A 57671-nucleotide genomic window follows, 5' to 3' on the forward strand; every position below is an offset into this window, starting at 1 on the left:
AGATAAATTTGGGAAAGATAGCGGAATCAGGCTTTCCATATCCATTTTTCCATGCCCTCTTCTTCTTCCATAAAGCTAAATCCTGCCTGTTTAAAACAGTGAATGGAAGCTGTATTCTTTGGGTCAATATATGCGTGATACTGGGGGGCTAGTTTTTGAGATTGAAGGTGTAGCAGCATCTTATTCCCTAAACCTTTCTTTCTGTAATTTCCTTTGACCATGATCAGGAGATTGGCCCAGTCTTCTTCTAACTCAATCTCTGCAAAAGCGAGAATTTCCTCTTCTTTTACCCATACATAGGCCCATCGATTGGCATGTTCCAGGATCAATTCAAATTGTTTGCGAGGAGGATCAAAGCCACTTAAGTGGTGCCGAATTTCCGGATCACCAAACCATAAAAGCAATTGAGAAATGTCTTCTTTGGTAAACAGCCTAAAACTCATAGCGAATGCCTAGTCGGATATTTATTCCCAAATCGTCAGCATAATACCTGAGTCTATTGAGGTAGTCCCGGTAAACGGTATTCAGGATGTTTTCGGCTTGCAGAGAAAATGCAACTTTTGATTCTCCCAATTGGATATGACCTTCCCATTCAGCCCCTAATAAAAAGTAGGCATCGGGGGGAGCAAGAAAATCCTGTTCTGGAAGCAGACGATTTTGTCGAAATACATATTTTGCATTGATCGATAGGCGGTCGAAATGGAAATTGCCTTGCTCTTCCGGAAGAAAACTTATGGAACTAAAGAAGTTGTTGGCAGGCATATAAACCAGAGGGAGATCATTGCTGAGATCATGACCCCGGATGACTGAATATTTTGTGATCCACTCCCATTTTTCTACAGGCGTAAATTTAGCCAAGAGATCCCAACCCATAATTTGAGCTCCTGTCTGTTTATATCGAAAAACGGGAAAGGCACCCCGAATAGTGAGTCTGTATTCATCTTCGGGTTCGAGGAAAATATAGTTGTCAATATTTTGTAGATAGGCGGTTGATTCGAGGAAAAATTGCTTGCCCACAATAAGCGTGTTTGAAAGCACTGCTTTCATCGAAGTCTCTGGAATAAGGCTACGGTCTCCTTCTTCGATGCCTGAAACGCCCTGATGAAGTCCCTGGCTATACAATTCATTGATATCCGGGGAACGTTGTGCCATCCCAAGATTGAGGCGAGAAGTAAATTGGGAATTATGGGTAAATTTCAAACTTCCCAAAAGGGCATAATTATGATAGCTATGCTCAAAGCGCTCCACAAAAGCCGGTGGTCCTACATTGATGGTCGCAACCTGATATAATTGATAATCATAGCGCGCTCCCAACTCATACATGAGTCTGTTTTCTCCAGAATATAGCAAAGCGTATAAGGCCGAATTATACTTTCTGTAGTTGGGGATCAGGGGGAAGATACCGGTTTCCGGATTATTGTTGTTATCTACAAATTTCCCTTGTGTTCCCACTTTAAAACTGAGTCCTGATTCCAGGGTCTTTTGGTATTTGACGTCGGCAAAATGAGATTGAAGAAAGAGGCTAAGAGAAGGAATTTCAGACCGTCCGCTTCTTCGGACATCAAATTCTTTCCGATCATTCAATTGACCTCCATAGATAAAAGTCAGAGAACTTTGATCTGGAAAGAGAAAGTGATTTTCCCATTTTAGCAAATGATGCTGTACGACTTGTCTGGGAGGATTGATCTTGTAGGAGAAAGTGTCTGCTGTGAAAGCAGGAACCCTATTGCCTATTGCATTTTGCAGGTCAGTTAAATTGCCGATATGTGAACCTCTCAGGATGCCCAATTCTGTATTGAACAGGCTATAATAAAGTCTCGATTTCCACCAATAGTTGACATTTTTGTCCCATTGGGCTGCTATATTAGCTTCTCTGGTACCTGTATTAGTTAGAAAATAATTGGGGCTTCTTTGATCGCCGTTAAATTTCAAGCTTCCTGTAATCCTCCAGGCTCCCCAATCATCTGACTTCTCAAGCCGGCCTGCAAGGCTATGTCCCAATCCATTGCTTTGGAAATTGTAATTGATCAGGCCGTGGATGTGAGGATCGGGAGAAATATTGCCCGGACTAACTTTGATAATTCCTCCCAGGATATTTGAGCCGTATTCTACCGCTCCCACTCCTTTTACCACACTGATTTGCTGTGCCGTATTGGGGTCTATTTCCGGCGCATGATCATTTCCCCATTGTTGACCAGCTTGTGCTATCCCATTATTTAAAACAGCAACTCTATTTCCATACAGGCCGTGGATGACAGGCTTGGATATTCCTCCCCCTCCTTTGATTGTGCTGACCCCGGAAATCGATTCCAGCATTTGGGCGAGAGCCTTTCCACTTTCCTTCTGAATCTGTTCTTTACCTAATACCTTCTGGTTTTGTAGTTGTAAATCCGACCTGGCCTCTCCTTTTATCTGTACTTCCTCCAGAAATTCAATATGGTGCTTGAGGTAAAGGGTTAATAGTGTATCTCTACTAAGTTTTATGAAAAATCTATCAGTCTCTCCGCCCAAATGAGAAAGTTTTAAATGGTATTCTCCTTCACAAAGATTTTTTAAATGAAAGAAACCGGCAGAATCAGCTGTGATGCCTCCACCGGTTTCTTCTATGCTTATGTTTGTATATGAAAGAGGAGTTTTTGAAAACTCATCCTTTACATATCCTTTGATTTCGAGATCACAAGACTGTGCCCAGCTACTACTCAAACTTAGTATCTGGGACAGTACAAATATGTAAATACGAAGTCTCAAATTTTTATTGGATCAGGATGTCGAAGGTAACTTCAATATCAGTTTCTCCATCAGCATTGGTAATGTCTCCAATTGCTACACCTGTAGCGTCTTTCACTGGCTCATGGCGAAGGGTGATTTTTAGCGTTCCACTTCCCGCATCCCCGGTTGTAAAGGTTGTCATGATGCCAACAGGATTTCCATTTGCATCTGTATCTTTATAGGCAATCGTCGCATTTGCACCTCCTCCTAGTTCGAAAAAGAATTGGTGATCCTCATCCTCCTCAGCAATTTCTACCGTGATGTCCTCTGCAGGAGTCTCTTGTTTATTCAATAAAATAAGGGTTCCACTATAGGTGGTATTTGCCTTTAGGGGCTCTGTAAGATAGGAAGGAGGATTCCCTCCATCACCATCAAGGTCTTCAAAACTTAGTACTGCGTCGGCTCCTCCGCCATCAGGGATCAGGGTATATGCCAGCGTAGTAATTACTTCCTCTGGATTAGGAATAGGCGGCTCCTCGTCCTCACAAGCTACGAAAGAGAAAGAGATGGCCAGGATGGCAATCATGCCATAAAAGAATTTCTTTGAAGTAAACATGGGTTTAAGCTTAAAATGATAAAATGGTGTAAAGTCGGGATATAGTTATCCCGGCTTAGTCGAACCCAAGAGTTCAACTGATAGAGAAAGATGCGATCAGGAAAGAGGGGGGGCTCGAGGTGAGCGGTGGAAAATATTTGCCTGGGTAATGGCGAGAGGAAGATTTTCCTCCACTAATTCCAGCAAAAATTCTGCGGTAGCAATAAATGATTGCTCATCGTCCAGTTGATAATTCCGGATAAAGGCATCGCAAAGTTCACAACTTGGGTTGCTGGGGAGAAAATGTTCGCGATGATCACAACCGTTATTCTGAGCTGCATGATAAAGCGTCCTGTGGCATTCGTCCTGTTCAGCTTCTATTGTATGAACCACATGTTCTTCCTCATGCTCATGGCTGAGTTCATGAGAAATGTTGGATAGCATAAAGACAAAAAGATAGCAGGCAAGCAGGAGAATAGTCCCTGTTTGGCCTAATATGCTCATCTGCCTTTTTGCAAACATGTTGCAAATATATTTCATTTTGAGTCCGAAAGCAATTGCTACATATTCCTCCAATATTCCTAAATTCAGAAATCCCGACGAATCAGAAAGAAAAATCTATAAAAACTACTATGAACACTACACACAGAACTACTGTTTTTCTATTGCTACTATTCCAAATTCTTTTCTGCCCGGCTCAGTTGGATATTGTCCTGAAAGGGGGTAGGGTAATGGATCCGGAAACCGGCCTGGATGCCATTCGAAATGTAGGCATACGAGGAGACCGCATTGTGGAAATTAGCCGCGATGAACTGGAGGGGAAAGAGGTGATCGATGTTTCGGGCCTGGTTGTATCTCCAGGTTTTATTGACCTCCATGTACATGGCCAAACCAATGCTGCCCATAAATACCAGGCCAGAGATGGAGTAACCACTGCTTTGGAACTGGAAGGAGGGATGCCCTTTTTGAAAGAATGGATCAAAAGCAAAGAAGGTAAGACCATTGTTAACTATGGAGCTACTGTTCCCCATGCGCTTTTGAGGGCACTGGCGATGAAAGAATATCGCAACTACCTGGATCAGGCAAAAGATATCTTAAAAGAGAAGGGATTTGAAGCACCAGAGCTCTTTCGTTTACAAGCCAATCTTCAAACTGCGGGTTATCGTTCGCTTACAGAAGATGATCTGGTATATATGCGGGAACTTTTGTTGGAGGAATTGGAAAAGGGAGCTTTAGGGGTAGGGGTTCCTGTGGGTTACTATCCCGGAGCAACTGCAGGTGAAATTTATAAGGTCTACCAATTTGCTGCCGAAAAAGGAGTACCAGTTTTCTCACATACCCGTGGATTCGGGATGCCGGGGATTCAGGAAGCTATTTCTAATGCAACTGCCAGTGGAGCCCCACTTCATATTGTCCATGCAAATAGTCTCTCTCTAGGCGAAATACAGGTAACCCTGGACATGGTCGAAGATGCTCAAAAGAATGGACTGGATGTAACGACTGAGGTATATCCATATACAGCTGCTTCTACCTCTCTGGAGTCCGCCATTTTTGATGAAGGCTGGCAGGAGAAATTGGGCATTAGCTATGGGGATATTCAGTGGGAAGCGACTGGTGAAAGGTTGACGGAAGCCACTTTTAAAGAATATCGGGAAAAAGGAGGGATTGTAATCATTCACATGATGAAACCTGAATGGATAGAAAAAGGCATTGCTGATCCGCGGACTATGATCGGTTCCGATGGAATGCCTTATCATCCCAAAGCCCATCCTCGTACTGCCGGCACTTTCTCAAGAGTCCTGGGAAGATATGTGAGAGAGAAAAAAGTGATTGGCCTTATGGATGCCTTGCGTAAAATGACCCTGATGCCTGCCCAAAGATTGGAGGAGGTAGCTCCTTCTATGCATTTGAAAGGGCGCTTACAGGTGGGGGCAGATGCGGATATCACCATTTTCGATCCAGAGACCATTATTGATAAAGCAGATTTTAAAGGACTTCAGTATTCTGAAGGAGTTACTTATGTATTGGTGAATGGAGTCTTCGTGGTGAAAGAAGGCAAGAATGTTGAAGGCGCATTCCCCGGAAGAGCTGTAGTAGGAAAATATCGCAATTAATCCTCCATGAAAAATATCTATAAAACTTATATCGTTCCGGGCCTGTTATTTCAATCTATTGTTGTTGGAGGAGGCTATGGAACCGGTCGTGAGATCATCGAATTTTTCATGAGTAAAGGACCTCTGGGGGGCTATTTGGGAATCCTGGTTTCTATGGTCATCTGGAGCATCATCATCGCCATCGGTTTTGAATTGGCTCGTCGGTATAAACTCTATGATTATCGAAGTTTCCTCAAAAATCTATTAGGGAAAGGATGGATGCTCTTCGAATTGGTGTACATTGCCAATTTGGTCATCGCTGTTGCTGTGGTAGGATCGGCTTCGGGAGAGTTATTGTTTGAGATGACGGGCTGGTCGAAAATGGTCGGTACGCTCCTGATGGTAACAGTTGTGGGCTATCTCGTTTTCAAAGGGAGTAAACTCATTGAAAAAGCCCTGTCTACCTGGTCTTTGGTACTCTATGCTGCCTATTTGATCCTGATTATAGCAGCAGTTTATAAATATGGAGGAACTATAGCAGAGCAAATGGGCGTATCCAAGCCGGATGCTCCCTGGTTGACTGGTGGCTTTCAATATGCCGCTTACAATCTGGCTGCTTTACCCGCTATCCTCTTCATCGCCGGTAATTTTAAGAACCGTAAAGAAGCCATGACTGCTGGCTTATTGGCCGGACCCCTGGCTATGCTACCCGCGATTTTTATTTATACATCCATGTTGGCCTTTTATCCGGGCATCCTGACGGAAGCTATCCCTGCGAACTTTCTGATCGGTCAATTGGATTGGCCCATCTTTCAATTAATCTTTCAACTCATCCTCTTTGGTACTTTTATCGAAACGGGTACAGGCATGATACATGGATACAATGAAAGAGTGGCTGGGGTTTATAAAGAAAGGGGAGAGGAAATGCCCGCTTATATGCGATTAGCGATTGGAGTTGTTATTCTGATATTGGCAATATTCTTTGCGGATTTAGTCGGACTTATTGACCTCATTTCAAAAGGCTATGGCTATCTGACCTGGGCATTCTGGATCGTTTTCTTATTGCCATTATTAATCCTCGGTTCTCTCAGAATATTTGGCAAGAATGAATGAACCGCAAATCCCTAAAGCAGAAGAAAGAGATATCAGCTTCTGGCAAGCATTATTTCCCGTAGCGAGTTTACTCTTGCTGATTATTTATGGCTTGATTCTTCGTCCCAAAGTATTTGGGCAATCCCAAATCCCGTTGGAAATCGTATTCCTGCTGGCTGCTTCTATTTCTGTCGCACAATTGTTTTATTTGGGCTTTTCCTGGAAAACCATTCAGTCGCATATGGTAGCTAAGTTGGCTAAAGCTATGCCCACCTTCCTTATCCTATTTGCGATTGGAACCATTATAGGAAGCTGGATCATCTCCGGAACCATTCCGATGTTTGTCTATTATGGGATTAAGTCCATCAATGCCTCCTATATCTACATCATTTGTTTTGTGGTCCCTATTATTTTTTCCTCCCTTACAGGTACTTCCTGGGGATCGGTGGGAACGATAGGAGTGGTATTGATAGGGGTAGCTGGAGCGATTGAAGCGGATTTAGGCATAGCTGCCGGAGCAATCATTGGAGGGGCCTTTTTCGGAGATAAACTTTCCCCCCTCTCAGACACTACCAATATCGCCGCGCTGGCTGTAGAAATAGATGTCTATGATCACATTCGCTCCATGTTGTGGACGACCCTTCCTTCCGCAATTCTGGCAGGAATCATATTTTTTGTCATGGGCTTTTTGGCTCCTCCAGCCAGTTTGACGGGAGGAGATTATAGCCAGGTTGAAAGAACTTTGGAAGGCATAGATGCCTTATTTGAATTTAACATCCTACTGCTTGTACCTCCCATCATCGTTCTGTATGGCTCGATCAAAAAGATTGCAACTTTACCCGTATTGATTAGCTCATCCATTACGGCCTGTATCCTTGCCCTGATCTTTCAGGACTTTCGTTCAGAGGATGTGATCCATGCCTTTTACAAAGGATTTGATACCAGCATGGCGAGCTGGGTGGGCGTGGTTCCTGAGAATGTTGCGACTTTATTCAATAGAGGAGGTCTATACGAACTCAATGATCCCATTGTGATTTCTCTCATTGTTTTTTGCTTTGTGGGAAGTATCGATACCATACAGGCCATGCCACGGATTGTGAGTCGGGTATTTTCTTTTGCTAAAAGTCGTTCGGCAACCATTATATCCGCTCTTTTATCAACAGGACTCAGCAATTCGATGACTTCCAATCAATATGCGGCCAGCTTCATTGTAGGAGATGCCTTTCTGCATAAATTTGACCAACTGAAAATTCCCCGAAAAGTCCTGAGTAGATCGATCGAAGATATGGGGACCATGCTGGAAAGTCTGGTGCCCTGGCATACTACTTCGGTTTTTATGGTCGCGACTCTAGGGGTGCCTTTGGCAGACTTTTGGAATTGGCAATTGCTGTCCTTATTTAATTTTGTAATGGCATTCTCTTTGGCTTTGACGGGGATTGGATGTTTTTATGAAGAGTCTTCTGACTTATTGACGGCAAAAAGTCAGCAAAAAGGCTAAAAATGCTAATGCCAGCTCACTTGGGTGGCAGGATTTGAACGGAAATTTAGTTATGGCAAAAAAAAGAAAAATAGAAACGGATCTTGCTCATTTTGGAGAAGAGAGGAGTGAATATAGAGGGGCAGTTGTACCACCGATTTTCCAGAATTCGCTCTTTACTTTTCAGGATTGGGAGGGAATAGATGAAGCATTTGATGATCGGGTGAATACGCCGATTTATAGTCGAGGTATGAATCCTACCGTTGCTCTGGTGGAAAAGAAGATCGCTAGATTGGCAGGTGGAGGAAAGGCCAAGCTTTTTGCTTCAGGTATGGCAGCCATATCAGCAGGCGTTCTTCATTGTGTGAAAGCAGGGGATCATGTGATTGCCTTGAAGAATGTTTATGGCCCCGCCAATAACTTTATGAATGTCTACCTCCGGGAGAAAATGGGACTTGAGCTCAGTTTTGTAAGTGGTGAGAAAGTCTCGGATTTCGAAGAGGCGATTCAGGAAAATACGGCTCTTATCTATTTGGAGAGTCCTTCTTCAGCTGTATTCAGTTTGCAGGATATTGCAGCTGTAGTGGCTCTGGCGAAAAAACATGGAATCAAGACCTTGATCGATAATACCTGGGCCAGTCCCATCTATCAAAAGCCTTTGGCTATGGGGGTAGATATCGAGATGCATTCCTGCTCCAAATATCTGGGCGGGCATAGTGATATAGTTGCCGGTGTCTTGATAGCCAGTGAGGAGATTATAGATGAAATCCAGGTCAAAGAATATGAATTGCTGGGGGCGAAAATGGCTCCTTTCGAAGCCTGGCTGATTCTCCGAAGTTTACGTACCCTTCCCATGCGTATGGAAAAGCATCAAGCCAATGCCTTGGAAGTCGCTCAATTCCTCCAAAAGCACCCCAAGGTCAAAAAAGTGCGTTATCCGGGTCTTCCCGACTTTCCCCAATACGAACTGGCAAAAAAACAGATGAAAGGCTTTACCGGACTCATGGGCTTTCAACTGGATACAGAGGAGCTAGATGAAATCAAAGCCTTCTTCAATACACTGGAAGTCTTTCAAATTGGGGTAAGCTGGGGAGGACATGAAAGCCTTATCTATGCCCCTGCAATTTCCTATGTAAAAGAGCTAAGCGAAGAGCAATTTAAAGCCATGGGCATTTCCAAAGGTGATATGCGGATATCAGTAGGGCTGGAACATGTGGAGGATCTGATAGAAGATTTAGAGAGAGGCTTAGAAGCCTTTTAAGGTGTTCTGGTGTTCTAGTGCGCTTGTATTCTCGCTAATTCAATTAAAACACCAGAACACCAGAACACGTCTTCCCCCTAACTCTCGTTTATCCCATAAAGTCCCAGCTTTCCCATGACCTTAATAAGCAGTTTCATATACACCGCAGGTATCCTTGCCTGTCTGCTTATCCTCATCATACTCTTTCGGTCGAGGAAAAAGGGACGTTCTCATCTTATCCTTTTTAGCATATTCTTTTTCCTGTTTTTTGTGCCCCTCGCGGCCTATGCAGAATTGCATCAACTGACCTTTTTAAAAGGCCTGGCTTTTCTTTTTGCTGACTCTCTAGGTTTTGCTTTGGGGCCTTTGCTGTATCTCTATATCAGGAGTCTTTATAGTGAGGAGTTTGGGCTTCGTAAATTCTGGATACACTTGCTTCCACTTGTCTTTTATCTGATTTTTATTTCATTCCCTCGCTGGTTGGATATCTGGATGCCGGATATTTCCCCCAATTATGTGCAGCTAATTGATAAACTGGAACCTTTGCTTCAGCTTCAGGCTTTTTACCTGATTGCCTATTGTCTTGCTTCCTTAATCTTACTTAAGTCTTATCGGAAACTCTTGGAACAAAATTTCTCTCAATTGCATGAGAAGGAACTCCTATGGGTAAGGTATTTATTGATCGGTCTTATCCTTACCCTCATCATTAATCTTTTAGTTGCCCTCTATACCTATACCCAGAGGCCTATTAGCTTCAATCCCAATTTTTTTACTGATACCAGCCTGATTCTATTGATTTTCTATCTGGGCTATAAGGGCATCACTCAATCTCGGATCTTATTACCCGCTTATGTATTCGAAGTGAAAGAAGATCAGAAAGAAGTAAGTAGCGGTATCAACCCTCACCATTTATCCAATGCTTCTGAGGAGGAGATAGAAGACTTGAAATCAAGTCTGGAAAAAGCATTAAAAGAGGATAAGCTATTTCTGAAAGAAGACCTCAGTCTGGGAGAATTGGCAGGACACTTAGGAACGACAGATAAGAAACTCTCTGCTTTACTCAATCAGGTGCTGGAGCTCAATTTTTTCGAACTCATCAATGAGCATCGGGTAGAAGAGGTAAAACAGAAGATGCAAAGCCCTGAATATTCTCATTATACCTTGCTGGCCATTGCTTACGAAAGTGGCTTCAAGTCCAAAAGCAGTTTCAACCGCATCTTCAAAAAGAATACCGGTCGATCTCCATCAGCTTATAAAAAAGAAAGTACCAAACTATAGGTGCCAATGCTTCCATTGGAGCGTTTTCCCGCTTTTTGAAGCTCATTTTGCAGAAAAATCAAGCAAATGAGAAAAATTCAAAATTACCTGAGCTGTCTGTTGATCCTTTTGATGGTATCAGCCTGTGACGAACCTTCTATCAGTTCCCTGAGTGTAACAAGCTCCCTGGATGGCAATCTTCAAAGCCTTGCTTCCGGCGATACCTTCGAACTTACTATAGAAGCCAAAGACGACGATGGGATCGATTTTGTAAAAATCGAATCTTCCCTTCTTGATCTGGAGTTATTGTATGAAAACATTGGGCAAAAGGAATGGAAACTGACGAAAGAAATTGAAATCAAAGCCGGCACAGCTTCGGGAGAAGCGGAAATCAGGGTTAGGATGAAAGATGATGCCGGAGAGGAAAAAGTTTCTTCCAGCTTTTTAAGTATTCAGTAAGATCATGAAGGATGGCGGTATTTCCCGACTAGATGTAGGGAAGCCGCCCCTTTTCTCTAGTTCAACAAAAATGAAAAACCTAATAATCTTGCTCCTCTTGCTTAGCCAGTTCGGATATCTACGATCTCAGACTTTGGAAGAATTATCCGTGAAACAGTTGCAGGAGGATTTTCAGGTGTTTCGAGGGCAATTGGAAAAAGTACATCCCGGATTGTACACCTACAGCAGTAAAGAGAAGCTGTATGGGATTTTTGAGGAGATTAAAGCGAGACTCAATGAGCCTATGTCTCAGATAGATTTTTATAGAGCATTGCTTCCTATTCTTCGACCCATTGGAAATAATCACACAGAAATACAGGCACCAGATGCTTATAATGAACAATTGATAAATGACTTGCCTCGTTTCCCTTTTCGGCTGTATCATGATAAGGCTAAACTTTACGTTCTGGAAGATTTAAGTCGGGAACAGGAAATTGGAGTAGGAGCTGTTATAACTCGTATGAATGGGAGAGATATCCTGGAGATTTTCGAGGAGATGAAAGCCTTGTATAGAGTGGATGGCTTCAATGAGAGTAGTCCCAATTGGGCGCTTTCTGTAGTTTTTAGTCGAAAGTATGCGCAGTTTTTCGGTACTCCAACTAGCTATGATCTGGAATATGTGGATCAGAAAGGGAAAAAAAAGCGGACCACTATATCCGGTATCCCACAGATTGAGTTGCAGGAAGCTGCTCAAAATTTAAAGACGCCCAATCTATTTGGGCATGGAGAGAAATATCAATTCAAGTTTATAGAAGATGTGGCCTATTTGAAAATTGCTTCCTTTCAACCGGAAAAAGCCAGAACATATATCAGCTTTCTGAAGGACAGCTTTAAAAAAATCAAAGAAAAAGGCAGCCAAAAACTTATCCTCGACCTTCGCAACAATGGAGGAGGCTATCCGGAAGCGAGTTATAAATTGCTTGCCTATCTGATCAAGGAAAGCATTCGTCCTGCTATACTGGAATATGCAAAGGTCGACAAAATCGAAGATGCCCAGTACTATGAAAAGGATTTTTTCTTCAAGCACTTTCATAAGCAAAACCTGATTTGGCGGAATGGGAGGTATGAGGGGAAGGCGGCACCCAAAATACAGATAAAGCCTGAGGCGCTTGCGTTCGATGGTGAATTGATTGTCTTGATCAACGCTCGTAGTTCCTCTGCCACCGGCGAGCTGTTAGGCCAAATAAAAACCCATACAAATGCTAGCTTTATCGGTACAGAAGCTGGGGGAAATTGTGTAACGCAGGTCGCCAGTGATCTTCTGACCCTTGTACTTCCTCATTCTGGTATCAAAGTTACCCTCCCTGCCATCAAGTCCCTTATGCGCGTCAATTTTGAAAATACCGGACATGGCGTTCAGCCGGACATAGAAATTCTACCAAGCGTTCAGGATTTGTGGGAGGAAAGGGATGTGGTGTTGGAGAAAGCTCTGGAAAAGGGCTAATGGTGTTAAGGTGTTCTTGTATTCTCGTGTTCTGGAATTTTTTTAGAGACCATGTTGTTATATGTAAATCATATGGGGACTAATAAGAAAAACACCTATATGCTATGGCAAGTATTAAAAGATTTGAAGAATTGGAGTGCTGGAGATCCGCAAGAATGTTAACGAAGGAAATCTACTTGATTTCAAATAAAGGAAAGCTTAGCAAAGATTTCGAAATAAAAAATCAACTAAGATCCGCAGCTCTTTCTCTCATGAATAATATAGCGGAAGGCTTTGGTAGGTATAGCGATAAAGAATTCATTAGATTTTTAAATGTTGCTCAAAGCTCTGGTTTAGAAGTTCAGAGTATGCTGTATCTAGTGGAGGATTTGCATTACCTAAACCAGGATGAGCTAGAAAGTTTAAGGAAAGAGGTCGATAAAACCATATCGTTGACATTGGGGCTATTACGGTATATAAACAACAAGTAAATAATCCCCTCCAGAACACCAGAACACCAGAACACCAGAACACCTCCCTCTTTACCCTTCCATAAACCTATGAATCGCCGCAAAGTCTAATCTACCCAATCCCTGCTTTTTTGCCTGTGCATAAATCTCCTTAGCCACATTGGCCATCGGAAGGGGTTGATTCTCTTCATAGGCAGAGAGAGCTGCTAGTTGAAGATCTTTATGCATAAGTTCGAGGGGAAATTGAACCTCATAATCGTTCTTGCGGATCATCTCAGCTTTGAATTTGGTGAAGGGAGCGGATACCACCAGATTTGGGAGTGTATTTAGGAGGAAGTCTTTATCCAGACCCATCTTTTCGCCCAATAAAACGGTCTCTGAAAAAATAAGCATGGATTGAGCGAGCAGGGAATTGACCAGCATTTTGAAGGAAGCGCCTTTGCCTGATTCACCTATATGAATGACTTTCTTCCCCATTTGCAGGAGCATGGGTTCTATTTCCTTTATTTCAGCTTCTTCTCCTCCTGCGAAAAATACCAGTTCGGCATTTTCTGCATGTGGCTTTGTGCCAGCTACAGGAGCATCAATAAAGAGCATCCCGGCTTCCTCGGCAGCCTCTTTTGCTTTGGATGAAAAGGAAGGGTTTACGGTAGAGCAATCGATCCATCTTGCACCCCTCTTCATTTGGGATAATCCTCCGCTTTCACCAAGCATCACGGATTCTACTACCTCTGGATTGGAAAGCATGCTGATTACCGTATCAGCTTCTTGAACAGCTTCTGCGATGTTTTGCGCCCTCTTTGCTCCCAGGGCTTCCAATTCTTTGGCAGGTCCTTCCGAACGATTGTAAACGATGAGATCCTGTCCCTGCTTGAGCAGATTTTTTGCCATGCGGCTGCCCATGATTCCGAGTCCGATAAATGCGATCATGATAAAGAGGTGTTATAGTGTTAGAGTGTTGTAGTGTTAGAGGGATTTAGTGAGTTTGGGAGCTTAGGCCTTTACTCAAATACCCTAAAACACAAACACGCTTCAAAACTAGCTTTTGAATCTCTGTTGAAATGACGGCTTTCAATCAGAATGTCGGGAAATGATCAGAAACTGAAATTAGAGGCTGGAAAGTTTTCTGGGCGTATGGCCAAATTGTTTTTTGAAGCCCTTGATAAAATGAGAAGTACTTTCGTAGCCGACTTCCTGCGCGACTTCTGAAACGGACATATTACTTTTTTGAAGCAAGTCCGCTGCTTTGTCTAATCTCTGGCGAATGATCCACTTGCGGGGAGAAGTCCCAAATTTGAGCTTGAATTCTCGGCGGAAACTTGCAGGACTACGGCCAGTCAAATAAGCAAAGTCTTCTATACTCAGAGATTTGTCAAAATTTTCCTCCATGAAGCTATGCAAACCTCTTGATTTAGCTTGAAGCAATCCACGGAGTTTTTGCTCTGTTTTTCCGCTTTCATCATGGCTGATCAGTGCAGAGAATAGTTCCCAGGCTTTGATGTCAAAAAAGGTCGGAGAGGTATTTAGCAGGCTGCTGTGAACTTGTTCGACAGACTTCCAGAAATGATGAAGGTATTCAGGAGCTTGTAGTTTGAAAAAAGCGCTCTGTTCCGGACGTTGTCTACTATCGTGAAGTTTCAGGACTTCCCTGAGAATTTCGTCCGAAAAGAACAAAAGGCATACCTCAAAATGTCCATCCTCAGCTATCATATCTGTAATGGTGTACAAGCCCTTTTTGATAATTGCTATTTCCCCCTTTTGGACACCTAAGATTTCTCCTTCATAAGCCTCTATTCTTTGATGACCCTCAATCACAAAACTCAGAGCATGCATAGAAAGGAAACTCTGCTTTCCCTCCAGAGATGTATCCAAACTTTTCCGGAGCAAAACCAGTTGTTTACTCTGATGGAAAAGCTTAACAAAATCAAGCTTCAGTAATCTCTGAGGGGTAGTTCTCATAAATTTTTGCTAATTTGTAAAGAAATCTATCTGGGCATAATCCCAAAATCGACTACTACTAAATTTACCCATCTACATGGAAAATACCTTTGACTATGTGATCATCGGAGCAGGTTCCGCCGGCTCTGTACTAGCCAATCGTTTGTCTGCAAACCCTGCCAATCGCGTTTTGTTACTCGAAGCAGGCGGGAAAGATAGTAATCCTAATATCAAAATACCGGCAGGCTTCCCCAAATTATTTAAAAGTAAAGAAGACTGGACCTATCATACTGCCCCTCAGAAACATCTATCTGATCGGGAACTCTTTTTGCCCAGAGGAAAAGTATTGGGGGGATCTTCCAGTATCAATGCGATGATTTACATTCGGGGTAATAAGGCCGACTATGATGAGTGGTCTGCTATGGGAAATAAAGGATGGTCCTATGAGGAGGTTTTGCCCTATTTCAAAAAGTCTCAGCACAATGAGCACATCCAGAATGAATATCATGGTCAGGGTGGCCCCCTGAATGTTCAGAATAGAAATTACACCAATGAATTGTCCAAGGTTTTTGTAAAGGCTGGACAAGAATTGGGTTTTACACATAATTCAGACTTTAATGGAGAAAAGCAGGAAGGTTTTGGTTTTTATCAGGTAACCCATAAAAAGGGCAGTCGCTGGAGTGCTGCACATGCTTTCCTCAATCCTGCAAAAAGTAGAAGCAATCTCACAGTCGAAACCCATGCCCATGTTCATAAAATAATCATTGAAGATGGTGTGGCGACGGGCGTGAAGTTCTCTCAGAAAGGGAATGTACGTGAAGTGAAAGCGAATAAAGAAGTCATCCTGAGTGCAGGAGCTTACAACAGTCCGCAAATCCTGAATCTATCTGGAGTAGGGGATGGGGCTGATCTCCAAAAACACGGGATCGAAGTTCTGCATCATTTACCGGGAGTGGGCAAGAATCTCCAGGATCACCTGGTTTATTTCGCCATCTTCAATTCCAACTATAAAAAATCTCTCGATACGGCAGAGAATTTTCCGGCCATCCTGGGGCACCTCTTCAATTATCTGGTCAACAAACAGGGGCCCTTCAATAGCAATGTAGGAGAGTCCGGAGCCTTTTTGAAAAGTCCGGATGAATCTGTCATCGATACCCAGTATCACTTTGGGCCTGCCTATTTCCGCGAACATGGATTTATCAAAGCCCCTAAAGGAACGCAGGGATATTCGATTGGTGGAAAGGTTTTGAATCCCAAAAGCAAAGGTACAGTAAGTCTGGCCTCTGCCAATCCGGAAGCAGCTCCCATCATTGACCACAATTACCTTAGTGATAGTGATGATGTGAGAAAATCTATTTGGGGCTATAAAATGGCCCAAAAACTGGGTATGACAGATGCTTTCAAATCTTATCGGGTCGGAATGCATGAACCCTCAGAATTAATGGATGACGATAAGGCGATCGAAGACTTCATTCGCAGTTCAGTTGAGACCCTTTATCATCCGACCAGTACCTGTAAAATGGGACATGATGAGATGGCTGTGGTGGATGATGAATTGCGCGTGCATGGGATCAAGAGACTCCGTGTAGTGGATGCTTCCATCATGCCAAATGTTGTAAGAGGAAATACCAATGCTCCAACCTACATGATTGCTGAAAAAGCAGCAGATATGATTTTAGCAAGTGAAAAAGTAACTGCGTCCACTGAAATGAGTAGCGCAGCTAATTAATAGTATAGAATAGAGATAACATTTTAATCGAAACATGGCAACTACTACATTAGAAAAAACCAGAATTGCGGAGGTTTTTGCCGCCCAGCAAGCCAATAAAATGGCGGTAGCCAATACTACTGCCAAGCAAAGAATAGCCAAGCTCAAGCGCCTGATGAATACTACCCTTAAGTACAAGCAGGAAGTAAGAGATGCGCTGTATAAAGATTTTAGAAAGCCGCCTGCAGAAGTGGATTTAACAGAAATTTATGTAGTTACCAGTGAGGTAAAACATGCGGTCAGACATCTGAGAAAATGGATGCGTCCTGAGCGAGTATCTACGCCTATCGCTCTGATGGGCTCAACTTCTCGCATCAAATACGAAGCAAAAGGAGTTTGTCTGATCATTTCTCCCTGGAACTATCCCATGCAATTGGCTTTTGGTCCCCTAATCTCTGCTATTGCTGCGGGGAATACGGTCATCGTCAAGCCTTCTGAACATACGCCTCATACCAGTGCGATTATGCGGAAGATAATTGAGGAGTGTTTTGAGGAAAATGAGGTAGCAATGTTTGAAGGAGCTGTTGAAACTTCGACAGAATTGTTGAGCCTACCCTTTAATCACATCTTCTTTACAGGTGCACCTTCTATCGGTAAAATCGTGATGGCTGCTGCTGCCAAGCATTTGACTTCCGTTACGCTGGAGTTGGGAGGAAAATCCCCAACTATTGTTGATGAAACAGCTAATTTGAAATCAGCCGCAACTCGTATTGCCTGGGGGAAATTCTCCAATAATGGACAGATCTGTATTGCTCCGGACTATCTCTTCGTGCATGAGAGCAAGAAAGATAAGTTTGTAGAGTTATTAACTGCCAAACTCAATGAGTTTTATGGAGGAGATGCGCAGACATCAGATTCTTATTGCAGGATTGTAAACAACAATCACTTCAATCGCATCAAAGCTTATGTGGAAGATTCTGTTTCAAAGGGAGCTAAAGTAGTTCATGGAGGAAATACCAATTCTGAAGAGAACTACATGGAGCCTACGGTTCTGACAGATGTTCCCGCAGACTCTGACCTCATGCAGAAAGAAATCTTTGGCCCGGTACTTCCCATCAATACCTATTCTGATATTTCAGAAGTCCTGGAAGTAATCAATTCCAAGGAAAAACCTTTGGCCCTTTATATCTACAGCCGCAATTCGAAGAACATCAAACATGTCATTGACAATACTCGTGCAGGTGGAACCTGTATCAACAATAATGATGTACATTTCTTCAACAACAATCTTCCCTTTGGTGGATCAAACAATAGCGGTATAGGCAAAAGCCACGGAAAATTTGGATTCGAAGCCTTCTCTGATGCCAGAGGCATTTATCAGCAGCACATTCCCGGTGCCCTCGAAATGTTGATGCCGCCTTACAATGGCTTTAAGCAGAAAATGATTGATTTGACGATAAAGTGGTTCTAAAGAAGTGCTCAAGTGTTATGGTGTTTTAGTGTTATAGTTGGAATCTATTTTTCAAACTTCCGCACTAAAACACTACAACACTTCCCCTATTTCCTCACCCTCGGTGTCACATGCCGATTCATAAATACCTTCCCGCTCACACAGTCGCTGCTGATATTGGCGTCTGTGAAATTATCTGAAGAGGTATAATTGATCTCGCCGGATTCGGCTGAGGTTTCCAGGCTATTGACAAAGCCATTAGCGCCATAGGTGCCGGCGATGGTACTATCAGATTGAGGGCTGACTCCATGACCAGCTTCTTCGGCATCCGAACAGCCATCTCCATCTGAATCTAAATCCAGGTGATTGGGAATTCCATCATTATCGGGATCGAGACTACTACAAACTCCCTGTGCATTGAGGGTACAGAAATCGCTATCCGCATAATTTAAGGTTCCGTCATTATCGTCATCATCACTGGGATCTCCTCCTATGCAGCTAAATCCACTCGAACCTCCTCCTGAGGCTGTGAAATTCTCGCTTTTGGAGCTGCTGAAACTTCCTACGCCAGAACTGGATCCTCCAGCGATACTTGTTCCATCGACGAGTATTTCATAATAGCCTGTACCATAACTGCAACACATCCCATCGCCATAGGAATCGGTGATAGTAAAGGTGAAATCATCCGGATCGCCTGTATAGGTGTAGGTGTTGTAATCATAGCTGGAATATGTATTGGATGAGACGCTAAGAACCGTGCCTCCCGAATTGGATAGCGACCAGCCGGTTTCGTATGCATAATAATCTGTCTGGATTCGAATTTCTATGCTCACGCTGGAAGATCCTCCACTTGAAGAGCTGCAACTTTCGTACACATCCAATATTCCGTCATTATCATCGTCAATATCTACATTGTCCCAAATTCCATCATTGTCCTGGTCAACAACAGGAGGTGTATCTACGAGTTTCAGGACGACTGCACCCGTATCTATACATCCATTTCCATTAGAAATGCTGTATTTAAATGAGAGTAAAGTATCAGCATCCACAAAATTGGTACCTGGAGCTGTATAAGTAAATGCTCCTGTGCTACTATTATCCAGGGTGACGCTTCCTTTTTCTGGCTGGGAAACCAGGGCAAAGGTAGTTGTACCTGTAGAGGCCAAATCTGAACCGGGAAGGGTAGAGGAAACATTGGCTGTATCATCTACACTGATATTTAGTCCCCCCCAAACCATTACTCTATGATTCCCTCTATCGGCTACGACCAGATATCTTCTGTGATCATATTCCAGAAAATTACCTCCCCGAGGATTGTTGAGGCTGGTACTATTTGTTCCCGAACTGGAGGAGGTAAAATTACTCTGAGCCAATACAATATCTGCATTGGCATTATTGGATTTATCGAGAATGTTTTCGTGAATTAAGACCCGATTGTTTTCATTGTCTATGATGTATAATCGTTCTCGTGAATCTCCAAAGAGGAAACGCCCTTCACTTAGTCCACTTTGCGAAGTAGCCGCCGTTTCAGAAGTGTAACTGGATTGGCCGAATAATCCATCTGCATTGGCCCCATTACTTTTTGAGGATGCATTGTCAAAACGTAGGATACGGTTATTGCTAATATCCCCCACGAACAATGAACCATTCATCACATAGAGAGCACTGGTATGGTCTGTGAGATCCTGGCTGAGATCATTTCCATTCGTTGTAAAATCTGCTTTACCCAAAACTCCATCTGCATTGGCTCCATTACTTTTTGAAGCAGCATTGTCAAAACGAAGTACACGCTCATTGTTCATGTCAGCTACCCAGAGGGTACCATCATCTTCTACAAATACTTCAACTGGATTGTACATTGTACTGGCGGAAGTATTTAGGCCAGAACCCGTATAATTACTTTGACCCAAAACTCCATCTGCACTGGCTCCAGTAGAAAGGCTGGATGCATTGTCGAAACGAAGGACGCGACTGCTGCTGAATTCTGAAGCCCAAAGGGTCCCGGTATTATCTACATGAATACCCGTAGGACCATTCATTTTCGTTTGAGAAACCCCGGAAGAATTCGCCGTAAAACTGGTCTGACCGATTACAGCTTCTGCATCCATATTGTAGATGAATTCATCAATATTGGCATATCGAAGTATTCGATTGTTATAAAGATCCGATACGAAAACCTTACCTGTCGTAGGATCTAAAGCTACATCATAGGGATTGTTAAAACTGGCTGCTGTAGTGCTGGATGAGCTAGCTGAAAAGCTGCTTTGGCCTACTACAAATTCTGCTGCCTGATTATTGCTAAAATCTATGGTTGTAACCCCATCATTGGTATTGTTGCAATCTATGACAGGATAGTCATAAATAGAGTCCGGGCCAAAAAAACGGGCTTCGGCCACAATTTCCTCCAAAGACTTGAGTTGAATTTCTTCTTTCGTTTCTGAATCAAGCGTCCAAAGGCCTCCTGCTCCCAAAGCAGGAAGAACAAAGAGCAGATATGTTTGCCAGTTTTGGATCATGTAAAGGGAGGAAATTATTTCACTACAAAAACCACATTGATGAGAGAAAAATCATCCGCCGGACTGGCAATGATGTCATAACTCAAGACGCCGGCATCACTGATACTCAGATTGCTGAAAACGGCAGTATCATAATCCGTCACATAATAATAAAGCTCTGATTCTGTGTAATAGGGGATAACCGCTGGTGCACTTGAACTCTTTACAGAAGGGCTTCCAAATCGAGACACATATTCCTGGTGGAGGTCGAGGCTTAAACCTGTAGCGGTTGAACTGGCATCTATGGCGATGGCTGGTGGATAAAATACCCGTGAAGATCGGGCAGTATTTAATTCTATCACATCACCTACGGTATCTACTGCAAGTATATAAGTGGCGGTATCGGTGAAAGAACCTGTTCCATAATCCGACAGCCTCAATCCACCCCCATCTATATCCAGTTTGGCTGCGGGACTGGTAGTTCCAATTCCTACGCTTCCCGTAGGCATCAAAGCAATATCATCCTGATAATTGTTTGCCCCATCATTTTCTACTCCTATTTTCAAGAGGGCATTTTCATCCGTTGATCCGTTTCCACTACCATCATCACTAAAACTAATATATCCGTAGTCGCTCCCGGAATTGGCCTTGCTTTTAAAAACGATGGAACTTGTGCCTCCGCTATTGTCGTGTTCGAGGATTATACTACCATCAGAGCCAGAGGGACTTGTACCCGTAGATTCAAAAATATGAAGGGGTGAATTGGGATCTGCTGTTCCGATTCCCAGTTCTCCGCTAGCTTCTATAATAATGTCTTCGTCCGCATCAAAAGTCAGCTCATTCCCATTGAGGGTAATACTTCGATTTCCTGTAATGGTATCACTTTGGGTATACACATTGTAGGTTATCATGAGAGACCAGGCACTTCCATCCCAATAATAGTGTTGATCATTTGCCTGACAATAAGCAAACTTACAATCCCAATCACTGCTGGAGGGATTAAATGAATTGAGGGCAGAGGTAGTTGCAAATTCGCATACGCCCCATTGCCCACTCGTTTGGGAAAAGCTATGTTGATGTGAGAAAATGAATAGACAGAAAGAAATCGTCAATACAGAAATCCTCCTCTGAAGATGATTGACGCATATGCCTTTCCAATAAGACCAGCCTGAGTCCAACATATTTAAGCTACCGTTTCTATTTTGATACCCCTCTCCTAAGAGAAGCTCTCATTTTGTTCTGAGAGATTATGTTTTAAATATGTAGATAGTTATTGAATTAAAATATTCTATTTATTGAATAAAATTACGTCTTTCGAAAGAAAAAGCCGGGAAGGAATCAGGGCTACTGATTCACTTCCCAGCTAAAATAAGATGATAAAATAGTCTCTACATTCTACTCTTCTATTCGGATATTTCATCCGAATGCCGTCATGGTTACAATTATTTTTTCTTGATGAAGAAGATCACACCTATCTCGATGGAAGAAGTTTCCTGAGAAGGAAGACCGAGGCTGTTACCATCATTGGATACTGCGATGCCTGTTTCTCCTGAACTTAAGTTTCCTGCTGCTGTCTCTAGTTCTCCCATATCAGTTACTCGTGGAGCGGAATCAAGGTTGAAGGTAACGGTAGTACCATTTGATAAGGTAGCAACCAGTTTTCCGTTTGAATCAGCTGCGATAGAGGTGATGTTTGCGTCAGACCAGCTGATGGTTCCATCTCCATTTGAGATAGGGAAAGTTCCATTTGCTGCGGAAGCAGAGCCTGTGATCTCGGCCGTAATCGTTTGGCCATCCGTTCCCGAAGTGCTGAAGTCTACGGTATTTCCATCCGTCGTACTTACAGCGGGAGAAAATGCCAGTTTCGTCAATGCTCCATCTTCATCTGTGTATCTCAAGGTATCAGAACTGAAAGCCAGACTAGTAGTAGTTTCAGTAAAATCTACTACATAAGGATCTCCAGTCGTACCTGTACCGGTAACTCCTATATCATTGCTTCCCTGAACCTGTGTATCCGATCCATCTGAAGTTGGGAGATTGACTTTATTTACGGTTCCATTTTCATCGGTAAACCTCAAGGTGTCATTGCTGATGGTCAAAACAGAAGTAGCTTCTGTAAAGTCGATGATGTATGGATCTGCAGTTGTACCTGTCCCACTAACTGAGATATCGTTTGTGCCCTGTACGTCCGTATCAGAACCATCAGAAGTTGGAAGGGTAACTTTATTCAAGGTTCCGTTTTCATCAGTAAATCTCAAGGTGTCATTGCTGATCGACAAACTGGTAGTAGCTTCGGTGAAGTCTACGATATAAGGATCTGCAGTTGTACCCGAACCACTTACAGAAATATCATTGGTTCCCTGTACATCGGTATCGGAACCGTCAGAAGTCGGCAGGGTAACTTTATTTACCGTTCCATTTTCGTCTGTGAAGCTCAAGGTATCATTGCTGATGGCCAGGCTAGTAGTGGCTTCAGTGAAATCTACTATGTAGGGATCAGCTGTCGTACCTGTACCGCTTACAGAAATATCATTGGTTCCCTGTACATCTGTATCGGAACCATCAGAAGTGGGAAGCGTAATTTTATTTACTGTTCCGTTTTCATCGGTGAAACTCAAAGTATCGCTACTGATGGTCAATACAGAAGTTGCTTCTGTAAAGTCAATGAGGTAAGGATCAGCAGTCGTACCCGAACCACTTACAGAAATATCGTTCGCTCCCTGAACATCTGTATCAGAACCATCGGAAGTTGGCAGGGTAACCTTATTAACTGTCCCATTCTCATCCGTAAAACTCAAAGTGTCATTATTGATGGCCAATGCACTGGTAGCTTCTGTGAAAGAGACGATGTATGGATCGGCAGTCGTACCGGAACCTGCTACAGAGATATCTCCGGATCCTTGCACGTCGGTGTCAGATCCATCTGAAGTGGGAAGGGTGATCTTATTGATCGTACCATTCTCATCCGTAAAACTCAAGGTATCATTGCTAATGTTCAGACTGGTAGTTGCTTCTGTAAAGCTTACCGTATAGGTTCCACTTCCATCGTCTGAAACACTAATATCTCCTCCACCCACGACATCTTGTACAGGAGCAATGCTCAATACAGGAATAGATACCTGGGCACCAGTATTCGCTCCATTGATAACATCATAGATATCAAATACGAGGTTGCCGCCAGAAACCTGAGGATTGGTGAGACGGGAGTCCGTATTGGTAAAGCTACCTACAGCTACACCATCCCATTGATCAACCCCTGCGGTTCCCGCTGGATTAAAGAAATATACGATTTGATTGGTGGGGTCGTAACAGATATTACTCTCATAAATATCTACCCCCTGGGTTAGAACAATGTTATCCGGGTCCCCATTCACATGCGTTATACCTGCGCCACCTGTCACGGACTGGGCATACATGGAGATACATGAAAGCGTGAGGACAATAAATAAGACTAGCTGTTTTCGCATTAATATTGGGTTGAAAAATGTCATGTTTGTTGAGAAATTGCCAGGGGTGTTTTTTTATGTGTTTGAGTGTTCGTGTGTTATAGTGTTAGCGTGTTTTGCTCGATTATCTAGTTCATGCCGGGATATAATTTTATGGTACAACCCGAACAGCCCAATACGCCTTCCGGATGAGCTATGAAAGAATCCCCATCTACCAGCCCTGCTGCCCTTGCTTCACCAATGGTTTTAAAGATTCCTTTGGGTAGATTGTTATAAACTGCATTGAGTGCCTGTTGAACATTAAATTCCGGATTTCCATTTCCATCCAGATCTGATGGCTCTGTTAAATCCACTTCCTCTGCATTTTGCAGAGAGTTATTTCCTCCTCCGCTACCTCTTAGCTCATTGATATGTATTACCCTCAACACTCCTACAGCAGGATCGACGACGACTACCATCGAATCTGTTTGAGCGATATAGGGTTGAAGATTTTCCAATCGAATAGGATCAGGCACAGGATTATTCGCCGATGGCTTTACATGGAAAGTATGGGTGGGTTTTATGACCCCAACTCCCGAATTCTGTGCGTGCAGATGTGAATGCCCTATAAGCATGGATAATCCTGTAGATACTAATACAATTAGAAGCTTTGTAGAGGTTTTCATCTTATTTTATCTTTACACAACAAAAATCATTTTATTGATAAAATAATCAATGATTAATATAAAGCATAAATTACATATTACAATTCATGTAATAATTAACAAGCTTTGGTGAAAAGATATAAAGGGAAGTAGGCGCTACTTCTAAAGAATGGCCTTAAGTCATGAGAACAAAGCGATTAGAGAAGGGTAGTAAGCTGAAAGTTTTGATGGAAATAGAAAAATCTAAAGGATAGAAGGCAAAAAGTGAGGCATGATGCTAACAAGGCCTGGCCAGAACCTTACAATTTATTCGCCTTTTAAACGCGCACTTGACCAGGATTCTCCATTGAGCAGGATTTTATAGGCCTGTGCTTGCTCTTGGGCAATTTTCTCAAAATCCGAAGGATCAGCCGTATTGAAACTAAACATATCATAATGGCAGGGAAAGACCATGCGCGCATTTAGTACCTTTGCCATGTTTACCGCTTCTTTTGCATCCAGATTACCTGCTACTCGTCTTTCAGGTTTATTGCCATTGATAGGCAGGAGGGCAAGGTCTATTTCGAAAGCCTGGAGTGCTTCAAGGATTTCCTTTCTCCAGAGTGTATCTCCGCTATGATAGATACTCCAGGGACCAAACTGAATGACATAGCCCATATATTTACAATTGCCTTTCTCATCTCTTTCCAGTTCATTGTGTGCAGCCGGGATGCCATGAAAACTGAATGCACCCACTTCTATTTTTTCTCCATCATTCAGTCCGAGTGGATAATTTATATCACATTTGATTCGATTGGCTACAAATTCCCGATTGGCCTCTGGTATTATCAGCTGCATCTGAGGATTTAACTCACGTAGAGGTATGAGAGTTTCTCCATCCAAATGGTCAGTATGGTTGTGAGAAGAAGTAGCAATATCAATAAAATCCAGCTTGCGCGGATCAATGACCAATTCGGTGAGGCGTATATGTGGTTTATCGGTTTCTGCATACTTATGGCTTAAAGAATCCGATAGATAAGGATCGATGAGGAGATGTTTCCCTTCCCATTGGATGAGATATCCACTTTGGCCCAACCACCAAATCCGGAAATCTCCTCTTGACCAACGTGTACTGAGGATATCATGTAGGAGGGCATCGTCTTTCTGAAAGGCTTTTTTCATGGAAAGGGATTAGAGGGTTTTCCGAATTTCTGCTGCACCCGCTACCATGCTATGCATTTTCCGTTTAGCTGCCCATCGGGCTGTTTGACTCAATCCACAATCCGGAGCGACTGAAAGTCGATCTGCAGGCGCATGTTCCAGACAAAGTTTGATCCGATCTTTTATATCCTCGACGGTTTCAATGTAGTAGCTTTTTACATCCACGATTCCAACCGCTACATCCATATGCTTGGCAATTTCGCTGATCACCTCTATCTCGGCAAACTCGCGGTTTGCCATTTCCACATGCATTTCATCTACCTTAAAATCCAAAAAGGCCGGAAACATCGGAGCCATTTTTCGATAACCAACTGCATGTCCTTTAAAATTGCCAAAACATAAGTGAGTCGAAAGGCGGCATTTGCCAACTATGGGTTCGACAGTTCGGTTGAATATGTCTACGAATCGGCGGGTATCTTCTTTATAGGCATAGCAGCTCATGGAGGGTTCATCGACAGTTATCTCAGTGCATCCAGCTTCAACAAGTGCTATCAATTCTTTTTGGACGATGGGCAAAAGTGCTTCTGTGATGGCATAGCGATCCGCATATTCTTGATTGGGAAGCAAGCGACCACTGAGGGTAAAAGGTCCGGGAATACTTGCCTTGAGAGTGGGCCCATCTGGAGCCAGTCTTTGCAGACGTTTAAATTCTTCAACTACTCCCAGTCCCTTATCTGCGGACAGTTCACCTACAATCGGATGTTTCCCTCTTTGATCATGGGCGGGTGGTCCCCATTTTCTGGGCACTTCTTTATTTTGTTGTATGCCGTTTATGTGTCCGTAGAAAGAAAGATTGAAATCATAGCGGGTTTGTTCTCCATCTGTGATCACATCCAGTCCGGCTGCCACCTGATCATTGATGGCGACAACAACGGCATCTTCCTGCATCTCCTCCAGGTCTTTGCTTCCAAAGGCATCTAGGTTCTGACTGGAAAATTCCAGCCATGCAGGGAAAGGGTAGCTGCCGATGACGGTGGTTCTGATAGGGCGGGAGTTCATAATAGACGTGTTAGCGTGTTAGGGTGTTAGGGTGTTGGAGTTTCTATCCGGATACTTCTTTGAAGAGCTCTGCGAGTCGGTGGGCATGCTCGTCGTAGGCGCTTTCAAAAAGAGCGGTAGCTTTTTCTGCGCCAACTATGGCTGAAGCGGTGAGGACTTTTGGAGGCTTGCCGGCTTTCGTCAGGCGATCAGCTACTTCTGCTTTTATACTGTTGACGAGCATGACTCCCCCCAGAGTAGAACCGGGAGAAACGGGGGTTTCCAGTCCTTCTATTTTGATCATGGCATCTCCTAGAGGTGCACCACTATCGAGGATGATGTCAGCAAAATCACTGAGTTTTTTTCCATCGGCTCTTTTGCTAGTACTCCCGGCAGAATGCTCTTTCGTCATCAATGCCACTACCTTGATCCCTTTCTGCTGAAAAATTTCGGCCATCTCAATCGGTACAACATTGCAGCCACTGGAAGATACTACGAGTGCACTATCTGTATCCTTAAGGTCAAAATTGCGAAGGATACGAGCAGCAAAACCTGGTACATTCTCCAGAAACATGGCTTGTCTTTGGCCATTGCTTCCAACCACCGGATTGTGAAAAGTGAGGGAGAGTTCGACAATGGGATTGAAGCCGGGAAAAGAACCATAGCGGGGCCACATTTCCTCTACCATAATTCGGCTATGCCCCGAACCAAATACATGCACCATTCTTCCGGCCAGAATACTTTCGGCAAAAAGATCTGCAGCTGCTTTAATTTCATTTTCCTGTTCAGCTACCCGATTCAGGATCTCTTGTGATTTCTGTAAATATGCGTGTGTAGGATTCATAGTGAGGTATCAAGGGCATAGACAGCTGCGCCTATGGCTCCGGCAAATTCTTTCATTTGTGCAGCTACAATGGGAGTCGAAACGCTTCCGGGCCTCCATTCATAAACGTTCATCAGTTTCTGAAGGGGTTCGAATAGTGCGTTTCCTGCCTGGCTGATGCCGCCCCCCAAGATAATGAGCTCGGGCGAGATTACATTGATCAGGGAGGAGATTCCAATAGCTAATTTTTTTAAGGTATCCATCCAAAGCTGAGTCGCATAATGATCTCCTGCTTTATATGCTTCTACCATCTGATGGGTACTGCTAAATTTCCCCATACTTCTTTTTTCTATGGTTGCATTTCCTACGAAATACTCCAGGGTTCCCGGCAAATCCAGTATGCCCGTTTCAGCATCGGGATTTAAAGAAATATGTCCCAAATGTCCCGCACGACTGAGCTTGCCGAAATAAGGTTTCCCATGAATCAGTAAAGCCCCTCCGACTCCAGTACCCAGCGTCAGCATCATGACATGCTGATATCCCTGAGCTGCGCCGAAATTTCTCTCAGCCAGTAGGGCAGCAACTGCATCATTCAATACAAAGGTTTTAGGATTATTTATATAGCTAGACCAGTCAAAATCTTCCAGTCCTTGCAGTCGGCCCGGCATATAGGCTATCGCTTTCCCATCGGCTCTGGGCAAACCCGGTGCGGAGATACCTATTGGGTATTGCTTTCCCGCAGAGAGTTCCTCAATCATTTCTTTGATACGCCTTTGCCAGATGGCGAATCCCAATTTTGCTTCCTGATCGTCGGTTTTTCGATGGAGTTTATGGAGAATCTTTCCTTCCTGACTCATCAAAATCCCTTTGATGTGCGTGCCTCCCAGATCTATGCCGATAACTTTATCCCCCATATTGCCCTTCGCTTATATCCCAAGCTCCGTCAACTGCAATTACTTGTCCGGTGGTAAAGCGGGATTCTTCTGACATAAAATAAGCAGCTAAACCATTGAGGTCTTCCGGCTTTCCAATGCGACCTCCATCCAGAACTTGTTTAGTCGATACAAAGTCCATGATTTCCTGATTTCCCTGTGCACGTTCTGACATAGGAGTTGCTACCAAAGCTGGAGCGAGCACATTTACCCGAATATTATGAGGAGCATAAAAGGAGGCGATGGCTTTAGAAAAACCAATGATGGCAGACTTGGCCGTTGCATAGGCATGGGTGGTAAAATATTTGGGGGAAGGAGACCAGGCAAGTACGGAACTTAGATTGAGAATACTTCCTGAGCTAGCTGTTTCCATGAAAGCCCTTACCGCTGCCTGATTGGAGTACATAAGGCTCGTGAGATTTAATTCAAAGGTTTTCGCCCAGCCTTCAGGCGTTATTTCATGCAAGGGACCATCCCCAAACTTTCGCCCACTTCCTCCTGCTACATGATATAAACCATCAAAGCCTCCAAATCTATCTTTACAAATTAAAATCGCTTCTGCAGCACATTCTTTCTCACGTGCATCCCGCTGAATAATCAGCCCATCTTCTCCCAATCGTCTGCGAGCTTCTTCTGCTTGTGCTTTCCCAAGGCCAACAGCCACTACTTTCGCACCTTTGGCAATAAAGTGCTGAGCAGCTGAAAGGCCGATCCCTGCCGTTCCTCCAATGATGACGATCTTTTTGTCCTGAAGCATTTAAGAAACAATCTTTTGGATGACTTCTCCGCTTTCTTTGTCTTTGATGATTACCTTTTTTCGTCCATCTGGTAAGGTCTCTTCTTTGATCCACCAATGATTTTCATCATACTCTTTGGGGCCTATTTTTTCCACCTTTTCATCTCCACCTCGCCAAATGGGTAAGTCAATTTCTTCCCAGGTACCGGATTCTGCAGATTTATAGCAGGCATCCATGATGGCGTTTACGACATAGCCATCATAAAAATCCTCCATGGGCTTTTTACCATTATCCATGCACTCAAACATCTCGGTAAACATATGGATATATCCCAGTGCATTGGCCTCATCTCCTACAGGAAAGAGCCAACCGGTTTCACTTTCAGCCTTTTCAGCTACATAATCTCCTTGTCCCACAGCAGTAAAGACTTCCATGCCTGTTCGGAGGAAATGATCCAATCGTAAAGTACCTTCAGTTCCCGAGACTTCATCTCGGAGATCCATGCCCCCTCTAAAGGTCCAACTCACCTCAAACTGACTGATAGCACCTGTCTCATATTTGATAAGTCCTATGGCATTGTCTTCAGCCTGAATCGGTTTGACTAAAGTATCTGCCCAGCACATGACAGAAACAGGTCTTACCTGCTTTCCAATAAAATTCCTTCCGATTTCTATGCAATGACAGCCCATATCAATGATGGCTCCTCCCCCTGACTGTTTGGGATCCCAAAACCAATCACTATGCGGACCGGGATGGGCCTCTCTGGATCTTGTCCAGGTAACTTGTCCCAGAGCTCCATTTTGAACCGAATGCAAAGCTTTGAGGGTCTTTGGGGTATAGCAAAGATCCTCCAGATAACCATGAAATACGCCTGCTTTTTCGACCATATGCAGAATCTCCAGCGCCTCCTCTCCATTCATCGCGAGGGGTTTGGTGCAAAGGATGGCTTTGCCTGCTTGTACTGCGAGACTGATGGCTTCTTTATGTAGGTGATTGGGTAGGCCAATGACTACGGTATCCGTTTCTGGATCATTGATGGCTACGGCCATATCCGTAGTATGTCTGGGTATATCCCAATCTTTGGCAAAGGCAGATGCTCTTTCAGTTGTGCGTGAGTATACACAGGCGACTCGATCTCTTCGCCTTTGACCGTGGAGGGTTTCTGTATAAAAGTAACCGATCAGACCCGTGCCAAGCAGGGTGATTTTGTGAGCAGTAGTGGACATGAATTTTTTCTTTGAAAAAGATGGTAGCCGACGATTGACACCGTCGGCCCTGGAGATTTATTTTGAATATTCGGGAGCCAGGCGATCTCTACAAGCCAGCAATTTGTCTTTTACTTCAACGATACTTTCCCATTCTCTTCCTGCTTCTCCATGCTCAATCCCGCAATAGCCTCTGTAGCCAGCATCCAGAACAATCTTCATCATGCGGTCATAATCGAGATCAGACTCATTACCCTCATCATCCCACACCCGGATTTTTACACTTACTCCTTTTGCCAAAGGCATCAATTCTTCTACCCCTCTATAGGCATCATATGATAGAGTCTCTTTTTTATTTCCCCATATGCGGAAGTTGCCAAAATCAGGTAAAGTGCCTGCACGTGGATGATCGGCCATTTTCATTACTCCCGCCAACCATTTTGCATTGGAGGAATTACCGCCATGGTTTTCTATCATGACATTGATGTCAAAATCATCTGCATATTCGCAGAGCATTCGCAAGCCATCTGAAACCAATTTCATAGACTCATCGAAATCATCGGGTTTTGCTCCCCAACTTCCTGAGCTGAAACCATTGACGCGGATCGAATGGCATCCCAGGTATTTAGCGGCTTGCACCCATTTTTTATGATTATCTACAGTTTCCTTTCTTTTAGCTTCATCAGGATCTCCCAAAGCCCCTTCTCTATCGCACATGATGAGTAGAGAACGAACCCCTTCACCATCTGCCCTGCTTTTCATTTCACGGAGATAAGCTTTGTCCTCAGCTTTATCCATGAAAAATTGATTGACATATTCTACAGCCTCAATACCATGTTTACGGCTGAGTAAAGGGAAATCCAGGTGGTCTATTTTCTTGCTGAATAAAGATCGATTGATCGACCATTCCGCCAATGAAATTTTGAATAAAGGCTCTGCTGCATTTTTGGATTTTGCCTGGCTATTTAGGGCAAATCCCAAACCAGTTGCTGCGATGGCTGACTTCTTGATGAAATCACGACGATTGAAATCGGACATAGTAGTATTTTATGAGATCAAACAGGAATTTTTGTTGAAATCATAAGTTAGGAATTTTCTGCGTAGATCGAGTGATTGATCGAAGAGTTTAAGGAAATTGTCGATAAGGGGAATAGGTATAATATTTGGGGCGACTATCGACTCTCACATGTAGCCAATATACGCCCAAACCAGAAGTGCTCAACCATTTGGGACTTTCTCCTAAATCTGCCTCATAGGTTCTGCCCACCTCTTTCCAAAAGTCCTGAATCTGATCCTCAATAGCAGATCGCAAAAAACTCGCTAAATGCGGAAAATCTGTTTTTGAATCTGCGGGACATGGAACAATTAAGGATGCATCTCTGCCCAGATTTTTAAAGGAAACTACGCTGCTCTCTTGACTAAATTTCCGGGCAAAGGAATTTCTATCTGCAGACACCCTCGCAAGGCTGGGACTATTTACCAGCACAAATTCATAGGGCGTATCCAGGCTTGCAGCGGTCATGGCTTTTTGTTCCCAGAAGTAAGCTTGAAAAGGAGCCTCTTTTAATAGGCTGGTGTAAAAGCTCCGAAATTCTGCAGAGCGCTTAAGCAAATCGATGAAATCCTGATAAGTCAGGCTTATTTCATTCCGTGAGATCAGGTATTTATTCCCTTGCCGTTCTTTAAGTGCTTCTATCTGTGTTTGAAACATAGGATGTGTTGTTCAATAGGTCGAAAGCTGAATAAGCCAGAGGAAATACTTTCCATAAATTGGTTGGAAATAGCAGTCCCGGCCAAATATGTTTATATTGGATATTGTGAGTGGTGAATATCCGAAAAAAATCCTTTTCCTCACTTTCTTTTTGGGGTATTTAGGGCTTTTCCTGAAAGCCCAGCTACTTGATTTAAACTTTCGTAAACTTTCCCTCGAAAAAGGCCTGTCTCAAAGTAATGTAACCTCTATTCTCAAAGACCAGAAGGGCTTTATGTGGGTGGGGACCCAAAATGGACTAAATCGCTATGATGCCTATAGCTTTCAGAGATATAGCACAGTCAATGGACTAGATGAGGCTTATGTGAGTACGCTTTTACAAAGCCGTGACGGGAGTATTTGGGTGGGAAATACGCAGGGGAGCTTAAATGTGGTCGATCCGGTGAGTTTGAAATTGAGTAGTCTGGAGGTAGAATTTCCTGTAAATGGGAGAAAAGGGATTCTCAGAATATTTGAGGACAAGCAAGGGAAGATCTGGATTTCCACTCGCACGGGACTTCACGTTTATGACATAACCGCAAATAGATTTTTCCATTTTCCCGAGCAAGAAAAAAAACTCTCTTCTTTAGCGGTATATGGCGTAATCAGCGGGGAAGAGGATGTGCTTTGGGTCGCATGCCAGCAAGGCATACTTGGACTCAGCAATATTGAGTTCACAGATAAAGGCGAAATACAGGCAGATATTCAAAAAGCTCCTGAGAAATATCCATATCTACATCAGGGCTTGGCTTTTAGAATTATTCCTTCACAAAATGGAGGTATGTGGATCAATGCCTGGCAGAAAGGCTTTGTCTATTTTCATCCAAAATCAGAAGATTACAAATTTTATCCCCTTGTTGCTGAGGAGGAAAATGGGGAGGCCATAGAGGTATTTGATATTGCAGAAGATGCTGAGGGAAATCTTTGGGGAAGCAGCAAAAACCATGGCTTGATCAAATTGAACCCCCAAAGTGCCGCGCTGGAATTTGTACGCTATGATGCTGACAGAGAATCTTCTCTTGGGAGCAATACCCTGATGGGCTTATACATTGATGAAGAAAATGGGATCTGGGCAGGAACCTATGGAGCCGGTTTAAACTATCACCATCCCGATAAATCGAAATTCAGGCATATTCGTGCCGATGATCCTCCCAATGGACTCAGCTATCCCCTCGTATATTCTATTTACCCTTCTCGTTTTGATGAAAGCCTATGGGTAGGAACACATGGAGGGGGACTGAACCGTATTGTGAACAGAAATTCTCCGGAATCCTACTTTAGCCATTACCTCCCTGAACTTGAACGGAAAGGAAGCCTTAAGGATGAGGTGGTCATAAGTCTGGCTGAAGACGGCGAGGAAAATTTATGGGTGGGTAGCTATCATGGACTCTCTATTCTGGCTATAGAAGATAAATTGGCAGATAAGGGTGCTTTTGTATTTGAAGGGGAACTGGGAGATACAGAAGGATGGAATGTATTGGAAAAGGCAGCGATATGGGCCATGGTCTTTGATCAAAAAGGCCGCATGTGGATAGGGACCAATGAGGGTTTATTCCGAAAAGACCCGGATGATCCTGAGTTTAAACATTTCGTTCATGAGCCGGACAATCCCCATAGTCTGAGAGATGATACCTATCTCCGCAGGATATATGAAGGAGCTGATGGAAGTATCTGGATTGCTACTTCCAAAGGTCTTCACAGGTATCGGGAAGAAAGTCAGGATTTTGAGATTTATTCAGATGGAGGAGAGACAGGAAAGGCTTTGAGTTCTTCCAATACCTTTTGTGTATTGAGAGATCGAGATGGTCGTATCTGGGTCGGAATGCAGGGAAGCGGACTTAATGTGATTTTGCCGGGAGAAGGGGATGATTTTCAGGTGCTGCATTTCTTTGAGACGGACGGAATCCCTTCTAATCTGATCATGGGTTTGCTGGAGGATGAATTTGGGCAAATTTGGGGAAGCTCAAGCAATGGACTCTTTCGATTTCATCCAGATAGTTTGATCACTCATAGCAAAGAAGCAGAAGACTACCTTCGATTGTACGATAGTTATGATGGCCTTCAAAGCAATGAATTTCTGGAAGGAAGTTTTGCCAAAGATGCCGAAGGGAAACTGTACTTTGGAGGGGTGAATGGCTACAGTGTATTCCATCCCTCAGAACTTCAGGGAAGACAGGAAGAAGTGCCCCTTTATCTTAGTCGTTTGAAAGTTCTCAATAAAGAGGTGAGGGTAGGGGAGGAAATCCGAAAAGGAGAGATTCCGCTTGAAAAGGCCCTTTGTAATAAGGAAAATCTTTACCTCAGTTGGCGAGACTATTTCTTTAGTATAGATTTTTCTGCTCTCAACTATGAGGGTCCTGAAAAAACGGAATACAGCTATAAATTGGATGGCCTTCATCAGGAATGGATAGAAATTGGTCTGCAGAGGAGCGTAACTTTTACCAATCTGGATCCCGGCGATTATACCTTGCGGGTCAAGGCCAGCAATGCAGATGGGATTTGGAACAAGGAAGAAAGGCGATTGGGTATCCATATTTCCACACCGCCCTGGAAAAGCTGGTGGGCATACTGCCTATATGTGTTGGGAATCCTGGGATTGATAAGTCTGTATATTCGTTTTAGGATCAGAGAAAGAGAGAAAGAGCTTCAAACAAAAATGAGGATAGAGGAGGCGAAAATGGAGGAAAGAGAGGTCGTGCGAAAAAATACAGCTGCAGACTTTCACGACGAATTGGGCAATAAGATGACCAAAATCTCCCTATTTATTGAGTTGGCGAAAAGGGCTGAAAGTGCCAATCAAACCTTGCAGGTCTATCTCAATCAGGTGGAGGAAAATACCCAGATTCTTTCTCAAGGAATACGGGATTTTATCTGGGTCCTCGATCCGGAAAAAGATTCCGTTTATGATATGATGATCCGTATTAAAGATTTTGGAGATGAACTCTTCGAGCATACAGGGATCAATTTCATATGTGAAGGCATTCATCCTGATCAAAGTGCGTTCAAACTCCCCCTCAATAGCCGGAGACATTTGATGTTGATTGTGAAAGAGACTATGAATAATGCCTTGAAATATGCAGAAGCCCAGAACCTCTATTGCAGATTAAAGGTAGCGGATGGAAAGATGGATCTGGAAATAGAAGATGATGGGAAAGGCTTTGATCCAGAGCAATTGAGCAAGGGCTATGGCTTGAAGAATATGAGGGAGCGGGCGAAAAGGATTGGCGCAAATATCGAAATCGAAAGTGCTGATAGTAAGGGAACGCGCATAGGCTTGATTTTCGAACTGACCCATATGGGGGATTGAATAAGTCCTCAAAAGGAAGCTTTTTTGCTACTCAACCCTTAAATTCATAATCATGATTCATGTAGCGATTGTAGAAGATGACCACGATATACGCCGGACCCTGGCTTTGATCATTGATGGTACTCCCGGATTTAGCTGTCAGTTTGACTATTCAGATTGTGAATCAGCTATACCGGAAATCCTGAAATACAAGCCGGATGTAGTGCTAATGGATATCAACCTGCCGGGTATGAGTGGAATCGAAGGAGTAAAGAAATTGAAAGCTCAAAGATCCGAGCTGGATATCATCATGTTGACGATACAAGTTGACGATCATTCGGTATTTGAATCTATTTGTGCGGGTGCTACTGGATATATGATCAAGAGTACCCCTCCTGCAGCCTTATTGCAGGCCATAGAGGAAGTAAATAAAGGCGGAGCACCTATGAGCGCCAATATTGCCCGTAAAGTCTTAGGCTCCTTCCGCCGCAGTTCTGAATCCCCCCTTAGCGATCGTGAAACCGAAATTCTCCGTCTTCTCTGCGAAGGTCAAAACTACAAAAGCATTGCCGAAGCCCTCTTTGTCAGTGGACATACCGTTCGCTCCCACATCAAGAATATCTACAGGAAGCTACATGTGAATTCCCGGGCGGAGGCTGTGAAGAAGGCTATGAGGGATAAGTTGGTGTAAACCGAAGGTGTTCTGGTGTTCATGTGTTCATGTGTTCTGGAAGGGATACAGGTCTGTAACATCAACTCCAACACTCCAATACATTTAAGAATGCAGAACAAGGAACAAGGAATGGAGAAGGAAGAAGGGATGTGTTCTGGTGCGCCCGGGTTCATGCTGCTGGATGTAGCTAAACTGTTAGCTCGACTCCTAGACCCCAACACTCCAATACGTTCCTCCCAATTCCCATCTCCAACCAGAGTACCAGAACACGAGAACAAAGGAGCACCTATTCCCCGGCACCCAAACACCCAAACACCCAAACACACTCGCACACTAACACTTTTCAAAATCCCCCATATGGGCGATAGCTTTTCCCCGCAGTCTCTCCCACCTTTGTGATGACATACAAACATCACAGAATTTTTTAACCCTTATTACAAGACCCTAAGATCATGAAGATTAAATTCATGCTGGTAGCCTTGTGCCTCAGTTTCCTGCTAACTGATATGGCTATCGCACAAAAAAATCCTTTTCTCAAAAAGCTGGAACGCAAAGCAAAACGCAAACTCGAACAAAGAGCCGAAAGAAAGGCTGACAAAGCCATGGACAAAGGCCTGGACAAAGTAGAAGATGGCCTGGATAAGTCCGTGAAGAAAAATAAAGACAAGAAAAAAGAAAGTACGGCAACAGCCTCGGAATCTGCCTCTGCTACTATGGAGGGATCCGCCCAAAACGCTCCCGAAGCTAAGGAATCGAAACCTGCACCTCTGACAAAGGAAGAAGTTTCTTCCAAAGAAAGTAGAACTCCCATGTTTGGAGGGGGAGAAGAACCTAAACCCTTTACTGAAAACAACTTTGGAAATGAAGCCATCCGCGAGGAAGGAAGCATCGGCAAAGGCCCCTTTGGGATAGCTTCTGGTCGATATATCCAGATTAGCCGTACTCAAGCAAATATGATGGAATCGGTAGAACGAGATACCGTTACTTTCGCCCAACACGGAAACCTACAGGAACGTCGTAACTCCTCTCGCCGCAAGATCGATATGATGGGCATCAAGCGAAATGAAGAGGGCAGTCTGCATATCATTCATCTCAATGATTCTATTTATTCCCTCGATCGCCTGAAAGGCAAGGGGCATGTCATGAAAAACCCTTCCAAACAAATTTACCAGGGAATGTCCGAAGCACAGATGCAGGACTTCGCAGAAGATATTCAAGCCGATATGAATACTAAGCGCGAACGTCTGGGGACGGATCGTGTTGCCGGGAAACTATGCGAGGTACTTGAATTTACCACTTATACCGAAGATGGGAAGCTCATGATGATCACCCGTCTGTGGTGGTGGAGAGGGATGTTGATGAAAACGCATTCCCGAGGAATGGGAACTGAGATTCAACAAGAGATCACAGAGATTCAGGCTGATATCTCCGTCAATTCAAGGGTTTTTCGCCCCAATCCCAAGGTAAAATATCGCAGTTTTTCTTTCGGCAACTATTAATCAATCACCCTCATTTCAATCACACATAATCTATTTAGTCATGAAAAATATCATCAAAATCAGTTTACTCATTCTTTCTATTACAGGATTTCTATCCATGAGTAATCTTCAGGCTCAGGGATTTGAGCAAGGAAGTCTAAGCGTAAGTCCCGGAGTCAATATAGGCGGGTTAGGTTTCTATGGAAGTGGAACGGGATTACCTATCGTTGCATCAGGAGAATACGGCATTCTCGATGTTTTAGGAGCGGGTCCTTATGTCGGCTTTGTAAACTATAATTTTGGAAGCGGAGCCAGTAAGTACAGCTATCGTTTCATCACAGTTGGCGTAAGAGGAGACTTCCATTACAGCAAATTGCTTGAGGAGTTGTTGGAGTCAAACCTGAACTCTGATAAGCTGGACCTATATGTTGCCCTTTTATTGGGATATCAGACGGCCAGTTATTCGGGTCCTGACGGGAGTGTATTTAGAGGCGCATTTAATAATCGCGGGAATTCAGGATTAGCAGTTGGAGGGCGTTTTTACTTTAGTGAAAAGCTGGCAGTATATGCAGAAGTTGGACGTATCCTGTATGGTTCTCTTAATCTGGGATTGACTTTGAAATTGAAATAACGAATTGTGATAAGGTGTGGGAGAGGGGCTTTGGATATGCCTTTCTCCCTTTTTTTTGTTTTGTCATTTATTGGGGTGTTTCCATCTTTTTTAGAAAAAGATGGAGTCAAAAATCGCAGAGCCCAAAGCCAGCCGCGCATGCCGTCCCGTCTCCCGATGGGCTCTGCAGGGCCAGCGCTCCTGAGTATTTTCCTGTATGGCACGGCACAACTACAACACTACAACACTATAACACTATAACACTCAAATACTTCTTTTCTTTTTATTTTACTTCAATGAAAACCTCAGTAAGCCTCGTGCTGCTTTTCGCTATGCTAGCTGGAATACAGGCGCAATCCGGCAAGGGAAAATGTGGAAGTGATGCCCATTTCCTGAATATGCTAAATACCAATCCTCAGATAAAGAGTGAATGGGAGGAAAGCTATAAAAAATTGTCTGTGGGGGAAAGTGTAGATCAGGATCAACAAGGAAGGATCGCCGGCATGGTACCTAATCCTACCCCTTATGACAGCCTGGTGCCAGAAAAGATTTCTGTGCCCATTGTCTTTCACATTATTGCTCCAACCGAAGATCATCCTGCCAATATTAGCGATGAGCAGATTCTGGATCAATTGGATGAGTTGAACCGGGCCTTTGCTCAGGAAGATTATTCCAATACATCTTTGTTTCCATCGCTTTGGTATGATCGATATGCCCGAAACACGGGTATTCGATTTTGTTTAGCAAATCGAGACCCGAAAGGAAATCCCACCAAAGGTATTACGAGACGCTTTAATGAGGTTCCATCCTATACCTATCAAAATGGGGTAGCGGATGATGCCATGAAATACAGCAATCAGCGCGGACAGGATGCCTGGCCCAAAGAGGATTATCTCAATGTTTGGGTGGTAGTTTTGGCGAATAATTCCGAGGCACTCGGATGGGCAACTTATCCAATAGATGGCTATGATGAAGATGAATATGGAATCGTTGTGGGCTACCGAAATTTCGGACCGGGGGGAACGGCTGCACCTCCTTTTGAATTAGGAAGAACTCTGATTCATGAAGCAGGCCATTATTTAGGACTCATGCATACCTGGGGCATGTACGAAAATGACTGCATGTATGATGATTTGATTGATGATACGTCCGAGCAGGCTTCTCCAAATTTCAGCTGTGATATGACCGTAACACCGAGCGGTGGCCTCGCCCCTCCCTGGACCACGACCTGTGATGGCCAGCGAGATATGCTTCAAAATTTTATGAATGCCTCTGCTGATGCTTGTAATACTTTCTTTACCCAGGAACAGGCGAGTCAAATGAAGTCGACTTTACAGGCAGGCGGCTATTGGTATAGTTTGTTTCTTTCGACGAAGGGCTGTAATTGAGCAAACATAATGCATGTCTTTGCGAGCCTGTAATACAGGCGAAGCAATCCCCTTCTTTCCTTATTGCCATTTGAGTCAAGGAGATTGCTTCGCTCTTTACAAGAGCTCGCAATGACAGCTCTGCTGATTGGGCTTTCGCAATGAAATACTATGCTTATTTAATCACCAATCTCTTACTTATGATCTGATCTTCAGCCTCTACTTGTATGGTGTAGATAGCAGGTGCCCAATCACTGGTATTGAGGTTGAGGCTTTTTTCTGAAGCTCCCAATTCCTTTTGGAACATCAATCTACCATCCATAGAAAGGATTTTGACAAATTTATTTCCGTCTCCATATTGAACGGAGAGATTTATATTGTCCTTCCCTGGATTGGGGTAGATGCTCAAACCCAGGCTTTGGGTTTGGCTCAAGAGCTCGACTACTTTGGAGAACTCAAATTTACCATCGATATCTATCTGTTTAAGTCGATAGAATATTTTCGTGCCGTTTTTCAGGCCTTGTAGCTCCGTATCCCGGAATTCATAGCTTTGAATAATGCTTGAGTTTCCTTTAGCATCGACTTTACCCAGTGCTTCAAAGGTTCCTGTATTCTCGATCATTCGTTGGACCTGGAAATGACTGGCATTGATTTCAAGCGCCGTTTCCCAGCTCAATAAGCCTTCATTTCCCTGCCATACCGCATCGAAAGCTACCCATTCTACCGGAAGGAAAACCTGTGCTCTCCAGTCTCTGTCTGCACCCCCATCATAGATAGGGTGGCTGGCTGGGGAAAGTCCTCCATTTGTAGCATCTGTAGAGGCAGTATTATTATCATAGCCATCGTCAAGGCCGTCATTATCAGAGTCAATGCCTGTAGGTAAACCCGTATTGGATAGAGAGGATATATCAGCCACATTATCTCCATTGGTATCATGGCCTTCTATTGCATCAAGTTGCTTGTCTCCATCTGCATCCGTATCCAGGTAATCAGCCCCTCCTTCTGTATCAGTATTGACCGGATCTATTCCATTTCCTCCGAAAGAAGAACTATTGTCATAGGTATTATCTATCCCATCAGAATCTGTATCTGAATTTGCAGGGGCCTGATAGCTTGAGGTAGCCTGAGCTTCTGTATTGTCTACGATGCCATCATTGTCTGCATCAATATCAAGGAAGTCTGGCTTGCCGTCTAAATCTGTGTCTCCATTAGGATATCCGCTATCGGGTGTACCATTATTATCAGTATCAGAAGAAGTGGATATCAAAGAATTGGCAGTATTTTCTGCAGTCCCATCATTTCCTACATCTCCATCTACACCATCCGCATACCCATCTGTATCAATATCTGTACTGTAGTTATCTATGATCCCATTGGCATCGCTGTCGCTTCCTCCAGCTTCTATCACATCTGTAATCCCATCGCCATCGGCATCCAGATCCAACCAATTCGGGAGATTATCCTGATCAAAATCCCCATCCGTATTATTGATACCATCTCCATCCGTATCCAGGAGACTCGTAGTACTTCCGTTTGTGGTTTCAAAACCATCGAGCAAGCCATCATTATCTGTATCCGTACTATAGTCTCCTCTTCCATCTCCGTCATCATCTGCTCCCCCCGCTTCAACGAGGTCTGGTATGCCGTCATTGTCTGAATCCAGATCGAGGAAATCAGGTACCCCATCACTGTCTTTATCCAGAGAAGAACAAACCCCTTGCGCATTCAAGCTACAATAATCTGAATCGGCATAATTAACAGTACCATCTCCATCACTATCAAGAGCAGGATCTGCGCTCAGGCAATCCATACTTCTTCCGATTATGCTAAGGTTATGTGTAGCACTGCTACCAAAGTTTCCATTCACAGGACCGATAAGGATATTTCCATCCAGTTTTACCTGATAATATCCTGCGTTTGAACAACAAACCCCATCTCCATAAGAATCAAGAATATTAAAGGTATAGGTGTCTTCCGGAGCCGGATCATAGGTAGCAGTTGCTAGTGTATTGTTATCTGAACTTCCGTAAACCCCACTACTCAATACCGTGCTTCCTGCGCTATTCTTCAGCGTCCAGGATGTTTCGCTTGCATAGCCATCCAATTGAACTTCGACCTCAATTTTACCAGTGGCAGCAATTGTTTGAATCTCACAAAGCTCTTCTATATCGGGGATGCCATCATTGTCATCATCTATATCAATTACATCCAGAATACCATCATCATCAGTATCCACTACACTCATACAAAAATCAATATTGCCCATCCCGATTCCATGAACACCTCCTCCGCATATATCGCATTCTGTCCACTTAATTACGATTTGATCTATATAGGTCGCATTTGCAAAATGAACACCTACATAAGCATTATTGCTACTTGTACTTCCTCCCGTTGCGTCCACAACTCCATTACCTTCATCTTCCCAGCTTGGAGAATCATTATTTGTGAAATAGGGGATTATGTTTGCCCCTCCAGCAGAAGGGACTGCATAGATGCTGAGTTTATCTCCACTATAGGAAGAACCGTTAACATGGTAGAGGTCAAAAGCAACATTGGCCGGGATTGCCGGACTTATATCGATCGTTAAAACGATTTTTTCACTCCCGCTAAAGCCAGAGCTCACATACATACTCAGCGCATCTATCGTTTCACTGGGGAAATAATCCTGAATATTAGGGGTTGTCCCTGTGCCGATGGAGCTGAATTTACTGGTATTGCCCGTATAGGTAAAATCAAAGCTGACGCCTGAACCATCGACATTGCTAAATGAGTTACTAAGATTTCCATTCGTCCATGAAAGGGTACTCCAATCGAGGGTATAGGGCGCTGTTCCTCCTGCACAGACGGGGCTATTGTGAATATCCAGACTGGCATTTATTTTATATACTTTTACGATCCCGGCGATCCCTGCTGCGATTATTGCAGAGACAATGATCCGAAGAAGCAGCTTTTGTTTGTTTTTGAGAGAAGGGAATTGTCTTAAAGAACCTTGCTTGCTTTCCATTTTTCTATTGCTCGTTCACCAGGCCGAATGATTCAGCCCTGACTAAACATTTTATACCCTGCGCAAACACTTTTCTACAATGATTTTAACAGTTCGGATTAATTCGTGCCAAGCAAGTCAAGAAAAGAAATCAAAGTGTTTATTTAGGTATAAAATCTAATTGTAAAAATATTTGATTGTCCGTTTAATTTCCTGGTCATTTTAATACTTGTCTTACATCATAATTTCAGGGCTAATCCTGAAACAACTTCAGCCTCATTTCCCGGAAAAGAATGGAGGCTGAAGTTGTTTAAATACTGAATTTCTAATCTGTTTTTATCAGGCTAATGCTTTGCGAAGCTGTTTCTGTTTCAATTGAAAGTACATAGCTGCCTGCCGGGAAATTTTGAATACCGATTCGTTTGTCAATGACTCCCGGCTTTTCAATTCTTTCTTTGTACACTTCGGTCCCTCCTGTATTTAGGATTCGGAGTACATAAGCACTTTCAGTTCCTCCCCTCACTTCTACATTGACGAAATCTTTAGCTGGATTTGGATAAACTTTCAATTTCAAAGGGCTCGCTTCTAGGCTTAATTCTACAAGCTTGGAGTATTCAAAGGCCCCATCCATATCTATTTGTTTGATCCGATAAAAATATCTTGTGTCAGTAGGCTTCTTATTCAACATCATATCCCTGAATTCGTATTGCATGATCTCCTGGGAAGTTCCTGCGGCCTCTACTGAACCTATGGTTTCGAAGACTTGTTGTCCATTTCTACTTCTTTGAATCTGGAAATAGCTACTATTGATTTCCTGTGCGGTAGACCAGTTGAGTAAGCTGTAAGATTCCATCCATTTTGCATCGAAGGAAAGCCATTCGACCGGGAAGAATACCTGTACTCGCCAATCTCTGTCAGAGCCTCCGTCATTGGCTGGGTGGCTCATGGGTTCAAGACTGGTATTGGTTGGGTCCCGGGATACAGTATTATTATCATACCCATCATCGAGGCCATCTCCATCTATATCATTTCCCGTCGGGACACCTGTATTGGCCGGGCTACCAGAATCAGCTGTATTATTGAGGTCTGAGTCGTGACCTTCTATATTATCAGGTCTGAGGTCTCCATCAGAATCATCATCCAGATAGTCAGGAGTCGAATCTGTATCTGTGTCTTCAGGATCTACTCCACTTCCTCCAAAACTTGCATCATTGTCATCATAGACATTATCAATTCCATCTCTGTCGTCGTCAGAACCGCTGGGAGATTCATAAGCATCTGTTTCCTGTGCTTCAGAATTATCCACGATTCCATCTCCATCGGCATCGATGTCCAGATGATTAGGATTTCCATCACTATCTGAATCATCATTGGGGTATCCAGCATCAGGAAGACCATCTGAATTGGTGTCAGCAGAGGTGAGTAAAATGGCCTGGGAAGAATTTTCGGCAGCACCATCATTCCCTACATCTCCATCCACTGCATCTCCATAGCCATCATCATCATTATCTGTGGCATATCCATCAATCAATCCATCATTATTGCTATCTGAACCTCCTGCTTCTATGACGTCTACGATCCCATCTCCATCGGCATCCAGATCCGCCCAATTAGGGAATCCGTCTCCATCCAGATCTCCATTATTTTCATTCGCCCCATTTCCATCTTTGTCAAACATACTCGAAGTATTTCCCGCTGCCGTTTCAAAGATATCCACCAGGCCGTCTCCATCTGTTTCCGTTCGATTATCAGCCAGTCCATCCCCATTTACATCAGCTCCTCCTGCTTCTACGATATCTGGTATACCGTCATTGTCAGCGTCTAAATCCAGGTGATTGTATATACCGTCTTCGTCAGAATCACATTCGAGATAAATTCCAAAACCCACGGCCTGACCTCCATTACTATTGATTTCAATAGAAAAAACGGTAGCATTTTCTACATAGAATACACTATTGCCTGTACTGCTGGTTTCTGTATCCGTGATATTGAGGCTTTGGGTTCCTGTTCCGGTGAAAGTTGCTCCTGCTCCATAGTGTTCCAGGACTTTCCAGCTTCCCTGATTTGTTACCGCTTTTATGTATTCTCCTACACCATCTGTAGATTCTCCATCCACCAAAACATAATCCGGATAAACCGTCTTTCCATTCTTTGTAGCCTGGAAAGTGATGGCAAAGGAAACATCATCAGAATTAGAGCCTCCGGAATGAAATACTTCAGCAGTGCCATCTGTATTATACAGATTATATATGCGCGCTCCACTCCAGGTGTTCATATCGTCTGGTAAATAGCGTTCACCCCCCTGATTTCCGAGGTTTACGACATTGCTAATCGTTGCAGTAATTTGTGTGCCATCCCCAAGGCTGAAACTTTGACTATCTCCATCATCCAGGCCATCCGTGAAATCAGATCCTGTCCAATTGAACCAGTAGATATTGTCCTGATAAGTACCGCTTCCACTGCTAGAATTTGCTACTGCCGGATTTGTACAATATTGTTCTATGGCATCCGGAACTCCATCGTCATCATCATCGATGTCATCATTGTCCAGTATCCCATCTTTATCTGCGTCCTGACAAGCTGAGGATAGAGAAGCATCCGTATCATAAATTACTACGGTTTGATTACTGAAATCCGATGGGACCATACTTCTTTCTATGATCTTTCTGGTACCATTTACACTTACGAAATGGACTTCAATATTGTAGGTAGTGTCCGGCCCAAAAGGGAGCCCAAAGTGTACAAGGTCCGGGGCATCCGTTCCGTGTCCGGAAGTTGTGGGGACTTCTCTGATACCACTAATTACAGTTCCCTGACAATCCTTTAGGATTACATTGGCACCAATAGCGGATCTGTAAAGCCCACCGCTAAGACTGATCCTCGCATCCACTTTGAGGTAGTTATCATCACCAAGGGCATTTCTCCAAAGCTGATTGGATTTCCCTTTCATATTTACATAGAGGTCGAGGTCTCCATCATTATCATAGTCAGCAAAACCAACGCCCTCTCCATTTCCATTTAAGTCAATTCCACTGTTCTCCCGGCTAAATGAAAGACTGCCTCCATCAGGGGTGTAATTGAGGAAGAGATAGCCATCACCACTATCATCAGAAAGGAAAAGGTCCACTTTTCCATCATTATTCACATCACCGACTGCTGCTCCATCTATACCGGAAGCTGGGGCAGTGATCAAGGCAGATGCCCAGGGTTCACCATCTCCGCTTCCTCCATTGCTAGCTGCCAAAGTACCCGTTCCATCATTTAGCCAAATCTGATTGGCATCATTATCGGTCCAGTACAGATCAAAATCTCCATCATTGTCAAAGTCTGCAAATACAACTCCTCCTTTATTACTGTTGAAAGCATCTCCTATATCCTGTCCCATAGTAAAACTTCCTCCATCATTGACAAAGAAGTCATTTTCATCCCGCTTGCGAGCAATGATGTCGATGTCTCCATCATCATCAAAATCCACACAGGTTCCATAGTCTCCATCAGTTGCTGAGACCGGAAGGCCAATGGATGCTGGATCAACATGGGCAAATCCTGCAGTTCCATCTGCCGGGTTTTGATAAATGTCAATTCCATAATTGTGATTTTCTATAATAATATCCAGCCAGCCATCATTGTCATAATCTGCCAGAAAGACCCCTTCCGTATTCATTCCACCCGGGATATCTGCATCTACGATATTGCCTGTACTTGGAGTGGTGAGCTCAAAATTGGGGCTTTGGTTTGTCCCAAGACCAAATGCATAACTATTGGCTGCTCCCTGATTCAGGTATACTTCCAGTCTTTTTGCTGTATTCCTAACGAGGTCCAGGGCTCCATCGTGATTGATGTCAGCCAGCATAAGACTTCTCTCTGCTCTATTATCCCTACATCCTTTACATAGGTTCTCTGTTTCATCGGTGAAAGTAGGATTTTCCGGATCCGTAGGATCGCTAATGAATATTCGAGTCCGGAAGTTTGAACTATTGCTATTGGTGTTTACTGCTAAATCCAGGTAGCCATCCTGGTTGATATCTCCCCAGGCAAATCCTCCATCCTTGCTGCTGCTTATAGCGATGGCAGTTCCTGCGTTTCCGCTACCACTGCTGGCAACATTCGTGAAACTAAGACCTGCATCTACTGAACCAAGGCTATTGATCTGATAAATCCCTACGATGCCCGCAAGAGTAAGCAGGAGAGAGATCCCAAAAGAAAATCTGGTATTTAAGGTGAGCCCGGTTCCTGTTTTCTGTTTGCTTGGTTGCTGTTCAGGCATGTCGATCGTTTGCTTTGTACGAAGTAATGCCTGCTGGTTTATATCTTAATGATGAAAGGGTTCGATTTTATACATGTGTTATAAATTTCTAAAATTCGCAATTAACAGGGGTTGAATGAGCTTTGGGGAATGAATAACAAATTATTGAATGACAATTTTTCTGTTTTCCTTTTGTCGGTTAAATCGGGTTTGTAGTAAATAAATTCCGGGTCGGAGTTCGCTTGTATTTAGCTTGAAGCTCTTCTGCCTGATTTTTTTAAAAGCTTTTTCAAAAACCACATTCCCTTTGGTATCAAAGAGGGTGAAAATGTGATGACTGAGGTTTGCCCCACGCGAAGCAATTGTTATATGTGTTCTGCCGGGATTGGGATAAATTTTGAGCTTGATCTCATGTCGGGGAATAAGGAGTTCGACGATTGGGGATCGTTCTTCTTTTCCATCGGGATAAATTCTTTTCAACTGGTACAGGACCTTTTGCTTAGCTATTTCTGGTGGAAGTCTTTGATCTTTGAATTCGTATATCGGATGGGAGTTTGATATTAGGTGGCCAATGGATTCGAAAGTAGTTTGTCTGGCTGTTTTGCGTAAGATTTGGAATGTGCTCCCGGCCAGGTCTCTTTCCAATTCCCAATTCAGGTAAACATGTCTGTCTTTTAATTTTACTTCAAAATACAGGAAGTCCATGCTGAGCGTTTGTTGAGCCCGCCAGTCCTGATCCAGGCCCCCATTGTATTTGGGATGGCTGCTGGGGGAAAGACCTGAATTGCTGGGGTTCCAGGAAGAGGTATTATTATCAAAACCATCATCAAGTCCATCTTCATCCGTATCTACTCCCAGGTTTTCCCCGGATCCTGAGGGAGAACCGATATCCGCTATAAAATCTCCATCTGTATCATGGCCTTCAATGATGTCGAGAATGGTATCTTCATCTGAATCCGTATCCTGGTAGTCTGCATAATTATCCCCATCGGTATCTACGACCAGTATCCCATTTCCTCCAAAAGAACTATCATCATCATAGGCATTATCCAAACCATCCCTATCATCATCACTCCCTGTAGAAGAAAGGTGTTCGGAAGTTCTTTGCCCTTCTGTATTGTCGACGATTCCATCGCCATCTGCATCTATATCCAGGAAGTCTGGATTTCCACTCAAATCTGTATTTCCATTGGGATACCCGGAATCAGGTAAACCATCGGTATTTGCATCTGCGGAAGTGAGAAGCAATGCATTAGCAAAATTTTCCGCAGTACCATCATTTCCTACATCTCCATCAACTCCATCCGCATAGCCATCACTATCTGTATCTGTCGTGTGATTATCTATCAATCCATCCTGGTCTATATCCGCTCCTCCTGCTTCGACTACATCTACAATCCCATCCCCATCACTATCAAGGTCGGCCCAATTAGCTGCTCCATCCCCATCCAGGTCCAAATCTTTTTCATTTACCCCATCACCATTTGCATCAAAGAGAATAGAAGTCGATCCATTTGCTGTCTCAAAAACATCCAGGAGGCCATCCCCATCTGAATCCGCCTGACTATCGGGTAGTCCATCTCCATCTGCATCTGCGCCTCCTGCTTCTACCAAATCCGGGATTCCATCATTGTCAGAATCCAGGTCGAGGTGATTGAATAAACCATCATTATCTGTATCGCATTCCAGGTATATCCCAAAGCCTACCGCTTGTCCTCCGTGATTGTTGATACTCAGGTTAAATACAGTAGCATTTTCAGAATAAAAAACAGTATTCCCTGCTCCGCTGTTTTCGGTATTGGTGATGTTGATGGTCTGTGTGCCATCGCCTGTATAAGTGGCTCCGCTGCCGTAGTTTTCCAGGGCTACCCAAACTCCCTGATTGGTGGTGAGGTTTATGTATTCTCCTTTTCCATTGGTGGATTCTCCATCTACGACGATATAGTCCAGTTCCTGTGTAATTCCATTTTTAGTGGCTGAAAAAGTTATGTCGAAGGAAACGTCATCTCCAGTTGAACCTCCGGAATGAAAGACTTCTGCACTTCCCAGGGTATTATAGAGGTAATGCATCTTGGCTCCTGACCAGGTATTTATATCATCTGCGTAATATCGATCTCCCCCTTGATTTCCCAAATTCACGACATTGCTGATAGTTGCTGTAATGGTAGTGCCGTCTCCCAAAACGAAGGTCTGGCTATCACCATCATCCAGGCCATCACTAAAATCCGCATCGGTCCAGTTGAACCAGTATATATTATCCTGGAAAGCTCCCGTTCCGGAAATGGAGTTGGCAAGTGAGGGATTGGAACAGTATTGTTCCACGGCATCGGGGATGCCATCATTGTCATCATCGATATCTATTAGGTCCGCTACTCCATCATTATCAGTGTCAGTCAGACTCAGTGTCTGCCATCCCGTGAGTACTGGAGTAAAAAGTATCAATCCACACAAGAGGTAAATATGTGTAAGCCTCAGTGGGGATTTGGCATGTGATCGGCTAAGGTTCTCTTCATGGGGAATCTTCATATGTGCGCCTTAATCGTTGTTTTCAATAAGGCTGAATCCCGCTTAAATCAGAGATGGAAATCGGGGCTTAATATTACAGATGAAAGATTTACGAAATTTTGGTTTTTCCATAATTTCGTAAATAAAATTTGTCACACGGAATGCTTTAAAAATAAAAAAAGAACCATTCGCAGGATGAGTTTATCCCGCGAATGGTTCTGTTGGATTATAGGTTCTTTTGTGGGAAATATTTATTTGCTCAGGCGACGGATTTTTATGCTTCGGAAATGAACTTCATCTCCATGCTCCTGAAGTAATATATGTCCACTTTGCCAGCGTCCAAATCCTTCCCATTTATTGTACTTACTTCTTGACACAATCGCCTGAAAAGCTTGTGTACCTCTCTCATATTCAAGGACCTTTCTATAGTTGAGCCAATGTTCCACATTAGCACCTTTAAACATTTCTCTGGCTGAACGATTTCCTCCGCTGATCCATTCCTCCATTCTTTGACCTGAAACAATCAGGCGTGCGTGGTTCCACTCTCCCGGTTTTTTGACAATCTTTTTTTCGTGTGCAGGAATCATGTCATAGAGAGAGGCAACCGTTCTATTTCCTCCGGTTCCCATCTTGGCATCCGGATGTTTTTTATCATCCAGTATTTGGAACTCAAGTCCGATGGCTGAGGCTTTACCTGTCTGATTTGTGAGGTATTGTTCTGTTATGAAATACTTGATTCCACTGTTTGCTCCTTCAGATAACATAAATTCTACCTGGAATTCAAACATATCATACTCCTCTCGGGTAACAATATCTCCGGCTCCCTGGGATTCTCCGCCTCCCTGAGACTCAACTACCAGCTCCCCATTTTCCACATGCCAGCCCTTGCTCGGGAAACTTTCTTTATGAGCGCCTCTCCATTTGGCGATGCTTTCTCCGTCAAACAAAAGCTCCCAGCCTTGTGCCCGTTCTTGTGGGGAAAGATTATTAGGAATAAGGTTGACTACAGGGATAGAAGTCCAGGGACTGGGGACCAGGTTTTCCGTTTGAATATGAATATTTCTCCAGCGAATTTCTCTTCCGGATTCCTCTTCTTTGCCTATGCTGTGGACTTGTAGGGCGATAAAACCTTCTGCGGTCATATCATCTACGAGATCAGTTGCAGGAACTCCATTTATCCAGGTTCGGATAGAATTTCCTATAGCTTCTATGCGGTAATGGTTCCATTGATTTTGTCTAAAGGCTTTGCGTGCTTTAGGATTCATGTCGAGGGGATACAACCAGCCTCTGCGACCTTCATCATAGAGGCCACAGCTCCAGGCCCTTTCAGAAGGATCGATCTCTACTTGATATCCATGTACGCGCCCATCTTTATAGTTTGGAAGGCTATTACTTCGAATCTGGATACCGCTATTCATGCGCGGGTCTACTTTGTATTCCAGTTCTAAAATAAAGTCGCCATACATTTTTTCTGTAGCGAGGAAGGTATTGGGGGTTTTCATTTTCGTCACTCCGACGATTTCATTGCCTTCGATATGATACTCGGCGGTACCATTGAGTTTTTTCCAGCCATTGAAGTCTTTTCCATTGAAAAGATTGGTCCAATTTTGCGCAGAAATGTTGAGGGAGGCAAAGAGGAAACCGAACAAGATGAAGGATCTCATAGGTAGTAGTTTTTATAAGTGAATTTTTGTTAACTCTAATCTACAAAATATGTCTGAGGAGACAACTTTTTCCCAAAGAAAGAGGCGTTTACTCCCTATGGAATAAACGCCGTCCCCTTCGCAATTAATTATGTCGAAACAGAAGCGAGACTCAGCTCGCTATCTGATTATTTCGCGTCGTCAACTTCTTCGTACTCTACGTCTGTTACTTCTGGCTCTCCTTCTGGAGCTGCTTGCTCGGCAGTTGAAGGATCAGCACCTGCTGTTTGATCAGCCTGGTACATTTCTGTAGAAGCTGCTTGCCATGCTGCATTGAGAGCAGCTGTAGCAGCGTCGATACGACCAAAGTCTTTTTCGCCATGCGCTTCTTTCAATTCTTTCAGCGCATCGCCGATAGCAGTTTTGTGATTGTCAGACAGTTTTTCGTCCAACTCTCCCAACTGCTTTTCTGTACTGAAGATCAGGGCATCTGCTGTATTGAGCTTGTCCACTTCTTCTTTTCTTGCCTGATCTGCTTCTTCATTTTCAGCAGCTTCTCTCTTCATTCTATCAATCTCAGCATCGCTCAGACCGGTAGAAGCTTCGATACGAATCTTCTGCTCTTTGCCTGTAGCTTTATCTCTTGCACTTACATTGAGGATACCATTGGCGTCAATATCGAAAGATACTTCTACCTGAGGAATACCTCTGGGTGCAGGAGGAATGCCGTCAAGGTGAAACTTACCGAGGGTACGGTTGTCCGCAGCCATAGGTCTTTCTCCTTGAAGGATATGAATTTCAACAGAGGTCTGATTATCAGCAGCTGTTGAGAATACTTCTGATTTCTGAGTAGGAATGGTGGTATTGGCTTCGATCAGTTTGGTGAATACACCTCCCATTGTTTCGATACCCAGAGAAAGAGGCGTTACATCGAGGAGCAATACTCCTTTTACGTCTCCACTCAATACACCTCCCTGGATAGCCGCTCCAATCGCAACTACTTCGTCAGGGTTCACACTCTTATTAGGCTCGCGCTTGAAGAAGCCTTTAACAATTTCCTGAACTTTAGGAATACGCGTAGAACCTCCCACAAGGATTACCTCATCCACATCATCCACAGTCAGTTTGGCTGCTTTGAGGGCTTCTCTACAAGGAGTCAGACAGCGATCGAAAAGCTTGTCAGCAAGCTGCTCGAATTTAGCACGACTGAGGCTTCGCTCAAGGTGCTTGGGACCGTCAGCGTCCATGGCCAGGTAAGGAAGATTGATTTCCGCCTGGTTGGTAGAAGAAAGTTCTATTTTTGCTGTTTCAGCAGCTTCTTTCAGACGTTGCAGGGCTTTAGGATCTTTTCTCAAATCCTGTCCGTGCTCTTTCTCAAATTCTTCTGCCAGCCAGTTGATAATAATCTGGTCAAAGTTATCACCTCCAAGTAGGGTATCACCATTGGTTGAAAGAACTTCAAATACTCCATCTCCCAATTCGAGAATAGAGATATCGAAAGTACCCCCACCGAGGTCGAATACTGCTACTTTTACGTTTTTATCCTGCTTATCAAGACCATAAGCCAAAGCTGCTGCTGTAGGCTCGTTGATGATTCTTTTTACCGTCAATCCGGCAATTTCACCAGCTTCTTTGGTGGCATTTCTCTGCGCATCATTGAAATACGCAGGTACTGTGATAACTGCTTCTTTCACCTCATATCCCAATTTGTCTTCAGCAGTTTTCTTCATTTTCTGAAGAACCATAGCTGAAATCTCCTGAGGAGTATAGGTGCGATCGTCGATCTGAGCTACAGCCAAATCATTTCTTCCACTAACTACTTTATAGGACATTTCACTGATTTCCTTTTTGGACTCTGTGAATTTGCGTCCCATAAAACGCTTGATCGAACGTATGGTTTTTATAGGATTAGCCAGGGCCTGACGTTTGGCCTGCTCTCCAACTACCCGCTCACCGTCTTTTGTAAATGCTACAACAGACGGAGTTGTTCTCTTTCCTTCGGAATTGGTAATTACTTCGGGCTCGTTCCCCTCCATGACAGCAACGCAGGAGTTGGTGGTCCCTAAGTCTATGCCTATAATTTTGCTCATATAAATTTATTATGCTTAGTGATCTGTTTTATGTGAGTGCCACAATCTCTTGCGGACTTAGTTAATTTCTATATCTTTTTCGTTCTTCTTTTTTCCACCTGCCCAGGGAAGTCTGATTGTCAAAATCCCGGCTTCATACTTTGCTTTTATATTTTCCATCTCTACATCCAGAGGCAAAGTGAAATTGATGAGAAAAGAACCGAATCTTCTTTCTCTTTTTGTATAGGTAAAGTTTTCTGCATCATCGTGCATACGTTTGATGCCCTTTACTGTCAGAACTCCTTCGTGAATATGAAGATTGGTTTCTTCCTTTTTCACACCAGGAAGTTCGACTTCCACTATATATTGATCAGTTGTGAAATACACATCTGAACGAGGAGTGAATTCTCCGGATTCGCTAAAGCCTTCTCCATTGAATACATCTTCTACAAATCCTCCTACCTTTTTCCCAAATGAACTTAAGTTGTCCATGAGTCCATCGGTGAAGTTTTTCAGCGTATCGTCGTTCTGTTGTTCTGACATAAGCTATTTTTTATTTAATGGTTAACAATCAAAGTGCCATTGCTATTTTTTGCCTTTTTGACGTAGAAATCAGGTGTCAAAATGTCAGGTTGTCAGGTATGCCTTTCTTTTACCTGACGAATATGTACCTTCGGACTGTCAAATTGAATCTATGGAAATCAAAAACAGCGTCATGTGGATCACAGGGGCCTCTTCCGGAATAGGGGAAGCGCTGGTCTATGAATCACTTAAGCAAGGCGCTCAAAAGATCATTATTTCTGCCCGAAGGTTGAAAGAACTGGAACGGGTCAAAGCTGCTTGCGGAAAAGATGCAGATAAAATTGAAATATCTACCCTTGATTTGAGCCAAACAGAAAAGGTCCAGGAATTGGCCGATTTCTGGGTGGAAAAATTGGGCCGAATCGATATTCTGGTGAATAATGGAGGCATCAGCCAACGTTCGAAAGCTGCAGATACCAGCCTGGAAGTAGATCGCAGGATCATGGAAGTAAACTATTTTGGACAAATCGCCCTGACAAAGGCAGTTTTACCTCACATGATCAGGCAGGCTGGGGGACATATCGTAGCGGTGAGCAGTGTGAGTGGGAAATTTGGCTTTCATTTAAGATCAGCCTATGCGGCTTCCAAGCATGCTTTGCATGGTTTCTTTGAATCTGTTTATCTCGAATACTATAAGGAAAAAGTACGGACTACTTTGGTAAATCCCGGACGCGTGCATACCCAGATTTCTGTGAACTCTCTAACAGGAGACGGATCAAAACATGGCGAAATGGATCCCGGACAGGCCAAAGGCATGCCTGCAGATGTCTGTGCTCGTCATATTCTGAAAGCAGTTCGGAAAGAAAAGCCAGAGATCAACCTGGTTTGGCCGGATGTTTTTCTGGTCTATTTGAAAAGGTATGTGCCTTTCTTGTTTCGGAAAATGGCCTTGAAGGTGAGTCCGAAATAGGAGGTGTTGTAGTGTTATGGTGCTGTTTTTTGTTAAATCAACAACTAAAACCCATAACACTAGTAGCCGAAAACACTTCTTAATCCTCCTTCCGAAAAATCTCCCCCAAATTTTCAAGGGGAAGCTTATATCCTAAAGTAAATAGGCTATTTCTGTTAAGGATGGCGTATTCGGCTCTGTTTGAGATATCTAGAAGACCCAGCATGTATCTGAATTCTACCTGCAATTTACCTTCCCAAAGATCTTGCTGCCAACCTAATCCCAATAGCAGATAGATATCAAATCGGTTTTGAATTATGTGTGATGCTGGAAGTTGCTGTTCTCTGATGCTAATCCCACCTGGATTCCCTGTATCCAGCAATTCTTCTCGCCATATCCTGCCAGACTGAAAAAATGAAAATCCAAAACCGTAATTTATGAATAAGCCCGATCGGTACCGACTAAAGTATTGTTTGGTATAAAGCGGAAGATGGATATAGTTGAATTTTATTTCCTGATAGGTTCTATGATTTATATATCCAACCCTATAAGAGGTATCCAGGGTAGTAGATCCATTGAAGAAATAGCCTAATTCTATCAATCCTGATCTATTTCTGAAGCCAGGGATTTCTAGAAAAAAACTGATAAAGGGACTTTCCCTTTGATTGATGTGGATATTCGGATCATCATAGGGTAAGTAAAGGAAATCGAATTTTTTGTGAGATAATCGGGCAATATTGAGCCCGGTATTTATTCCCAGGTAGGCAGGATAGCTATTTCTTTGGGCGAAATTCGGGATAGGACTCAGAATAAGGAATAGTAGAGCAATGGTTTTCATAGGAGAAAATGGCTTGTAGTGTTATAGTTTTGTAGTTCTCAGTATCAATAAGCCTCTACCAAGAACACCCCCCAGCTCCAAGATCTTCAAAAAAAAGCGCAAAGCACGCAGATCCAAGATCTTTGTGCCTTGCACATCCTCGTCCTTAATTCTTACATTTCTTTTCTAATGCTTTTTAGGTTGTTTAAGGATCTCTACTTAATCAGGTACGTCATTGATCTTATTTTTTGTGTCTCCAAAGCTGTGCTTATGATTCTCAAGGTCGCGAGGATTTGTTTGTTTGTTGTACCCAAAGATGAAGCATTGGCGGGAGCTCCTGAAACTGATTTTTCCCGCTATCAAATAGGGATTTGTGATATTTCCCAAAAAAAGGATGAGACTTCTCAATCTTTGGGATTTATTGCAAAAAAGGCGTAGAAATATCGCTCCAGGCTACTTTTAGAGTAAGAGACTTGCAATCGTCTAAGGGAATTAATTGAAATGATTCTTTCTTTTTTCCGCTTTCGGCAATTTTTGAAGCGATATTTCGACTTTTCAAAGGACTTTGGCTCCGGGCACTCAATGGGTATTTAACGAATTGCATATATTTGAACTCGAATAACATCTAATCCTCGTTCATGAAACCCGTAATCAGTGGTATACAACAAATAGGCATCGGAATTCCCGATGTGCATGCTGCCTTTAAATGGTATAGAGAAAATTTGGGTATGGATATCCCGATCTTTGAAGAAGCCGCAGAAGCAAATTTGATGCTTCCTTATACAGGAGGAAAGCCTCATGAGCGTCATGCAATCCTGGCCATAAATATCCAGGGAGGCGGTGGCTTTGAGATTTGGCAATATACCAGTAGGACTCCCGAGGCTCCAAAATTTGAACCCAGGTTGGGAGATTTTGGAATTTATGCTGCGAGGATCAAATCCCGCAATGTTAATAAAGCCTATGAAGTAATGAAGGCCAAAGGGGAGAATTTGCAGGGAGAAGTGCAAACCGGACCTGATGGCAAACCACATTTCTTTGTAAAGGACCCGTATGGAAACCTGTTTCAGATTGTAGAGGGAAAAGATTTCTTTGGGGAGTCGGATTCTTCAACAGGTGGACCTGCCGGAGCCATCATTGCGGTTTCCGATATGGATAAAAGTATGGAATTCTACCGGGATATACTCGGCTATGATAAAGTGCTCTATGATGAGAGTGGGAACTTTGAGGATTTGAAGCAAATCCCGGGAGGAGAAGGGGAATTCAGACGAGTTTTGCTTACCCATAACCAGGCCCGAGAAGGAGGATTCAGTCGGATGTTTGGCAGCAGCCAATTAGAACTTTTCCAATTGAAAGGAGGAAGCCCTAAGAAAATCTTCGAAAATCGTTTTTGGGGAGACCTCGGCTATATTCATCTTTGCTTTGATATCAGAGGCATGGAGGAACTCCGAAAGCTTTGTGCAGAAAAAGGCCACCCTTTTACCGTAGATAGTCAAGCGGCTATGGGAACCTCTTTTGATATGGGCGAAGCAGCAGGTCTTTTCTCCTATATCGAAGACCCGGATGGCACCCTGATTGAATTTGTAGAAACCCACAAAGTGCCGATCATGAAGAAATTCAATTGGTATATCAATATGCTCAAAAGAGATGCCCGCAAACCGCTACCTAACTGGATGTTGAAGGCTTTGAGGTTTAATAGGGTAAAATAAAGAGGTGTTGGGGTTGGTGCGTGTTTGTGTGTTAGAGTTATACCTTGGACACAGCTACCCAAAACGCCAACACCCTAAAACCCCAACACACTAAGAGGTTTTTATGTGCAATGAACTTGACATAGTACGACTGAACTTTTCAGAGCAGGGCCTGATGATCCTGGATATGACGCTCTTTTTCATTATGTATGGAGTGGCACTGAATCTGAAAATCGATGATTTTAAAGCAGTAGTGAAGCGGCCGAGATCCCCGATTGTTGGGCTGATCTCTCAATTTCTCCTTTTGCCTTTGTTGACACTCGCACTTGTCCTGATCCTGAAGCCTTGTGCAAGCATTGCTTTGGGTATGTTTATGGTCGCAGCATGTCCGGGGGGAAATATTTCCAATTTCATGGCATTATTGGCGAAAGGGAATGTGGCTCTATCCGTGAGTCTTTCTGCTATCTCCACCCTGTTGTCCATTGTAATGACTCCCCTGAACTTTGTGTTCTGGTCAGGTTTTTATCAACCTGCTGCCGATATTTTACAGGAGATTGCCATGGATCCCGTTTCCATTTTCCTCAAAATCCTGATCATTTTAGCTGTTCCGCTGGCACTGGGTATGTGGACGGCACAGAAGTTTCCGGAATTTACGGCTCGGGCAATCAAGCCTGT

Annotated in this window: 44 protein-coding genes (1 of these 44 only partly in view); 19 read left to right on the forward strand and 25 right to left on the reverse strand. The window is 43.5% G+C overall.

From position 1 onward, the window contains the following. Positions 1 to 26: 26 nt before the first annotated feature. The 4 genes from R8P61_00915 to R8P61_00930 form a co-directional block, all read right to left on the reverse strand. Positions 27 to 443, reverse strand: a complete 417-nt coding sequence (locus R8P61_00915) for a GNAT family N-acetyltransferase (GenBank protein ID MDW3645605.1) — start codon at positions 441 to 443, stop codon at positions 27 to 29. Then, positions 433 to 2748, reverse strand: a complete 2316-nt coding sequence (locus R8P61_00920) for a TonB-dependent receptor (GenBank protein ID MDW3645606.1) — start codon at positions 2746 to 2748, stop codon at positions 433 to 435. The genes R8P61_00915 and R8P61_00920 overlap by 11 nt, the downstream gene beginning before the upstream one ends. Before the next feature lie 4 nt (positions 2749 to 2752). Beyond that, the gene (locus R8P61_00925) at positions 2753 to 3325 is read right to left on the reverse strand and encodes a type 1 periplasmic binding fold superfamily protein (protein ID MDW3645607.1); all 573 of its coding nucleotides are present in this window, start codon (positions 3323 to 3325) and stop codon (positions 2753 to 2755) included. Between the two features lie 96 nt (positions 3326 to 3421). Next, on the reverse strand, positions 3422 to 3808 hold the full coding sequence (locus R8P61_00930; protein ID MDW3645608.1) for a hypothetical protein: 387 nt from the start codon (positions 3806 to 3808) through the stop codon (positions 3422 to 3424). Between the two features lie 128 nt (positions 3809 to 3936). Between R8P61_00930 and R8P61_00935 the strand changes: the two genes are divergently transcribed. The 8 genes from R8P61_00935 (at position 3937) to R8P61_00970 (ending at position 12875) form a co-directional block, all read left to right on the forward strand. Beyond that, positions 3937 to 5418 carry an amidohydrolase family protein gene (locus R8P61_00935; protein MDW3645609.1) on the forward strand — a complete coding sequence of 494 codons (1482 nt, stop codon included), beginning with the start codon at positions 3937 to 3939 and terminating at the stop codon, positions 5416 to 5418. Between the two features lie 6 nt (positions 5419 to 5424). Then, positions 5425 to 6510 (forward strand): hypothetical protein, encoded by a 1086-nt coding sequence (locus tag R8P61_00940; protein ID MDW3645610.1) that lies wholly within the window; start codon positions 5425 to 5427, stop codon positions 6508 to 6510. After that, a complete protein-coding gene (locus R8P61_00945) occupies positions 6503 to 7987 on the forward strand; it encodes a Na+/H+ antiporter NhaC family protein (protein ID MDW3645611.1) in 1485 nt (494 codons plus the stop codon). Before R8P61_00940 ends, R8P61_00945 begins: the two co-directional genes overlap by 8 nt. Positions 7988 to 8039: 52 nt before the next feature. Beyond that, positions 8040 to 9227 (forward strand): aminotransferase class I/II-fold pyridoxal phosphate-dependent enzyme, encoded by a 1188-nt coding sequence (locus R8P61_00950; protein ID MDW3645612.1) that lies wholly within the window; start codon positions 8040 to 8042, stop codon positions 9225 to 9227. Between the two features lie 114 nt (positions 9228 to 9341). Beyond that, entirely contained in the window at positions 9342 to 10484 is a 1143-nt protein-coding gene (locus R8P61_00955) for a helix-turn-helix domain-containing protein (GenBank protein ID MDW3645613.1), read from the forward strand. 66 nt (positions 10485 to 10550) lie between these two features. Next, positions 10551 to 10922: a hypothetical protein gene (locus R8P61_00960; protein ID MDW3645614.1), complete on the forward strand. Its 372-nt coding sequence runs from the start codon at positions 10551 to 10553 to the stop codon at positions 10920 to 10922. A 70-nt stretch (positions 10923 to 10992) separates the two neighbouring features. Then, entirely contained in the window at positions 10993 to 12405 is a 1413-nt protein-coding gene (locus R8P61_00965) for a S41 family peptidase (protein MDW3645615.1), read from the forward strand. A gap of 104 nt (positions 12406 to 12509) precedes the next feature. Next, positions 12510 to 12875, forward strand: coding sequence for a four helix bundle protein (locus R8P61_00970; GenBank protein MDW3645616.1), 366 nt, complete (start codon positions 12510 to 12512; stop codon positions 12873 to 12875). A 51-nt stretch (positions 12876 to 12926) separates the two neighbouring features. Here R8P61_00970 and R8P61_00975 read toward each other — a convergent pair whose 3' ends face one another. Next, positions 12927 to 13784: an NAD(P)-dependent oxidoreductase gene (locus R8P61_00975; protein MDW3645617.1), complete on the reverse strand. Its 858-nt coding sequence runs from the start codon at positions 13782 to 13784 to the stop codon at positions 12927 to 12929. 177 nt (positions 13785 to 13961) lie between these two features. Beyond that, positions 13962 to 14813: an AraC family transcriptional regulator gene (locus R8P61_00980; protein MDW3645618.1), complete on the reverse strand. Its 852-nt coding sequence runs from the start codon at positions 14811 to 14813 to the stop codon at positions 13962 to 13964. Between the two features lie 76 nt (positions 14814 to 14889). On the opposite strand from R8P61_00980, the gene R8P61_00985 reads away from it, so the two are divergent. Next, a complete protein-coding gene (locus R8P61_00985; GenBank protein ID MDW3645619.1) occupies positions 14890 to 16521 on the forward strand; it encodes a choline dehydrogenase in 1632 nt (543 codons plus the stop codon). 34 nt (positions 16522 to 16555) lie between these two features. Further along, entirely contained in the window at positions 16556 to 17971 is a 1416-nt protein-coding gene (locus tag R8P61_00990) for an aldehyde dehydrogenase family protein (protein ID MDW3645620.1), read from the forward strand. A gap of 86 nt (positions 17972 to 18057) precedes the next feature. Here R8P61_00990 and R8P61_00995 read toward each other — a convergent pair whose 3' ends face one another. The 12 genes from R8P61_00995 to R8P61_01050 form a co-directional block, all read right to left on the reverse strand. Beyond that, positions 18058 to 20466 (reverse strand): hypothetical protein, encoded by a 2409-nt coding sequence (locus R8P61_00995; protein ID MDW3645621.1) that lies wholly within the window; start codon positions 20464 to 20466, stop codon positions 18058 to 18060. Between the two features lie 14 nt (positions 20467 to 20480). Further along, positions 20481 to 21626, reverse strand: a complete 1146-nt coding sequence (locus tag R8P61_01000) for a hypothetical protein (GenBank protein ID MDW3645622.1) — start codon at positions 21624 to 21626, stop codon at positions 20481 to 20483. A 261-nt stretch (positions 21627 to 21887) separates the two neighbouring features. Beyond that, a complete protein-coding gene (locus R8P61_01005; protein ID MDW3645623.1) occupies positions 21888 to 23912 on the reverse strand; it encodes a hypothetical protein in 2025 nt (674 codons plus the stop codon). Between the two features lie 107 nt (positions 23913 to 24019). Continuing rightward, the gene (locus R8P61_01010; GenBank protein MDW3645624.1) at positions 24020 to 24556 is read right to left on the reverse strand and encodes a hypothetical protein; all 537 of its coding nucleotides are present in this window, start codon (positions 24554 to 24556) and stop codon (positions 24020 to 24022) included. Positions 24557 to 24841: 285 nt separating this feature from the next. Beyond that, positions 24842 to 25696: an MBL fold metallo-hydrolase gene (locus tag R8P61_01015; GenBank protein ID MDW3645625.1), complete on the reverse strand. Its 855-nt coding sequence runs from the start codon at positions 25694 to 25696 to the stop codon at positions 24842 to 24844. A gap of 9 nt (positions 25697 to 25705) precedes the next feature. Further along, entirely contained in the window at positions 25706 to 26734 is a 1029-nt protein-coding gene (locus tag R8P61_01020; protein MDW3645626.1) for a methionine synthase, read from the reverse strand. A 43-nt stretch (positions 26735 to 26777) separates the two neighbouring features. Continuing rightward, a complete protein-coding gene (locus R8P61_01025; protein MDW3645627.1) occupies positions 26778 to 27557 on the reverse strand; it encodes an SIS domain-containing protein in 780 nt (259 codons plus the stop codon). Further along, entirely contained in the window at positions 27554 to 28450 is an 897-nt protein-coding gene (locus R8P61_01030; GenBank protein MDW3645628.1) for an ROK family protein, read from the reverse strand. The genes R8P61_01025 and R8P61_01030 overlap by 4 nt, the downstream gene beginning before the upstream one ends. Further along, complete coding sequence (locus R8P61_01035; GenBank protein ID MDW3645629.1) at positions 28440 to 29225, reverse strand: SDR family oxidoreductase; 786 nt, start codon at positions 29223 to 29225, stop codon at positions 28440 to 28442. The genes R8P61_01030 and R8P61_01035 overlap by 11 nt, the downstream gene beginning before the upstream one ends. Continuing rightward, on the reverse strand, positions 29226 to 30431 hold the full coding sequence (locus R8P61_01040) for a Gfo/Idh/MocA family oxidoreductase (GenBank protein MDW3645630.1): 1206 nt from the start codon (positions 30429 to 30431) through the stop codon (positions 29226 to 29228). Positions 30432 to 30488: 57 nt separating this feature from the next. Continuing rightward, positions 30489 to 31448, reverse strand: coding sequence for a sugar phosphate isomerase/epimerase family protein (locus R8P61_01045; protein MDW3645631.1), 960 nt, complete (start codon positions 31446 to 31448; stop codon positions 30489 to 30491). An 88-nt stretch (positions 31449 to 31536) separates the two neighbouring features. Continuing rightward, positions 31537 to 32121, reverse strand: coding sequence for a hypothetical protein (locus R8P61_01050; GenBank protein MDW3645632.1), 585 nt, complete (start codon positions 32119 to 32121; stop codon positions 31537 to 31539). Positions 32122 to 32209: 88 nt separating this feature from the next. Between R8P61_01050 and R8P61_01055 the strand changes: the two genes are divergently transcribed. The 5 genes from R8P61_01055 to R8P61_01075 all read left to right on the forward strand — a co-directional run bounded on the left by R8P61_01055 (position 32210) and on the right by R8P61_01075 (position 39595). Continuing rightward, positions 32210 to 35467: a two-component regulator propeller domain-containing protein gene (locus tag R8P61_01055; protein MDW3645633.1), complete on the forward strand. Its 3258-nt coding sequence runs from the start codon at positions 32210 to 32212 to the stop codon at positions 35465 to 35467. A 52-nt stretch (positions 35468 to 35519) separates the two neighbouring features. Next, positions 35520 to 36137, forward strand: coding sequence for a response regulator transcription factor (locus R8P61_01060; protein MDW3645634.1), 618 nt, complete (start codon positions 35520 to 35522; stop codon positions 36135 to 36137). Between the two features lie 434 nt (positions 36138 to 36571). Next, entirely contained in the window at positions 36572 to 37618 is a 1047-nt protein-coding gene (locus R8P61_01065; GenBank protein ID MDW3645635.1) for a hypothetical protein, read from the forward strand. A 40-nt stretch (positions 37619 to 37658) separates the two neighbouring features. Then, positions 37659 to 38228, forward strand: coding sequence for a hypothetical protein (locus tag R8P61_01070; protein MDW3645636.1), 570 nt, complete (start codon positions 37659 to 37661; stop codon positions 38226 to 38228). Positions 38229 to 38503: 275 nt separating this feature from the next. Further along, positions 38504 to 39595: a M43 family zinc metalloprotease gene (locus R8P61_01075; protein MDW3645637.1), complete on the forward strand. Its 1092-nt coding sequence runs from the start codon at positions 38504 to 38506 to the stop codon at positions 39593 to 39595. Positions 39596 to 39749: 154 nt separating this feature from the next. Here R8P61_01075 and R8P61_01080 read toward each other — a convergent pair whose 3' ends face one another. The 6 genes from R8P61_01080 to R8P61_01105 form a co-directional block, all read right to left on the reverse strand. Further along, positions 39750 to 42581 (reverse strand): T9SS type A sorting domain-containing protein, encoded by a 2832-nt coding sequence (locus R8P61_01080; protein ID MDW3645638.1) that lies wholly within the window; start codon positions 42579 to 42581, stop codon positions 39750 to 39752. Between the two features lie 304 nt (positions 42582 to 42885). Next, positions 42886 to 46827, reverse strand: coding sequence for a CshA/CshB family fibrillar adhesin-related protein (locus R8P61_01085; protein MDW3645639.1), 3942 nt, complete (start codon positions 46825 to 46827; stop codon positions 42886 to 42888). Between the two features lie 141 nt (positions 46828 to 46968). Further along, positions 46969 to 49332 carry a CshA/CshB family fibrillar adhesin-related protein gene (locus R8P61_01090; GenBank protein ID MDW3645640.1) on the reverse strand — a complete coding sequence of 788 codons (2364 nt, stop codon included), beginning with the start codon at positions 49330 to 49332 and terminating at the stop codon, positions 46969 to 46971. A gap of 230 nt (positions 49333 to 49562) precedes the next feature. Further along, a complete protein-coding gene (locus R8P61_01095) occupies positions 49563 to 50975 on the reverse strand; it encodes a DUF1080 domain-containing protein (protein ID MDW3645641.1) in 1413 nt (470 codons plus the stop codon). A gap of 167 nt (positions 50976 to 51142) precedes the next feature. Next, positions 51143 to 53044, reverse strand: coding sequence for a molecular chaperone DnaK (dnaK, locus tag R8P61_01100; protein MDW3645642.1), 1902 nt, complete (start codon positions 53042 to 53044; stop codon positions 51143 to 51145). A gap of 57 nt (positions 53045 to 53101) precedes the next feature. After that, positions 53102 to 53566, reverse strand: a complete 465-nt coding sequence (locus R8P61_01105; protein MDW3645643.1) for an Hsp20/alpha crystallin family protein — start codon at positions 53564 to 53566, stop codon at positions 53102 to 53104. Between the two features lie 151 nt (positions 53567 to 53717). Here R8P61_01105 and R8P61_01110 point away from each other — a divergent pair, with 151 nt between their 5' ends. Further along, positions 53718 to 54515 (forward strand): SDR family oxidoreductase, encoded by a 798-nt coding sequence (locus R8P61_01110; GenBank protein ID MDW3645644.1) that lies wholly within the window; start codon positions 53718 to 53720, stop codon positions 54513 to 54515. Positions 54516 to 54594: 79 nt separating this feature from the next. Here the strand turns inward: R8P61_01110 and R8P61_01115 are convergent, their stop codons facing one another. Further along, positions 54595 to 55332, reverse strand: coding sequence for an outer membrane beta-barrel protein (locus tag R8P61_01115; GenBank protein MDW3645645.1), 738 nt, complete (start codon positions 55330 to 55332; stop codon positions 54595 to 54597). 249 nt (positions 55333 to 55581) lie between these two features. Between R8P61_01115 and R8P61_01120 the strand changes: the two genes are divergently transcribed. The 3 genes from R8P61_01120 to R8P61_01130 all read left to right on the forward strand — a co-directional run. Continuing rightward, entirely contained in the window at positions 55582 to 55749 is a 168-nt protein-coding gene (locus R8P61_01120; protein ID MDW3645646.1) for a hypothetical protein, read from the forward strand. 200 nt (positions 55750 to 55949) lie between these two features. Continuing rightward, positions 55950 to 57017 carry a VOC family protein gene (locus R8P61_01125; protein MDW3645647.1) on the forward strand — a complete coding sequence of 356 codons (1068 nt, stop codon included), beginning with the start codon at positions 55950 to 55952 and terminating at the stop codon, positions 57015 to 57017. A 103-nt stretch (positions 57018 to 57120) separates the two neighbouring features. Then, positions 57121 to 57671, forward strand: partial view of a bile acid:sodium symporter family protein gene (locus R8P61_01130; GenBank protein MDW3645648.1) — the 5' portion only. The gene runs 388 nt beyond the window's last position; 551 of the gene's 939 nt are visible here — the first part of the coding sequence; it begins with the start codon at positions 57121 to 57123; its stop codon lies off the right edge, out of view.

The sequence above is a fragment of the Bacteroidia bacterium genome (assembly GCA_033391075.1).
Classification (GTDB): Bacteria; Bacteroidota; Bacteroidia; order J057; family J057; genus JAWPMV01.

Excerpts from the sequence above, each read along its gene's own strand:
- R8P61_01060 (MDW3645634.1), top strand. The coding sequence starts at position 35,520 with ATGATTCATGTAGCGATTGTAGAAGATGACCACGATATACGCCGGACC.
- R8P61_00930 (MDW3645608.1), bottom strand. The coding sequence starts at position 3,808 with ATGAGCATATTAGGCCAAACAGGGACTATTCTCCTGCTTGCCTGCTAT.
- R8P61_01000 (MDW3645622.1), bottom strand. The coding sequence starts at position 21,626 with ATGTTGGACTCAGGCTGGTCTTATTGGAAAGGCATATGCGTCAATCAT.
- R8P61_00985 (MDW3645619.1), top strand. The coding sequence starts at position 14,890 with ATGGAAAATACCTTTGACTATGTGATCATCGGAGCAGGTTCCGCCGGC.
- R8P61_01125 (MDW3645647.1), top strand. The coding sequence starts at position 55,950 with ATGAAACCCGTAATCAGTGGTATACAACAAATAGGCATCGGAATTCCC.
- R8P61_00940 (MDW3645610.1), top strand. The coding sequence starts at position 5,425 with ATGAAAAATATCTATAAAACTTATATCGTTCCGGGCCTGTTATTTCAA.
- R8P61_01045 (MDW3645631.1), bottom strand. The coding sequence starts at position 31,448 with ATGTCCGATTTCAATCGTCGTGATTTCATCAAGAAGTCAGCCATCGCA.
- R8P61_01005 (MDW3645623.1), bottom strand. The coding sequence starts at position 23,912 with ATGCGAAAACAGCTAGTCTTATTTATTGTCCTCACGCTTTCATGTATC.
- R8P61_00950 (MDW3645612.1), top strand. The coding sequence starts at position 8,040 with ATGGCAAAAAAAAGAAAAATAGAAACGGATCTTGCTCATTTTGGAGAA.
- R8P61_01065 (MDW3645635.1), top strand. The coding sequence starts at position 36,572 with ATGAAGATTAAATTCATGCTGGTAGCCTTGTGCCTCAGTTTCCTGCTA.
- R8P61_00960 (MDW3645614.1), top strand. The coding sequence starts at position 10,551 with ATGAGAAAAATTCAAAATTACCTGAGCTGTCTGTTGATCCTTTTGATG.
- R8P61_01010 (MDW3645624.1), bottom strand. The coding sequence starts at position 24,556 with ATGAAAACCTCTACAAAGCTTCTAATTGTATTAGTATCTACAGGATTA.
- R8P61_01035 (MDW3645629.1), bottom strand. The coding sequence starts at position 29,225 with ATGCTTCAGGACAAAAAGATCGTCATCATTGGAGGAACGGCAGGGATC.
- R8P61_01085 (MDW3645639.1), bottom strand. The coding sequence starts at position 46,827 with ATGCCTGAACAGCAACCAAGCAAACAGAAAACAGGAACCGGGCTCACC.
- R8P61_01015 (MDW3645625.1), bottom strand. The coding sequence starts at position 25,696 with ATGAAAAAAGCCTTTCAGAAAGACGATGCCCTCCTACATGATATCCTC.
- R8P61_01020 (MDW3645626.1), bottom strand. The coding sequence starts at position 26,734 with ATGAACTCCCGCCCTATCAGAACCACCGTCATCGGCAGCTACCCTTTC.
- R8P61_00975 (MDW3645617.1), bottom strand. The coding sequence starts at position 13,784 with ATGATCGCATTTATCGGACTCGGAATCATGGGCAGCCGCATGGCAAAA.
- R8P61_01120 (MDW3645646.1), top strand. The coding sequence starts at position 55,582 with ATGATTCTCAAGGTCGCGAGGATTTGTTTGTTTGTTGTACCCAAAGAT.
- R8P61_00995 (MDW3645621.1), bottom strand. The coding sequence starts at position 20,466 with ATGATCCAAAACTGGCAAACATATCTGCTCTTTGTTCTTCCTGCTTTG.
- R8P61_01080 (MDW3645638.1), bottom strand. The coding sequence starts at position 42,581 with ATGGAAAGCAAGCAAGGTTCTTTAAGACAATTCCCTTCTCTCAAAAAC.
- R8P61_01055 (MDW3645633.1), top strand. The coding sequence starts at position 32,210 with ATGTTTATATTGGATATTGTGAGTGGTGAATATCCGAAAAAAATCCTT.
- R8P61_00980 (MDW3645618.1), bottom strand. The coding sequence starts at position 14,813 with ATGAGAACTACCCCTCAGAGATTACTGAAGCTTGATTTTGTTAAGCTT.
- R8P61_00970 (MDW3645616.1), top strand. The coding sequence starts at position 12,510 with ATGGCAAGTATTAAAAGATTTGAAGAATTGGAGTGCTGGAGATCCGCA.
- R8P61_00935 (MDW3645609.1), top strand. The coding sequence starts at position 3,937 with ATGAACACTACACACAGAACTACTGTTTTTCTATTGCTACTATTCCAA.
- R8P61_01110 (MDW3645644.1), top strand. The coding sequence starts at position 53,718 with ATGGAAATCAAAAACAGCGTCATGTGGATCACAGGGGCCTCTTCCGGA.
- dnaK (MDW3645642.1), bottom strand. The coding sequence starts at position 53,044 with ATGAGCAAAATTATAGGCATAGACTTAGGGACCACCAACTCCTGCGTT.
- R8P61_01040 (MDW3645630.1), bottom strand. The coding sequence starts at position 30,431 with ATGTCCACTACTGCTCACAAAATCACCCTGCTTGGCACGGGTCTGATC.
- R8P61_01095 (MDW3645641.1), bottom strand. The coding sequence starts at position 50,975 with ATGAGATCCTTCATCTTGTTCGGTTTCCTCTTTGCCTCCCTCAACATT.
- R8P61_00915 (MDW3645605.1), bottom strand. The coding sequence starts at position 443 with ATGAGTTTTAGGCTGTTTACCAAAGAAGACATTTCTCAATTGCTTTTA.
- R8P61_01070 (MDW3645636.1), top strand. The coding sequence starts at position 37,659 with ATGAAAAATATCATCAAAATCAGTTTACTCATTCTTTCTATTACAGGA.
- R8P61_01090 (MDW3645640.1), bottom strand. The coding sequence starts at position 49,332 with ATGAAGATTCCCCATGAAGAGAACCTTAGCCGATCACATGCCAAATCC.
- R8P61_01075 (MDW3645637.1), top strand. The coding sequence starts at position 38,504 with ATGAAAACCTCAGTAAGCCTCGTGCTGCTTTTCGCTATGCTAGCTGGA.
- R8P61_01025 (MDW3645627.1), bottom strand. The coding sequence starts at position 27,557 with ATGAATCCTACACACGCATATTTACAGAAATCACAAGAGATCCTGAAT.
- R8P61_00945 (MDW3645611.1), top strand. The coding sequence starts at position 6,503 with ATGAATGAACCGCAAATCCCTAAAGCAGAAGAAAGAGATATCAGCTTC.
- R8P61_00955 (MDW3645613.1), top strand. The coding sequence starts at position 9,342 with ATGACCTTAATAAGCAGTTTCATATACACCGCAGGTATCCTTGCCTGT.
- R8P61_01105 (MDW3645643.1), bottom strand. The coding sequence starts at position 53,566 with ATGTCAGAACAACAGAACGACGATACGCTGAAAAACTTCACCGATGGA.
- R8P61_01115 (MDW3645645.1), bottom strand. The coding sequence starts at position 55,332 with ATGAAAACCATTGCTCTACTATTCCTTATTCTGAGTCCTATCCCGAAT.
- R8P61_00965 (MDW3645615.1), top strand. The coding sequence starts at position 10,993 with ATGAAAAACCTAATAATCTTGCTCCTCTTGCTTAGCCAGTTCGGATAT.
- R8P61_01050 (MDW3645632.1), bottom strand. The coding sequence starts at position 32,121 with ATGTTTCAAACACAGATAGAAGCACTTAAAGAACGGCAAGGGAATAAA.
- R8P61_01030 (MDW3645628.1), bottom strand. The coding sequence starts at position 28,450 with ATGGGGGATAAAGTTATCGGCATAGATCTGGGAGGCACGCACATCAAA.
- R8P61_00990 (MDW3645620.1), top strand. The coding sequence starts at position 16,556 with ATGGCAACTACTACATTAGAAAAAACCAGAATTGCGGAGGTTTTTGCC.
- R8P61_00925 (MDW3645607.1), bottom strand. The coding sequence starts at position 3,325 with ATGTTTACTTCAAAGAAATTCTTTTATGGCATGATTGCCATCCTGGCC.